Annotated in this window: 53 protein-coding genes and 1 tRNA gene (1 of these 54 only partly in view); 31 read left to right on the forward strand and 23 right to left on the reverse strand. The window is 63.9% G+C overall.

Features of this window, described 5'->3' with window-relative positions:
• The first annotated feature begins 33 nt into the window (after positions 1-33).
• Entirely contained in the window at positions 34-606 is a 573-nt protein-coding gene (locus NG898_RS01875) for a YdcF family protein (protein ID WP_252690848.1), read from the forward strand.
• A gap of 10 nt (positions 607-616) precedes the next feature.
• Here the strand turns inward: NG898_RS01875 and NG898_RS01880 are convergent, their stop codons facing one another.
• The 4 genes from NG898_RS01880 to NG898_RS01895 all read right to left on the reverse strand — a co-directional run bounded on the left by NG898_RS01880 (position 617) and on the right by NG898_RS01895 (position 5,506).
• Positions 617-994 (reverse strand): DUF4180 domain-containing protein, encoded by a 378-nt coding sequence (locus tag NG898_RS01880; RefSeq protein WP_252690849.1) that lies wholly within the window; start codon positions 992-994, stop codon positions 617-619.
• Positions 995-1,001: 7 nt separating this feature from the next.
• The gene (gene lspA, locus NG898_RS01885; protein ID WP_252690850.1) at positions 1,002-1,526 is read right to left on the reverse strand and encodes a signal peptidase II; all 525 of its coding nucleotides are present in this window, start codon (positions 1,524-1,526) and stop codon (positions 1,002-1,004) included.
• On the reverse strand, positions 1,526-4,405 hold the full coding sequence (gene ileS / locus NG898_RS01890; RefSeq protein ID WP_252690851.1) for an isoleucine--tRNA ligase: 2,880 nt from the start codon (positions 4,403-4,405) through the stop codon (positions 1,526-1,528). The genes lspA and ileS overlap by 1 nt, the downstream gene beginning before the upstream one ends.
• A gap of 102 nt (positions 4,406-4,507) precedes the next feature.
• Positions 4,508-5,506 carry a bifunctional riboflavin kinase/FAD synthetase gene (locus NG898_RS01895; protein WP_252690852.1) on the reverse strand — a complete coding sequence of 333 codons (999 nt, stop codon included), beginning with the start codon at positions 5,504-5,506 and terminating at the stop codon, positions 4,508-4,510.
• A 219-nt stretch (positions 5,507-5,725) separates the two neighbouring features.
• Here NG898_RS01895 and NG898_RS01900 point away from each other — a divergent pair, with 219 nt between their 5' ends.
• Positions 5,726-7,558: an ATP-binding response regulator gene (locus NG898_RS01900; RefSeq protein WP_092973020.1), complete on the forward strand. Its 1,833-nt coding sequence runs from the start codon at positions 5,726-5,728 to the stop codon at positions 7,556-7,558.
• A 60-nt stretch (positions 7,559-7,618) separates the two neighbouring features.
• Here NG898_RS01900 and NG898_RS01905 read toward each other — a convergent pair whose 3' ends face one another.
• On the reverse strand, positions 7,619-8,284 hold the full coding sequence (locus NG898_RS01905; RefSeq protein ID WP_027680729.1) for a response regulator transcription factor: 666 nt from the start codon (positions 8,282-8,284) through the stop codon (positions 7,619-7,621).
• Positions 8,285-8,686: 402 nt separating this feature from the next.
• On the opposite strand from NG898_RS01905, the gene purN reads away from it, so the two are divergent.
• The 7 genes from purN to nadC all read left to right on the forward strand — a co-directional run bounded on the left by purN (position 8,687) and on the right by nadC (position 16,491).
• Positions 8,687-9,337: a phosphoribosylglycinamide formyltransferase gene (gene purN, locus NG898_RS01910; RefSeq protein ID WP_232040803.1), complete on the forward strand. Its 651-nt coding sequence runs from the start codon at positions 8,687-8,689 to the stop codon at positions 9,335-9,337.
• Positions 9,334-10,728: an RsmB/NOP family class I SAM-dependent RNA methyltransferase gene (locus NG898_RS01915; RefSeq protein ID WP_252690853.1), complete on the forward strand. Its 1,395-nt coding sequence runs from the start codon at positions 9,334-9,336 to the stop codon at positions 10,726-10,728. The genes purN and NG898_RS01915 overlap by 4 nt, the downstream gene beginning before the upstream one ends.
• A complete protein-coding gene (locus NG898_RS01920) occupies positions 10,725-11,294 on the forward strand; it encodes a phospholipase D family nuclease (protein WP_252690854.1) in 570 nt (189 codons plus the stop codon). The genes NG898_RS01915 and NG898_RS01920 overlap by 4 nt, the downstream gene beginning before the upstream one ends.
• A 25-nt stretch (positions 11,295-11,319) precedes the next feature.
• Entirely contained in the window at positions 11,320-12,696 is a 1,377-nt protein-coding gene (locus NG898_RS01925; protein WP_252690855.1) for a mechanosensitive ion channel family protein, read from the forward strand.
• Between the two features lie 372 nt (positions 12,697-13,068).
• Entirely contained in the window at positions 13,069-14,259 is a 1,191-nt protein-coding gene (locus NG898_RS01930; RefSeq protein WP_252690856.1) for a DesA family fatty acid desaturase, read from the forward strand.
• 187 nt (positions 14,260-14,446) lie between these two features.
• Entirely contained in the window at positions 14,447-15,595 is a 1,149-nt protein-coding gene (gene nadA, locus NG898_RS01935; RefSeq protein WP_252690857.1) for a quinolinate synthase NadA, read from the forward strand.
• Positions 15,592-16,491, forward strand: coding sequence for a carboxylating nicotinate-nucleotide diphosphorylase (gene nadC, locus NG898_RS01940; RefSeq protein WP_252690858.1), 900 nt, complete (start codon positions 15,592-15,594; stop codon positions 16,489-16,491). The genes nadA and nadC overlap by 4 nt, the downstream gene beginning before the upstream one ends.
• A gap of 3 nt (positions 16,492-16,494) precedes the next feature.
• Here nadC and nadB read toward each other — a convergent pair whose 3' ends face one another.
• From nadB to radC, 4 genes are all read right to left on the reverse strand, one after another.
• Positions 16,495-18,096, reverse strand: coding sequence for an L-aspartate oxidase (nadB, locus tag NG898_RS01945; protein WP_252690859.1), 1,602 nt, complete (start codon positions 18,094-18,096; stop codon positions 16,495-16,497).
• A gap of 178 nt (positions 18,097-18,274) precedes the next feature.
• Complete coding sequence (gene rpmG / locus NG898_RS01950; RefSeq protein WP_003262397.1) at positions 18,275-18,445, reverse strand: 50S ribosomal protein L33; 171 nt, start codon at positions 18,443-18,445, stop codon at positions 18,275-18,277.
• 13 nt (positions 18,446-18,458) lie between these two features.
• Positions 18,459-18,692 carry a 50S ribosomal protein L28 gene (gene rpmB, locus NG898_RS01955; protein WP_004631999.1) on the reverse strand — a complete coding sequence of 78 codons (234 nt, stop codon included), beginning with the start codon at positions 18,690-18,692 and terminating at the stop codon, positions 18,459-18,461.
• Between the two features lie 180 nt (positions 18,693-18,872).
• The gene (gene radC, locus NG898_RS01960; protein ID WP_252690860.1) at positions 18,873-19,547 is read right to left on the reverse strand and encodes a RadC family protein; all 675 of its coding nucleotides are present in this window, start codon (positions 19,545-19,547) and stop codon (positions 18,873-18,875) included.
• 119 nt (positions 19,548-19,666) lie between these two features.
• Between radC and NG898_RS01965 the strand changes: the two genes are divergently transcribed.
• The 7 genes from NG898_RS01965 (at position 19,667) to NG898_RS01995 (ending at position 26,610) form a co-directional block, all read left to right on the forward strand.
• Complete coding sequence (locus NG898_RS01965; protein ID WP_024974982.1) at positions 19,667-20,155, forward strand: FKBP-type peptidyl-prolyl cis-trans isomerase; 489 nt, start codon at positions 19,667-19,669, stop codon at positions 20,153-20,155.
• 1 nt (position 20,156) lies between these two features.
• A complete protein-coding gene (gene ispH / locus NG898_RS01970; RefSeq protein WP_252690861.1) occupies positions 20,157-21,140 on the forward strand; it encodes a 4-hydroxy-3-methylbut-2-enyl diphosphate reductase in 984 nt (327 codons plus the stop codon).
• A 454-nt stretch (positions 21,141-21,594) separates the two neighbouring features.
• On the forward strand, positions 21,595-22,800 hold the full coding sequence (locus tag NG898_RS01975) for a branched-chain amino acid ABC transporter substrate-binding protein (protein ID WP_252690862.1): 1,206 nt from the start codon (positions 21,595-21,597) through the stop codon (positions 22,798-22,800).
• Positions 22,801-23,010: 210 nt separating this feature from the next.
• Entirely contained in the window at positions 23,011-23,946 is a 936-nt protein-coding gene (locus tag NG898_RS01980; protein WP_092972803.1) for a branched-chain amino acid ABC transporter permease, read from the forward strand.
• A 13-nt stretch (positions 23,947-23,959) separates the two neighbouring features.
• Complete coding sequence (locus NG898_RS01985; RefSeq protein ID WP_092972805.1) at positions 23,960-25,087, forward strand: ABC transporter permease subunit; 1,128 nt, start codon at positions 23,960-23,962, stop codon at positions 25,085-25,087.
• 13 nt (positions 25,088-25,100) lie between these two features.
• Positions 25,101-25,877, forward strand: coding sequence for an ABC transporter ATP-binding protein (locus NG898_RS01990; protein WP_092972807.1), 777 nt, complete (start codon positions 25,101-25,103; stop codon positions 25,875-25,877).
• Positions 25,878-25,893: 16 nt separating this feature from the next.
• Positions 25,894-26,610, forward strand: a complete 717-nt coding sequence (locus NG898_RS01995; RefSeq protein ID WP_092972809.1) for an ABC transporter ATP-binding protein — start codon at positions 25,894-25,896, stop codon at positions 26,608-26,610.
• Between the two features lie 66 nt (positions 26,611-26,676).
• Here the strand turns inward: NG898_RS01995 and NG898_RS02000 are convergent, their stop codons facing one another.
• The 3 genes from NG898_RS02000 to NG898_RS02010 form a co-directional block, all read right to left on the reverse strand.
• Entirely contained in the window at positions 26,677-27,153 is a 477-nt protein-coding gene (locus NG898_RS02000) for a GNAT family N-acetyltransferase (protein WP_252690863.1), read from the reverse strand.
• Between the two features lie 80 nt (positions 27,154-27,233).
• On the reverse strand, positions 27,234-28,421 hold the full coding sequence (locus NG898_RS02005; protein WP_092972812.1) for an acetylornithine transaminase: 1,188 nt from the start codon (positions 28,419-28,421) through the stop codon (positions 27,234-27,236).
• A 271-nt stretch (positions 28,422-28,692) separates the two neighbouring features.
• Complete coding sequence (locus NG898_RS02010; protein ID WP_252690864.1) at positions 28,693-29,742, reverse strand: CDP-6-deoxy-delta-3,4-glucoseen reductase; 1,050 nt, start codon at positions 29,740-29,742, stop codon at positions 28,693-28,695.
• 80 nt (positions 29,743-29,822) lie between these two features.
• Here NG898_RS02010 and NG898_RS02015 point away from each other — a divergent pair, with 80 nt between their 5' ends.
• The gene (locus NG898_RS02015; protein ID WP_252690865.1) at positions 29,823-30,824 is read left to right on the forward strand and encodes an NAD-dependent epimerase/dehydratase family protein; all 1,002 of its coding nucleotides are present in this window, start codon (positions 29,823-29,825) and stop codon (positions 30,822-30,824) included.
• A 1-nt stretch (position 30,825) separates the two neighbouring features.
• Positions 30,826-32,493 carry a GGDEF domain-containing protein gene (locus NG898_RS02020; RefSeq protein ID WP_252690866.1) on the forward strand — a complete coding sequence of 556 codons (1,668 nt, stop codon included), beginning with the start codon at positions 30,826-30,828 and terminating at the stop codon, positions 32,491-32,493.
• A 2-nt stretch (positions 32,494-32,495) separates the two neighbouring features.
• Here NG898_RS02020 and NG898_RS02025 read toward each other — a convergent pair whose 3' ends face one another.
• Together NG898_RS02025 and NG898_RS02030 are read right to left on the reverse strand one after the other, a co-directional pair.
• On the reverse strand, positions 32,496-34,313 hold the full coding sequence (locus NG898_RS02025; RefSeq protein WP_252690867.1) for a chloride channel protein: 1,818 nt from the start codon (positions 34,311-34,313) through the stop codon (positions 32,496-32,498).
• A gap of 4 nt (positions 34,314-34,317) precedes the next feature.
• Positions 34,318-34,755: a MarR family winged helix-turn-helix transcriptional regulator gene (locus tag NG898_RS02030; RefSeq protein ID WP_252690868.1), complete on the reverse strand. Its 438-nt coding sequence runs from the start codon at positions 34,753-34,755 to the stop codon at positions 34,318-34,320.
• 244 nt (positions 34,756-34,999) lie between these two features.
• On the opposite strand from NG898_RS02030, the gene NG898_RS02035 reads away from it, so the two are divergent.
• From NG898_RS02035 to dkgB, 3 genes are read left to right on the forward strand one after another with little or no spacing between them, the layout of a single operon-like run.
• Entirely contained in the window at positions 35,000-35,944 is a 945-nt protein-coding gene (locus NG898_RS02035; RefSeq protein WP_252690869.1) for a TIGR03571 family LLM class oxidoreductase, read from the forward strand.
• Positions 35,941-37,143 (forward strand): MFS transporter, encoded by a 1,203-nt coding sequence (locus NG898_RS02040; protein WP_252690870.1) that lies wholly within the window; start codon positions 35,941-35,943, stop codon positions 37,141-37,143. Before NG898_RS02035 ends, NG898_RS02040 begins: the two co-directional genes overlap by 4 nt.
• Positions 37,144-37,166: 23 nt before the next feature.
• Complete coding sequence (gene dkgB, locus NG898_RS02045; protein ID WP_252690871.1) at positions 37,167-37,973, forward strand: 2,5-didehydrogluconate reductase DkgB; 807 nt, start codon at positions 37,167-37,169, stop codon at positions 37,971-37,973.
• A gap of 83 nt (positions 37,974-38,056) precedes the next feature.
• On the opposite strand, the gene ilvD is transcribed toward dkgB, so the two are convergent.
• The 5 genes from ilvD to NG898_RS02070 form a co-directional block, all read right to left on the reverse strand.
• Entirely contained in the window at positions 38,057-39,916 is a 1,860-nt protein-coding gene (gene ilvD, locus NG898_RS02050; RefSeq protein ID WP_252690872.1) for a dihydroxy-acid dehydratase, read from the reverse strand.
• Positions 39,917-40,118: 202 nt separating this feature from the next.
• Positions 40,119-40,203: transfer RNA gene (locus tag NG898_RS02055), tRNA-Leu, on the reverse strand.
• Between the two features lie 65 nt (positions 40,204-40,268).
• Positions 40,269-41,153 carry an NAD(P)-dependent oxidoreductase gene (locus NG898_RS02060; RefSeq protein WP_252690873.1) on the reverse strand — a complete coding sequence of 295 codons (885 nt, stop codon included), beginning with the start codon at positions 41,151-41,153 and terminating at the stop codon, positions 40,269-40,271.
• Positions 41,154-41,174: 21 nt separating this feature from the next.
• Complete coding sequence (locus NG898_RS02065) at positions 41,175-42,344, reverse strand: ABC transporter substrate-binding protein (protein WP_252690874.1); 1,170 nt, start codon at positions 42,342-42,344, stop codon at positions 41,175-41,177.
• 41 nt (positions 42,345-42,385) lie between these two features.
• Positions 42,386-43,327: a CysB family HTH-type transcriptional regulator gene (locus tag NG898_RS02070; protein ID WP_147213309.1), complete on the reverse strand. Its 942-nt coding sequence runs from the start codon at positions 43,325-43,327 to the stop codon at positions 42,386-42,388.
• A 155-nt stretch (positions 43,328-43,482) separates the two neighbouring features.
• Between NG898_RS02070 and NG898_RS02075 the strand changes: the two genes are divergently transcribed.
• The 7 genes from NG898_RS02075 (at position 43,483) to cobA (ending at position 50,602) form a co-directional block, all read left to right on the forward strand.
• Positions 43,483-44,256: a sulfite exporter TauE/SafE family protein gene (locus NG898_RS02075; protein WP_252690875.1), complete on the forward strand. Its 774-nt coding sequence runs from the start codon at positions 43,483-43,485 to the stop codon at positions 44,254-44,256.
• A 125-nt stretch (positions 44,257-44,381) separates the two neighbouring features.
• Entirely contained in the window at positions 44,382-46,043 is a 1,662-nt protein-coding gene (locus NG898_RS02080; RefSeq protein ID WP_252690876.1) for a nitrite/sulfite reductase, read from the forward strand.
• A gap of 18 nt (positions 46,044-46,061) precedes the next feature.
• Positions 46,062-46,610 carry a DUF934 domain-containing protein gene (locus NG898_RS02085; protein WP_252690877.1) on the forward strand — a complete coding sequence of 183 codons (549 nt, stop codon included), beginning with the start codon at positions 46,062-46,064 and terminating at the stop codon, positions 46,608-46,610.
• Positions 46,607-47,434, forward strand: a complete 828-nt coding sequence (locus tag NG898_RS02090) for a phosphoadenylyl-sulfate reductase (protein ID WP_252690878.1) — start codon at positions 46,607-46,609, stop codon at positions 47,432-47,434. The genes NG898_RS02085 and NG898_RS02090 overlap by 4 nt, the downstream gene beginning before the upstream one ends.
• Before the next feature lie 20 nt (positions 47,435-47,454).
• On the forward strand, positions 47,455-48,405 hold the full coding sequence (gene cysD / locus NG898_RS02095) for a sulfate adenylyltransferase subunit CysD (protein WP_252690879.1): 951 nt from the start codon (positions 47,455-47,457) through the stop codon (positions 48,403-48,405).
• Positions 48,406-48,407: 2 nt separating this feature from the next.
• On the forward strand, positions 48,408-49,739 hold the full coding sequence (locus NG898_RS02100; protein ID WP_252690880.1) for a sulfate adenylyltransferase subunit 1: 1,332 nt from the start codon (positions 48,408-48,410) through the stop codon (positions 49,737-49,739).
• 56 nt (positions 49,740-49,795) lie between these two features.
• A complete protein-coding gene (gene cobA, locus NG898_RS02105) occupies positions 49,796-50,602 on the forward strand; it encodes a uroporphyrinogen-III C-methyltransferase (RefSeq protein ID WP_252690881.1) in 807 nt (268 codons plus the stop codon).
• 15 nt (positions 50,603-50,617) lie between these two features.
• Here cobA and NG898_RS02110 read toward each other — a convergent pair whose 3' ends face one another.
• Positions 50,618-51,634: a zinc-dependent alcohol dehydrogenase family protein gene (locus NG898_RS02110; RefSeq protein WP_252690882.1), complete on the reverse strand. Its 1,017-nt coding sequence runs from the start codon at positions 51,632-51,634 to the stop codon at positions 50,618-50,620.
• Positions 51,635-51,761: 127 nt separating this feature from the next.
• Between NG898_RS02110 and NG898_RS02115 the strand changes: the two genes are divergently transcribed.
• Complete coding sequence (locus NG898_RS02115) at positions 51,762-52,658, forward strand: LysR family transcriptional regulator (RefSeq protein ID WP_252690883.1); 897 nt, start codon at positions 51,762-51,764, stop codon at positions 52,656-52,658.
• 29 nt (positions 52,659-52,687) lie between these two features.
• Positions 52,688-53,089, forward strand: a complete 402-nt coding sequence (locus NG898_RS02120) for a 5-carboxymethyl-2-hydroxymuconate Delta-isomerase (protein WP_252690884.1) — start codon at positions 52,688-52,690, stop codon at positions 53,087-53,089.
• Between the two features lie 13 nt (positions 53,090-53,102).
• Here the strand turns inward: NG898_RS02120 and NG898_RS02125 are convergent, their stop codons facing one another.
• Genes NG898_RS02125 through lptF form a run of 3 tightly spaced genes read right to left on the reverse strand, consistent with a single transcriptional unit; the run spans position 53,103 to position 55,785 of the window.
• Positions 53,103-53,474, reverse strand: coding sequence for a sirohydrochlorin chelatase (locus NG898_RS02125; RefSeq protein ID WP_252690885.1), 372 nt, complete (start codon positions 53,472-53,474; stop codon positions 53,103-53,105).
• On the reverse strand, positions 53,474-54,670 hold the full coding sequence (gene lptG / locus NG898_RS02130) for an LPS export ABC transporter permease LptG (protein WP_175537144.1): 1,197 nt from the start codon (positions 54,668-54,670) through the stop codon (positions 53,474-53,476). The genes NG898_RS02125 and lptG overlap by 1 nt, the downstream gene beginning before the upstream one ends.
• On the reverse strand, positions 54,667-55,785 hold the full coding sequence (gene lptF / locus NG898_RS02135) for an LPS export ABC transporter permease LptF (protein ID WP_252690886.1): 1,119 nt from the start codon (positions 55,783-55,785) through the stop codon (positions 54,667-54,669). The genes lptG and lptF overlap by 4 nt, the downstream gene beginning before the upstream one ends.
• A gap of 114 nt (positions 55,786-55,899) precedes the next feature.
• Between lptF and NG898_RS02140 the strand changes: the two genes are divergently transcribed.
• On the forward strand, positions 55,900-56,389 hold the 5' portion of the coding sequence (locus tag NG898_RS02140) for a leucyl aminopeptidase (RefSeq protein WP_252690887.1). The gene runs 1,019 nt beyond the window's last position; 490 of the gene's 1,509 nt are visible here — the first part of the coding sequence; the start codon lies at positions 55,900-55,902; its stop codon lies beyond the right edge, outside the window.

A 56,389-nucleotide genomic window follows, 5' to 3' on the forward strand; every position in this document is an offset into this window, starting at 1 on the left:
GCCCGGGTTTTTCCTCAAATGCGCATTCCCGATATGGTTTTCGGTCGTTCAGCAGTTCGCAATGTCCTCGCTTGGATTGGCGGTTGCGCCATCGTTGCGGTGGTGGCCGCTGCCGTGCTCGTCTGCGGGGCGAAGGCATGGCTGCGCGAGGAGCCGAGGCTCGCGCACGCAGACGTGATCGTTGTGCTGGGCGGAGAGTCGGGCCAGCGCGTGATCGGCGCTGCCGAGCTGTATCACGCGGGTGTAGCGCCTCGCGTGTTCGTCAGCGGCCAGGGCGATTGCCTGCTGATCGAGCGCCGCCTTGTGATGGCCGGCGTGCCGGCGGAGCGCATCGGCCACGAATGTGTGTCCGGCAGCACGATGGAAAATGCGCGGATGACGCGCGAGACGCTGGCGGGCCAGCAGGTGCAGAGCGCAATCCTGGTCACGAGCTGGTATCACACCGGCCGGGCGCTGGCGGTGTTCCGCAAGGTGTGGCCGGAAGTCACTTGGGGTGCGCAAGGCGTATTCCCGGGCGACACGCTGGCCAAGTCGATGCCGATCTATGAAGCGGGGTCGATTCTTGCCGAATACGTCAAACGGGCGTGGTACGCCGTGCGCTACTGACGCTGCGCGATCATTCCGCTGGCAAGGGCCGCGCGTTGGCGGCCAGATCGTCGAACGACGGAACGAAGCGGATCGTGTCGCGCTTATTGGATTCCCGCACCCAGTCGCGCAGCGCGCTGCTGGCGTGGAGATGCGCCGAGATGTCACCGACCACGGCGAGCTTCAGTCGGTAGTTCGTGATCTTCTGCGCGATGCCGCCAGCCAAGCCGGTGCGCAGCACAAAGAACGTCGCATCGAGGCGGCTGACCGGCACGGCAACCATCGATGCGCCATGCCCTAGCGCCTCGCCGATCAGGTGGTCCAGCGCGTCCTGTTCGGTGGCGATGGGCGGGCCGGCCTCGTCGAGGCACAGCACCGCTTCACCATTCCACTGCTGGAGTTCTGGCATCGCAGGGTCAGCGACGCACGCGCCGCAGTTCGTCAACGATCAGCAGCACCGCGCCGATGGTGATGCCGCAGTCCGCCACGTTGAAGGCGGGCCAGTGGTAGTTGTGCAGGTAGAAGTCGAGGAAGTCCACCACATGACCGTAGATGACACGGTCAATCACGTTGCCCAGCGCGCCGCCCAGAATGAGCGCCAGCGCAAAGCAGAACAGCTTTTGCCCGCTGTGCCGCTTGAGCAGCCACACGATGAACAGCGCCGCCGCCACGCCCAGGCCCGTGAAGAACCAGCGCTGCCAGCCGCCCGCCGCGGCCAGGAACGAAAATGCCGCCCCCTTGTTATAGGCGAGCACCAGGTTGAAGAAGCCGGTGATCGGCCGCGACTCGCCGTAAGTGAAGGTTTTGAGGACGGCGATCTTGGTCAACTGGTCCAGCAGGATCCAGATGACGGCCAGGCCCAGCCAGGAGCCCACGCCATGACCGCCGCTGCTCTTCTTCAACCCGATCGACTTGCTCTTGCCGTTGTTGCGAGTGGCCATCAGGCAGCGCTCCGTTGTTCGCCGGCACCGAACAGGTTATCGGTGCAGCGCTTGCAGAGGGTCGGGTGGGCATGGTCGTGGCCGACGTCGGCGCGGTAATGCCAGCAGCGCTCGCACTTGGCGTGCGTGGACGGCACCACGGTGATGAGCAGATCGCCGCCTTCCGGCGCACGCTCCAGTTTGGCCGCGGACGTGATCAGCACAAAGCGCAGGTCGTCGCCGAGGCTGGCCAGCGCGTCATACACCGATTCACCTGCCGATACCGTCACTTCCGCCTGGAGCGACGAGCCGATCTTGCCGTCGATGCGCAGCGCTTCCAACTGCTTGGTCACTTCGCCGCGCACGTTGCGGATGGCGGCCCACTTCTCCAGCAGGGCGCTGGCGCCTTGCGGCACCGGAGCGTTGTAATACGTGCTGGTGAAGATGGTGTCGGTGTGCTCCGTGCCGTGTGCAAACACCTGCCAGGCCTCTTCCGCCGTGAACGACAGGAACGGCGCCATCCAGTGCAGCATTGCCTGGGTGATGTGGTACAGCGCGTTCTGTGCGGAGCGGCGCGCTACGGAATCGGGCGCCGTGGTGTACAGGCGGTCCTTCAGCACGTCGAGGTAGAAGCCGCCCAGGTCTTCCGAGCAGAACGTCTGCAGCTTGGCGACCACCGGGTGGAACTCGTACACGTCGTAGTGCGACAGCACTTCCTTCTGCAGCGAATCCGTCAGCGCCACGGCATAGCGGTCGATTTCCAGCCATTGCTCGGTCGGCAGCGCGTGCTTGGCGTGGTCGTAATCCGTCAGGTTGGCGAGCAGGAAGCGCAGCGTGTTGCGGATGCGGCGATAGCCTTCCACCACGCGCTTCAGGATTTCATCCGAGATGGCCAGTTCGCCCGAGTAGTCGGTCGAGGCCACCCACAGGCGGATGATCTCGGCGCCCATCTTGTTGGCGATTTCCTGCGGCGCGATCGTGTTGCCGATCGACTTGGACATCTTGCGGCCTTCGCCGTCGACCGTGAAGCCGTGCGTGAGCAGGCCCTTGTACGGCGGCTTGCCGTACAGCATCGAAGCCGTCAGCAGCGACGAGTGGAACCAGCCGCGGTGCTGGTCGGAGCCTTCCAGGTACAGATCGGCCAGGCGACCGTCCGGCAGGTCGGCTGAAGCGTCGTACAGATCCGCCGCGTGCGAGCCGCGAATGACGTGCCAGTGCGTCGTGCCCGAGTCGAACCACACGTCGAGCGTGTCGCGGTTCTTCTCATACATGTCGGCCTCATCGCCGAGCAGCTCGCGCGGATCGAGCGTCTGCCAGGCTTCGATGCCGCTCTTTTCGATGCGCTGGGCGACTTGCTCAAGCAGCTCCGGCGTGCGCGGGTGCAGCGCGCCGGTTTCCTTGTGGACGAAGAAGGCCATCGGCACGCCCCATTGGCGCTGGCGCGACAGCGTCCAGTCCGGGCGGTTGGCGATCATGTTGTGCAGGCGCTGTTTGCCCCACGACGGGTAGAACGCGGTGGCATCGATGCCTGCCAACGCCGTTTCACGCAGCGTGCTGTTGCCGTCGTTGGGCTGCACGTCCATCCCCGCAAACCACTGCGACGTGGCGCGGTAGATGATCGGCGTCTTGTGGCGCCAGCAATGCATGTAGCTATGCGGGTGCTTGTGCGCATCGAACAGGTTGCCCGATTCGCGCAGCACTTCGACGATCTTCGGATTGGCGTCCCAGATCATCTGGCCGCCAAACAGCGGCAGCGTCGATGCGTACACGCCGTTGCCCATCACCGGGTTGATGATTTCGGAATCCGGCATGCCGTGCGACTTGCACGACTGGAAATCTTCCACGCCGTACGCGGGCGCGGAGTGGACGATGCCGGTGCCGGTATCGATGGTCACGTAGTCGCCCAGGTAGACGGGCGAAGTGCGATCGTAGCCCGCGTCCATCTTGGCGAGCGGATGGTGGAAGCGCGCGCCCGACAGGGCTGCGCCTTCGCACGTGGCCAGCACGGTGCCTTCAAGCTTCCAGCTTTGCAGGCAAGCTTCGACGCGCTCCCTGGCAACGATCAGCAGGCCGCGCGATGTGTCGACCAGCGCGTATTCGATTTCCGGGTGCAGGTTCAGCGCTTGGTTGGAAGGGATCGTCCACGGCGTGGTGGTCCAGATCACGATCCAGCCTTGCTTGGCCTTGAGCACGTCGGCGCCAACGTGGAAGGCGCTGGCCAGTGCGTCGATATCGGCAAACGGGAAGCCGACGTCGATCGACAGGTCGGTGCGGTCCGCGTATTCGACTTCCGCTTCCGCCAGCGCCGAGCCGCAGTCGAAGCACCAGTTGACCGGCTTCAGGCCGCGGAAGACGTAGCCCTTCTCCAGGATCTTGCCCAGCGCACGAACTTCATCCGCTTCGTTGCGGAAGTTCATGGTCAGATACGGATCGGCCCAGTCGCCCAGCACGCCCAGGCGCTCGAAATCCGCCTTCTGGCGCGCGATCTGGCCGGTGGCGTACGCACGCGCTTTCTCTTGCACTTCCTGGACAGGCAGGCCCTTGCCGAACTGCTTCTCGATCTGGATTTCGATCGGCATGCCGTGGCAATCCCAGCCCGGCACATAAACGGCGTCCAGCCCGGTCAGGCCGCGCGCCTTGATCACCATGTCCTTGAGGATCTTGTTGACCGCGTGGCCGATGTGCAGATCACCGTTGGCATACGGGGGGCCATCGTGGAGGATGAACTTCTTCGCGCCCTTGCGCGCAGCGCGGATCTTCTTGTAGAGCTGCTTGTCCTGCCATTGCTTCACCCACTGTGGCTCGCGCTTGGGCAGATCGCCGCGCATGGGGAACGGGGTGTCCAGCAGGTTGACCGGGTACTTGCTCTTCTCCGGCGTGGGCTTCTTGGCGTCAGACATGATGTGATGTGGGGCAGATTCGGGCAAATCGGATCGGTGCAGGCGCGCCAGGGCAGGGGCGCTTGCGGTGTGCGGCGTTCGGGCGGCGAGTGTGTCAGCCGCCTACTGAATTCGGTCAGTGGCGGAAGTGGCGAAATCGCGTCGCAACGCGGGCGATTCACCCGCCGGCGGAATCGGCAGGCCGAAGAAGTTGCGGGCGTCGATGCAGTCCTGTGCAATGGCGTCCTTCAGTGCATCGAGCGAATCGAAGCGGGCCTCGTCGCGGAGCTTCTTCATGAACTCCACGCGCACCAGCTTGCCGTAGACGCTGGCGTGGTAATCAAAGATATGCACTTCCAGCAGCACGCGGCCTGAGTCGTCCACCGTCGGTCGCACGCCAATGCTGGCGACGGCCGGCAGCGGCTTTTCGGCCAGCCCGTGCACCTGCACGACAAAGATGCCGGCGACGGCCGGCTTGCGATGCGAGATGCGCAAATTCAGCGTCGGAAAGCCCAGCGAGCGGCCGAGCTTTTGCCCGTGCACCACGTGTCCGCTGATGGCATAACCGTGACCCAACAGGCGGCGGGCGTGTTCAAGGTCACCGGCGGCCAGCGCCTCGCGCACGGCCGAGCTGGAGATGCGGATGCCGGATTCCGACACCGAGCCCATCTGCTCGACTTCAAAGCCGAACTGGGCGCCGGCGGCCTGCAGATAGTTGAAATCGCCCGCGCGCTTGGCGCCGAAGCGGAAATCATCGCCGACCAGCAGCCAGCGCGTGTGCAGGCCATCGACCAGAACATTGCGCACGAACTCGTCCGGCGTTTGTCCGGCGAAATGCGCGTTGAAATGCTCCACGACCACACGGTCGACGCCCTGGCGGCGCAGGCTTTCCAGCTTGTCGCGCAGCAGCGCAATGCGGGTGGGTGCGCGGTCCGGCATGAAGAATTCGCGCGGATGCGGCTCGAACGTCATCACCGTGAGCGGCAATCCGCGTGCGTCGGCCGCCGCGCGTGCGCGGGCCAGCAGAGACTGGTGCCCGCGGTGCACGCCGTCGAAGTTGCCGATGGTCAACGCGCAGGGCGCGCGACTTTCGGCGTTGGGCAGGCCGCGAAAGACTTTCACGAGAAGCGTCGGTGGTCGAGGAAAGGAGAAGTGCGTTTTCGTGCCGGATTGGCGTGGCAGCCGCCAAAATCCAGCAAAACGCACATTATATAAGGGATTGCCCCATCCCCGGCGCGCACGCGGCTAGGTGTCGGAGTGTTGCACAATCGTCCGAACGGTGCGCCCGCGCGGTTCATGCTTGCGGCACAATCCGGTATCCAGTTCCTACCCGATATCTCCTTGAACGCCTCGCTGCGCCTTTTCTTCGCCAAGTTCGGGCTTGCCAGCCGCGCGCCGCTTGAACTGGACGCCCGAGCCAAGCTGCTCGCCGCCGTGCATCGCGGGGCCCCCATGGGGATTGCTGCCTCGGTCGTGCTGCCCGCCTTGACGGTCGCTGCGTTCTGGGATGCCTCAAACCGCCCCGTGCTGCTGGGCTGGTGCCTGATCATGCTGTGCCTGACGGCGTCAGGTCTGCGCTTCTATTTTGGCTATCGCTACGACCTGACCCGCATGACGCTGGCGGCGCACACCCGCAAGTGGTGGACGGGCATGCACGTCATGTCGGCGGTGGGCGGGGTGGCGTGGGGCTGTTCGGCGGGGCTGTATCTGATGTCACCGTCACTGGAGTTCAGCAGCCTGCTGATGATCGTGATCATCGGTGTGGCGGCGGCGGCGGTGTTGTCGCAGGCGCCGGTGCCGTCCAGCCTGCTGATCCTCGGGACGGGCATCCTGGCGCCGCACTTTGTGCTGGCTGAGCAGGCGTTTCCGGGGCACGGGCTGTATTTGCGCGGTGTGCTGCTGTTCTTTGCGGCGCTGCTGACGCGGCATGCCGTGAACATCCACAACACGCTGGTGCGCGAAATTCAGCTTGAAAACGAGAGCCGCCAGCTTGCGCGCCGCTATCAGGACGAGAAGCAGCGCGCTTTGTCGGCATCGGAAGAAAAATCGCGCTTCCTGGCTGCGGCCAGCCACGACTTGCGCCAGCCGGTGCATGCGATCGTGCTCCTGGTGGAGGCGCTGCGGGCGCGCAACCAGTCGGAATCTTTGGCGCCGCTGGTGGAGCAACTCGCTTCGGGCGCCGCGACCATCGATCTGCTCTTCCGCTCGCTGCTGGATCTGTCCAAGCTGGAGAGCCGCAAGACCTCGCCGACGCTGGAGCCGGTGGATCTGGGCGAGGTCATCACCGAGGTTGTTCAGCAGTTCATGCCGGATGCGCGTGCCAAGGGCCTGACGCTCGCGGCCCGTATCCCGCCGCTGCCCGTGTTCGGGATGGCCGAGCCGGTGCTGCTGCGCCGGGCGCTGTTCAACCTGCTGCAGAACGCGCTGCGCTACACCGAGCGCGGCGGCGTGATGGTGGCGCTGCGCGTGCGCCAGAAGCATTTGCGGATCGAGGTCTGGGATACCGGCATCGGCATCGCGCCTGAGCATCAGAAAGACATCTTCTCGACGTACTACCAGGTTGAAAACCCCGAGCGCGATCCGAGTCAGGGCCTGGGTTTGGGCCTGTCGATCTACAAGGAATGCGTGCGTCTGCTGCGCGGGACGTTTGGCGTGCGCTCGGTGCCGGGGCGCGGCTCGATGTTCTGGATGGCGCTGCGGCCGGTGCCCGCCGAGATCAAGGCGCCGCTGGCCACGCAGCCTCGCGCCGAGCAAAAGCGCGCCGTGCTCGATCAGCCGCGGTTCTCCGGCGTGGTGCTGGTGGTGGATGACGACCCGCAGATCCGCAAGGCCTGGCACGCGCTGCTCGAAGCGTGGGGTGTGGAAGTCCACAGCGCCGCCGATGGTCGCTCCGCCGAGCAACTGCTGGCGCGCGGCATCCGCCCGCAGATCATCTTCTGCGACTTGCGCCTGCCCGGCGAGGAAGACGGCCTGCAACTGCTCGAACGCTGGCAAGTCAGCCACCCGGATGCCCACGCCGTGCTGCTGACTGGCGATCGCAACTCCGCCGCCCTCGCGCGCGCCGAAGAAGCCGGCTACCTGCTACTGGCCAAACCGATGGATCCGAACATGCTGCGCGTGCTGCTCAAGCGCTGGCTGCGCGGTCGCTCGGCCGAGCCGCAGGTCGCTTACTGACGGAAATGTAAAACGGCGCCGTCGATGGCGGCGCCGAATTGATGAGGCCGGACGCTCAGTTCAGGCTGCGCCCGTCAGGCGGAAACGCTCCATGCGCGAAATGATCTGGATGCGCGTGCGTACGCCCAGCCGCTGCAAAATCGCCGAGACGTGTTCTTTGACGGTGTTTTCCGTCAGGCCCAACTGGCGTGCGATGGACTTGTTCGGCAGGCCTTCGAGCAGCAGCGCCAGGACCGAGCCTTGGCGCGGCGTCAGCCCCAGTTCTGCCGGCGTGATGGGGATGCCATGCGAGGCACCGCCCTTGCCGTTGGTGCCCCCCATATCGTCTTCCGACGGGAACGACGCGTCGCCGCCGAAAATACCGGCCACCGCCTTGGAGAAAGCATGGGCATCGGCGTGCTTGCCGATGAAGCCGATGGCGCCCAGCGCTTGGGCCTTGGCGACGATTTCCGGCGTGTTTTCGGCCGACATGAAGGCAAAGCGTGCTTCTGGCAGTTTGCCGCGCAGTTCGCGCATAGCGTCGAAGCCGGTGCAGTCGGACAGCCACACGTCCAGCAGCACGACGTCCGGCCGGACGCCTTCTTCAACCAGCGCAAGCGCCTGGCGCCGGCCAATAGCCGCGTGCACCTGAACTTCAGGCAAGGCGTGTGCAAGAAACGTGGTCGTGCCAGATAAGGCGAGAGGGTGGTCGTCGACCACCAGCAGGCTACGCAGCGAGCTCGTCATTCTTATTCCCCGGTGAGGGCAATGCCCTCTTGTTGTTGTACGCGTGTCGACCCGGCGCGGGCGATGGTCGACGGGCCGGGTGTCTCACCCTGTGCCGATCGACCGTCACGGTATCGCCCGCACGATGTTGCAGCGCAGGATGAATGGACGTTTGATACGCGTCGGATCACCGCTGGCAGCCCACCCGACCCCTCGGGAGCGCGGACAATTATGGCGCTGAGATTATCAGAGCGCGCCAAAGCGCGCCAACGGTTGCCCCTTCCTTTTGCCGGCATGACAGCGTTTTTGCCGGCATGCGTCGGCAAAATGCCACGGTGGCCGCAAAAGCGCCCGCGGCATGGCTGCGCAGGCATCACACCCGATTTTCTCGGGGAACTCCGGCGCACTTGATAAAATGCCGCGATGAAAAACATCGTCATTCTCATTTCCGGACGCGGTTCCAATATGGAAGCCATTGTCCGCGCCTGTCAGGCTGAAGGTTGGTCGGGACGCATTGCCGCCGTCATTTCTAATCGGCCCGATGCGGCAGGACTTAAATTTGCCGCTTCGCACGGCATTGCCACCGCGGTGGTCGACCATAAGGCGTTCCCCGATCGCGACAGCTTCGACGCCGCCCTGGCGCAGGTGATCGACGGCTTTTCGCCTGATCTGGTGGTGCTGGCCGGCTTTATGCGCATCCTTACGCCGGGCTTTGTAAAGCGCTACGCCGGGCGCATGCTGAACATTCATCCGTCGCTGTTGCCGTGCTTCCCGGGTTTGCACACGCACGAGGCCGCGTTGGCCATGGGCGTGAAGGTGCATGGCGCGACGGTGCATTTCGTCACGGCTGACCTGGACCACGGCCCGATCGTGCTGCAGGCCATCATCGACGTGCGCCAGGACGACACGCCGGATTCGCTGGCCGGGCGGCTGCTGGCGCAGGAACACACAATTTATCCGCGTGCCGTGCGCTGGTTCGTGGAAGGGCGGTTGTCGATCGAAGACGGTGTTGTGCGCGTCTCTCCGGATGAATCGCAGCTTGTCATTGGCGTCAACGCCCGGGAGGCAGCATGAGTCAGGATCGTCAGCGTTCGCGCGGCAATGGAAACGGCGGGTCGGCCAACAAGCGCGCGGGTTCCGGCGGTGGTGGCTGGTATCGGGCACCGCAGGGCAAGCCGGCACCGCGCAGCGCTCCGCGCCCGCGTACGGGCGTGCATGGCAGCCATCTGGAACACCTCGACAAGGTGCTTGCGCGCCTGCTCCACTTCGCGGCGCCCGCTGACATGGTGGTCAGCCAGTACTTCCGCGAGCACCACGAACTTGGCCACCGCGAGCGCGGCATCATCGCCGAAGCGGCCTTTGCTGTGCTTCGCCGCAAGGTGGAATTCGGCCAGTTTGCCGAGAGCGGCACTGGCCCGGCGCGTCGTCGCCTGGTGCTGCTCGGTTTGCTGCAGACGGCCGGGCGTGAGGCCATTGCGCCGTTCCTGAACCCGGCGGAGGCCGAATGGCTGGATCGCTGGGAAAACCGCGACCGCGCCGCGCTGGCCGCCCGCGTGCGCGCCAACCTGCCCGACTGGCTGTTCGACGCGCTGGTTGCCCAGCACGGTGCGGATTTCACCGAGGCACTGGCGCAAGCGTGGCTCACGCCCGCGCCGCTGGACTTGCGTGTGAATACGCTCAAGGGCGAGCGCGAAGCCGTGCTTGCCACACTGGCCGAGGCGGGTATCGAAGGTGCTGCGGCGCCGTTGTCGCCAGTGGGCATTCGCCTGGCGGGCAAGCCGGCGTTGAACAAGCTAGACATCTTCACCAACGGCACGGTCGAGGTGCAGGACGAGGGAAGCCAACTGCTGTGCCAATTGCTGGCACCCAAGCGCGGCGAGATGGTGGTCGATTTCTGTGCCGGCGCCGGTGGCAAGACCCTGGCGATCGGCGCGGCGATGCGCTCGACGGGGCGCCTGTATGCCTTCGACGTATCGGAAAAGCGTTTGTCGAACCTGGGGCCACGCCTGGCGCGCAGCGGCCTGTCGAACGTGCATCCGGGCCGCATCGACAGCGAGCACGATGCCAAGGTCAAGCGCCTGGCGGGCAAGATCGATCGCGTGCTGGTCGACGCCCCGTGCAGCGGCTTGGGCACGCTGCGCCGCAATCCGGACCTGAAGTGGCGCCAATCTGCGCAGGCCGTGGAAGAAATGTCGGCCAAGCAGCTGTCGATCCTGACATCGGCGGCGCGGCTGCTGAAGCCGGGTGGCCGCCTCGTCTACGCGACCTGCAGCGTGTTGGCGCGCGAGAACCAGCAGGTGGTCGAGCAATTCCTGGCTGCGCATGAAGACTTCGTGCTCGTGCCCGCCGGTGAGGTGCTCGCCGCGCAGAAGATCGCCCTGGAAATGGGGCCCTACCTGGAGCTGTATCCGCACACGCATCAGACCGACGGCTTCTTCGCGGCCGTGCTGGAGCGCCGCGCATGATGCTGCGCCGTTTGGGTTGGCTGCTGGCCGCATGGCTGGCGTTTGCTGCGGGTGGCGTGGCGCTGGCCCGCAGCACGCCGCCGGTGCAGCCGGCCAAGGGCACGGTGCAGGCTGCGTTCACCCCCGACGATGACATCGAAGGGTTGTTGGCAGACGCCATCGACCAGGCGCGTGAGCAGGTGCTGGTGCAGGCGTATCTGCTGTCGAACAAGGCGATTACGCGTGCGCTGCTGGCGGCGCATCAGCGCGGGGTGGATGTGCGGGTGCTGGCCGATCGCGAGCAGATGACGCGCTCCGGCGGCAGTCGCGTGCCCGAAGTGGCGAATGCAGGCATCCCCGTCTGGCTGGAGGTGCGCTACAAGAACGCGCACAACAAGGTCATCGTGATTGACCCGCGCGGCGCGCACCCAGTGCTGGTCACCGGCAGCTTCAACTTTACGCAGACCGCGCAGCGCGGCAATGCTGAGAACGTGCTGATCGTGCGCGGCGACGCTGATCTTGCCCAGCGCTATGCCGCCAACTGGCAGAAGCATGCGGGTGATGCGTTGCCCTATCGGACCCAATAAGGGTTCGCAATAACCGGTCACGCCAATGAACGGATTGCCGCTGAATCTGAACCATATCGCGCTGGGCCACATGATCGACGACATCGTCTCCGATCTGGGTGGCCCGCGCTTCATCTGGCAACTGGGCGTGCTGGTGCTGGTGCTCGTTGCCGCGTGGCTGATCGCGCGGCCGATTTCGCGGCGCCTGCATACGGCCCATGTGAACGACACGTTCGCCCTGCGTTTTGCCTGGTCGAGCCTGGAGCGGGCGGTGTTTCCGCTGATCGGCTGGCTGCTGGTGGTGGGCGCGCGCTATGCCCTGATCGGCACCATGCCGATCAGCGTGTTCCGCCTGGCTGCCGTGCCGCTGTTCGGCCTGGCGATTCTCTATCTCGGCTTCTACGTGCTGCGCCGTGTGTTGTCGGGCAATGGAGAATTGCACGGCATGCTCGTCGTCGCCGAGCGGGTGCTGACCACGCTGATGTGGATGGGCATGGTGCTCTATGTACTGGGCGTGCTGGGCGACGTGGTGGATTACCTCGACGGCATCCGCTTTGCGCTGGGCGGCAAGCAGAAGGTGAGCCTCGCCGCCATGCTGATGGGCGTGGTGTGGATTCTCGTCACAGTGCTCGTGGCGATGTGGTTCGGCTCGTGGCTGGACAGCCGCATTACGCGCGCTTCGGCCATTGATGCCAACCTGAAGGTGGTGCTGTCGCGTGTAACCAAGGCGGTGCTGCTGCTGGTGTCGCTGCTGCTGAGCCTGTCGCTCGTGGGCATCGATTTGACGGTGCTGTCGGTGTTTGGCGGCGCGCTGGGTGTGGGCTTGGGCTTTGGCTTGCAGAAGATCGCCAGCAATTACGTCTCGGGCTTCATTATCCTGCTCGAGCGCTCGCTCAAGCTCGGCGATCAGATTACGGTCAGCACATACACCGGCATCGTCACGCAGATCCGCACGCGCTACACCGTGGTGCGCAACGGCGATGGCGATACGCTGGTTCCGAACGAATTGATGGTCGCGCAGGCGGTGCAGAACCACAACGAGCGTGGCACCGTGCGCGTGGCAGTGCGCGTGCAGGCATCGTATGCCGCCGATCCGGAAACGGTGCTGGCGCTGCTGCTGCAATGCGCCGAGGGCATCCCGCGCATTCTGCCCGAGCCGGCGCCTGCCGCTTTCATGGCCTTGTTTGCCGACAGCGGCATCGAATACGAACTTGGTGTGTGGATCGGCGATCCGCACAACGGCAAGCTTGGCGTGCAGTCTGACCTGAACCGCGCCATCTATCGCCGCTTCAAAGAGGCCGGCATTGACATTCCGTATCCGCAAAGGGAAGTGCGTGTGCTCGGGCCGTTGGCGCTGCAGCAGGGCGCTTCAAGCACTTCGGGTGATGCGGTAGCCTCATCCGGCGCGTCCCTGAAGGCCTAACACACCTGCGGGCGGAACGGTGCACCCTTGTCCGAGGTCAAAACGGCGGTTTTCCCCCATGGAATAGAGGGGGTATTCGGTTAAAATGCCGATTGCTCCCACAAAGGATCAGACGGGCCGTCGCAAAGGCCTAGCATTTGCGACAAAGCACCGCAAATACCTTGTATTGCGCTGGGGCGGAGATCACATGACCGGCAGCGAGAAGCTCGCCGATGTGACGCGCAAGCCGGGTGCCAGCACCCGAATCACCGCCAACACGACCCCATTGTCGTAACGCTACGACAGCGGATGGCCTTAAGAGGCAGCACCGTCCCGATCAATTGAGGGACCAAAGGCTGCTTTGATCACCCCGAGTTGACCACGGAGAACACTTTGATCGACTCCTTTCTGACTTTCCTTGCCAACGGCACCTTGGATTGGGCCTGGTGGCAGATTCTGATTTTCACGCTGGTGATGACGCACATCACCATCGCCAGCGTCACGATTTTTCTGCACCGTTGCCAAGCGCACCGTGCGCTGGACGTGCATCCCATCGCCGGACACTTCTTCCGTTTCTGGCTGTGGATGACCACCGGCATGGTTACCAAGGAATGGACCGCCATTCACCGCAAGCACCACGCTAAGTGTGAAACCGAAGAGGATCCGCACAGCCCGCAAACCCGTGGCATCCGCAAGGTGCTGATGGAAGGTGCTGAGCTGTATCGCGCCGAGGCCAAGAACAAGGAAACGATCCAGAAGTTTGGCCACGGTACGCCGGACGATTGGGTCGAGAAGAACGTGTATTCGAAGTTCACATGGCAGGGCGTCGGTTTGATGCTGATTCTGGACGTGCTGATGTTCGGCGCGCTGGGCCTGACGGTGTGGGCGGTGCAGATGCTGTGGATCCCGATCCACGCCGCCGGCATCATCAACGGCCTGGGCCACTTCTGGGGCTACCGCAACTTCGACTGCGAAGACGCTTCGACCAATGTGTCGCCGTGGGGCATCATCATCGGCGGCGAAGAGCTGCACAACAACCACCACACGTACGCCACGTCGGCCAAGTTCTCGGTCAAGTGGTATGAGTTCGATATCGGCTGGGGCTACATCAGAGCGCTGGAGATCGTTGGTCTGGCGAAGGTCAAGAAAGTGGCGCCCAAGGCCCGTTTTGGCGACGTGAAGCCGGTTGACCAGAACACACTGGAAGCCATCATCGCCAACCGCTACGACGTGATGGCCCGCTACGCTAAGACTGTGAAGGCGGCTTACCGCCAAGAGTTGGCCAAGCTGAAGGACTCGCGGGCTGTGGAATACCGTGCACTGAAGCCCGCCCGCAAGTGGTTCCACCGTGACGAAACCAAGCTGGGCGCGCCGCAGCGCGAGCAGCTCTCGCAAATCGTGTCGGACCATTCGGCGTTGCACACCTTCGTTGAGATGCGCCGCGAGCTTGGCGCGCTGTGGGGTCGTTCGAACGCCACGCGTGAGCAACTCCTGCATCAACTGCAAGAGTGGTGCAAGCGGGCTGAGGAAAGCGGCATCCACGCGTTGCAGGAATTTGCCGTTCGCCTGCGCCGTTACGCCTGAGTTTCTTGTTTCATAGGTGAAGCCCCGCTCCGCAGCGGGGCTTTTCTTTTGGGTAAACTGCCCCAACTCACATTTTTTATAGGCCGCGACTATGTATCGCGGTGCCAGTCCTCCTCACACGCCGTCCGTTTCATTGCCGCGCCAGCTTCTCGGCGCCTTAACAGCGCGAATGGACGCGGAGACCACCATGGAAACCCACATCAAGACGGTTGAATTTGAGCGCCCGGATATGCTTTCCGAGGCGCAATCCGGCGCCAGTTGCGTGGCCCACGCCTGGGCCAAGGTGCCGCCGGTGCTGTCGCGCGAGGAACGCGACGAACTGAAGGCTCGCATCAAGCGCCTGCTCAAGGAACGCGAGGCCGTCCTGGTCGCGCACTACTACGTTGACGCTGACCTGCAGGACCTGGCCGAGGAGACCGGTGGCTGCGTGTCCGATTCGCTGGAGATGGCGCGCTTCGGCCGCGACCATTCGGCCAAGACACTGATCGTGGCGGGCGTGCGCTTCATGGGCGAGACCGCCAAGATTCTGAGCCCCGAAAAGACCGTGCTGATGCCGGATCTTGACGCGACCTGCTCGCTGGATCTGGGTTGCCCGCCGGATGAGTTCGCCGCCTTCTGCGACGCGCATCCGGATCGCACCGTGGTCGTCTATGCCAATACCAGTGCCGCCGTGAAGGCGCGTGCCGACTGGATGGTGACCTCATCGATTGGCCTGAAGATCGTTCAGCACCTGCATGCGCAGGGAAAGAAGATCCTGTGGGCGCCCGATCGCCACCTGGGCAGCTACATTCAGAAGCAGACCGGCGCCGACATGCTGATGTGGCAGGGCTCCTGTTTGGTGCACGACGAGTTCAAGGGCGTGGAGCTCGACCTGCTGCGCGCCGAGCACCCGAACGCGAAGATTCTCGTCCACCCTGAATCGCCTGAATCGGTGGTGGCGCAGGCCGATGTGGTGGGTTCGACTTCGCAGCTGATTGCGGCAGCGCAGTCGTTGTCCGCGCAGGAATTCATCGTGGCGACCGACAACGGCATCCTGCACAAGATGCGCATGGCGGCCCCGGGCAAGCGCTTCATCGAGGCGCCGACCGCCGGCAACGCCGCCACCTGCAAGAGCTGCGCGCATTGCCCTTGGATGGCGATGAATGCGCTGACCAATCTGGCCGAGGTGCTGGAGACCGGTCGCAACGAGATCCACGTGGATCCCGCCGTCGGCAAGCAGGCCGTGGTCTGCATCGATCGCATGCTGGATTTTGCCGCGCGGGAAAAGGCCATGGTCCGCCCGCAAGGTGAACTGGCAGCCAACGCGCAACTCTTTCAAGGAATCGGCCCGGCATGACGGCAACCCAGATGAATACGACGAGCTTTGCCGCACCGGCTCAGGCAATTTTCGATAGCTTTGGCCCGGCACTGCGCGAGGCGCTGTCCGCCAACGTGTCTGCTGCTATTGCCGAGGACGTCGGCACGGGTGACCGCACCGGTTTGCTGATCCCCGCCGATCGCCATGCGCGCGCGCGGGTGATCGTGCGCGAGACCGCCGTGCTGTGCGGCACGCCTTGGTTCGATGCGTGCATGCGCGCCATTGATCCGGCGCTGCGCGTTACATGGCGCCAGCACGAAGGCGACCGCATGGCGCCCGATTCGGTGGTGTGCGAGATTGAAGGCCCGGCGCGATCCCTGCTGACAGCCGAACGCCCGTCGCTGAACTTCCTGCAATTGCTTTCCGGTGTGGCGACAACGACGTCGCGTTACGCTGCGGCCATCGACGGCACGCGCGCCCGCGTGCTCGATACGCGCAAGACGCTGCCGGGCCTGCGCCTAGCGCAAAAGTACGCCGTGCGTATCGGTGGTGGCGAGAATCAACGCCTGGCGTTGTATGACGGCATCCTGATCAAGGAAAACCACATTGCTGCGGCGGGCGGCGTGACGGCAGCCCTGCGTGCGGCGCAGGCACTGAACACCGGCGTGGCAATCCAGATCGAGGTAGAAACGCTGACTCAGCTTGAGGAGGCGCTGGCGGCGGGCGCTACGTCCGTGCTGCTCGACAATTTCGAGCCGCCCGCGATGCGTGAGGCTGTGCGCGTAACGGCGGGCAAGGCGCTGCTGGAGGTGTCCGGCGGCGTGAACATCGAGACGATCCGCGCATTTGCCGAAACGGGTGTGGACCGTGTCTCTGTCGGCGCGCTGACGAAGGACGTGCGCGCGACCGACTTCTCTTTGCGGATCGTCGAGTAAGCCTTAGCGTTTCCGGGCGATCTGCCGATGGGTCGGCTGCATGACCGTCGGCAGCGCCTTGGGCAATGTCTCGGGGTAGTCGCGCGAGAAATGCAGGCCGCGGCTCTCATGCCGTGATAGCGCACTGTCGACGATCAGCGAGGCGGCCTCGACGAGGTTGCGCAGCTCCAGCAGATCGTGGCTCACGCGGAAGTTGGCGTAATACTCCGTAATTTCTTCGCGCAACAGGGCGATGCGGTGCTGCGCGCGCTCCAGCCGCTTGTTCGTGCGCACGATGCCGACGTAGTTCCACATCATGCGGCGCAGTTCGTCCCAGTTGTGCGAGACGACGACTTCCTCATCGGGGTCGGTCACGCGGCTCTCATCCCACGCGGGAATCTGCGCCGATGTGGGGTCCGAGGGTGGTTGCGCGAGAATGTCTTCCGCCGCGCCACGCCCGATCACCATGCATTCCAGCAGCGAATTGCTCGCCAGCCGATTGGCGCCGTGCAGGCCGGTGTAGGCCGTCTCGCCCACGGCGTACAGGCCGGCGATATCCGTGCGCCCGAGGTGGTCCGTCACCACGCCGCCGCACGTGTAGTGCGCTGCCGGCACCACCGGAATCGGTTGGCGCGTGATGTCGATACCGAGCTCCAGGCAGCGCGCCATGATGGTCGGGAAATGTTCCTTGAGGAACTCCGGGCTCTGGTGGCTGATGTCCAGATAGACGCAGTCCAGGCCACGCTTCTTCATCTCGAAGTCTATGGCGCGGGCGACGATATCGCGCGGAGCCAGCTCAGCGCGCTCATCGTGCGCCGGCATGAAGCGCGTGCCGTCGGGCAGGATCAGCTTGCCGCCTTCACCGCGCACGGCTTCGGTAATCAGGAATGATTTCGCGAACGGGTGGTACAGACACGTGGGGTGGAACTGGATGAACTCCATGTTCGCCACGCGGCAGCCCGCACGCCAAGCCATAGCGATGCCGTCGCCGCTGGCCGTGTCCGGATTCGTCGTATAGAGATAGACCTTGCCTGCGCCGCCCGTGGCCATCACGGTTTGGCTCGCGGTAATCGTCTTGACGTGGCCCGATGCAATGTCGAGCGCATACAGGCCATGGCAGCGCATGCCCGGCTGGCCCAGCTTCGCATCGGTAATCAGGTCGATCGCAAAGTGGTCTTCCAGCAGCGTGATGTTCGGGTGGCTGCGTACCTTCTCAACCAGCGTCGTGACCACGGCATGGCCGGTGGCATCGGCGGCGTGGATGATACGGCGATGGCGATGGCCGCCCTCGCGCGTCAGGTGGAAGCCGAGTTCGGCCTGCTCGTCGCGCGTGAAAGGCACGCCATGGTCGATCAGCCATTCAATGGCCGAGCGCCCGTTTTCGACGATGTAGCGGGTGGCGGCTTCATCGCACAGTCCTGCCCCGGCGATGAGCGTGTCGTCGACGTGCTCGTCATGGCTGTCGCCTGAATCGAGCACTGCGGCAATGCCGCCCTGCGCCCAGTCGCTAGCGCCTTCCGGCAGGCTGCGTTTGCTGATGACGACCACGCGGCGGTGATCGGCTAGGTGCAGGGCGACGGTCAGACCCGCCAAGCCGCTGCCAACAACGGCAACATCGAAATTCATGAAAGACGCGGGACGCGGTGCAGGCGCGGCTGGTGAATAACACAGTCGCGTGTCAATCGGAAAGAAGAGCAGTGTACACCGCTGCATGCGCCAAACAGCGGGCAACAAAAAACCCGCCTGAGAGCGGGTTTTTGCTGTCGGTCATGCCGACGGAAACAAGATGCGCAATCCGCGAGGATTACTTGATCTTGGTTTCCTTGTAAGCGACGTGCTTGCGGGCGACGGGATCGAACTTCATGATCTCCATCTTTTCCGGCTTGGTGCGCTTGTTTTTGGTGGTCGTGTAGAAATGACCCGTACCTGCGGTCGATTCCAGCTTGATCTTGTCGCGTCCGCCTTTGCTGGCCATGTTTAACTCCTAATTAGACTTCGCCGCGTGCGCGCAGGTCCACGAGCACTTCGTCGATGCCTTTTTTATCGATCAGGCGCAGACCAGCGTTCGAGACGCGCAGGCTCACCCAGCGGTTTTCGGATTCGACCCAGAAGCGACGATTCTGCAGGTTCGGCAGAAAACGGCGCTTGGTCTTGTTGTTTGCGTGGGAAACGTTATTGCCGACCATCGGCGCTTTCCCGGTCACTTGACAGACGCGTGCCATGGAGCACTCCTAACTAAATTCGTTGGCTACAGTTTGCGACCGGGCGCTGGGACCAAAACCAAGCGCAGCGCCACTGTAGGGGTGGGACTTCAGCGAAACGCGGATTATACACACAAAACCGCTGACAAATCAACGAGATCGATGGATTGCCGTTGGACACTGTGCAATGCGGCATCGGCGCTACATTTTGCCGTGTTCCCGGAAGCCGTAGACGTGAGTGCGACCGACGATCATGTGATCCAGGACCATCACGTCGAGCATGGCCAACGCGCGGCACAACTCGCGGGTCAGCGTGATGTCGGATTCGCTGGGCTCTGTATTGCCGGTCGGGTGGTTGTGGGCCAGGATCACGGCGGCTGCATTGTGATGTAGCGCGCGCTTGGCAATCTCGCGCGGATAGACGCGGGCTTCCGTCAGCGTGCCCCGGAAGAGTTCCTCCCAGGCAATCAGTCGGTGTCGCACATCTAGAAAGAAGCAGGCAAAAACCTCGTGCGGGCGGTGGCCGAGTGTCAGGCGCAAGAAATCTTTCACGCTTTGTGGAGAGTCAAAGGTCTGGCCCTGGGTGAAGTCTTCTTTTAGTGCGCGCCGCCCAACTTCGAGCAGCGCATGCAGTTGCGCGTATTTGGCGGGGCCCATGCCGTTGATCGACGAGAACTCCTGTTGTGACGCATGGCACAGCCGTGCGAGCGATCCAAAGTGCGTGAGCAGTTCGCGGGCGAGGTCGACAGCGCTTTTGCCTGGCATGCCCACGCGCAGGAAGATGGCTAGCAATTCCGCGTCGGAGAGCGCGGCGGGGCCGTGGGCGAGCAGTTTTTCACGGGGCCGCTCGTGGGCGGGCCAGTCGACGATTGCCATAGGGTTGGGATTAGCGGAGGAAAGGCCCTGTCAGCGAGAGTGCGGTGGGCTTCGCGCCTGCGGCCGCGGGGAGGGCTGACGTACAATAACGGGTTACTTTTTGGTCAAGCAGGTTAAGCGTGCAAAATTTGGTGAACGAGGCGTCCGCGGCGGCGCCGAGCGACGCAGGCAAGGTGGTTGGCCCGGATTCCTTTCTGACGCTGCACTACCGCATCGCGCTGGAAAACGACACGGACATCGTCACCACGTTCGACGACAAGCCGGCCACGCTGTTGCTGGGGCAAGGCCAGATGGCGCCGACGCTGGAACAGGCGCTGCTCGGTATGCGCGAGGGCGAGCGCACGACGTTCCGCCTGGCTCCCGAGCACGCGTTCGGCCCACGTAATCCGGAACTGTTGCAGCGCGTGTCGCTGGCCACGCTGCGCGAAAACTCTTCGTTTGAAGAGGATTACCAGCCGGGCGACCTGGTTGAGTTCAATGCGCCGAGCGGCGGTAAATATGCTGGTGTGCTCAAGGAAGTCGGTGAGACCTCTGCACTGTTTGACTTCAACCACCCGCTGGCTGGCCAGACGATCGTGTTTGAAGTCCAGTTGATCGGCATCCTCTGATATGAGCAACGCTGTGAACACCCCGCTCGACTCCATTGATCCTGTCACCCAGGCCGACGCCGAGGTCTTGCTGGCGCAGCCGCGCGGCTTCTGTGCCGGCGTGGATCGCGCCATCGAGATCGTCGAGCGCGCGCTGGAGCTGTTTGGCGCGCCCATTTACGTGCGTCACGAGATCGTGCACAACGCGTATGTCGTGGGCGATCTGCGCAACAAGGGCGCGGTGTTCGTGCAGGAGCTCGACGATGTGCCCGTGGGCGGCACGGTCATCTTCAGCGCGCATGGTGTGTCGCGTGCGGTGCGCGAGGCGGCGGAGGCGCGCGGCCTACGCGTGTTCGATGCGACTTGCCCGCTGGTGACCAAGGTGCACGTGGAAGTCTCGAAGATGCGCGCGCAGGGTTTCGAGATCATCATGATCGGGCACAAGGGGCACCCCGAGGTGGAGGGCACCATGGGCCAAGCCAACGACGGCATGCTGCTGGTCGAATCCGTCGACGACGTAGCGCATCTTGAGGTGAAAGACCCGACGCGTCTGGCCTACGTGACGCAGACCACGTTGTCGGTGGACGAGACCCAGGAGATTGTGGCGGCCATCAAGGCGCGTTTTCCGGCGGTGCACGAGCCGAAGAAGCAGGACATCTGCTACGCGACGCAGAATCGCCAAGACGCGGTGAAATTCATGGCGCCGCAAGTGGAAGTGGTGATCGTGGTCGGCAGTCCGAACAGCTCGAACTCGAACCGCCTGCGTGAGCTGGCCGAAAAGCTGGGTGTGCCTGCCTATATGGTGGACACGCCTGAACAGGTGAGGCCCGAATGGGTGGCGGGCAAGCGCCGCGTCGGGCTGACGGCGGGGGCTTCGGCGCCCGAAGAACTGGCGCAATCGATCGTTGACCGCCTCAAGGCGCTGGGCGCGCGCACCGTGCGTCCGCTTGATGGCATCCAGGAAAACATGTCCTTCCCCCTTCCGAGGGGTCTTCAAATCAATTGAATGCCTTTATGTAAATGCCCACTTAAAAGCGCACAAAAACTGTGCGCCCTAATGCGGTGCATAAAGCGCTTTTGAGGAATCGACGGCCACTTCTTTCAGGAGTGGCCGTTTTGTTTTGTGCATTGCAGAAACCTCTTCAATACCGGCGAAGCCTTGATTTATCGTGGGAATCGCCCGCCAAGCCGCACAAATAGGGGGTTTCCCCTAGTCTGGCACGGTTCTTGATAAGCCTATGCGCCGTTCGCGAATGCCTGCGCGAAATGACGCCTGTTTGGGCATTGGGGAAAGCCCGTAAAGCGGCGTAGTTACTGCAAAAATCGTTGTTGCGACGCGTATTGCATCCGCAATAAAAGGGGATACAATTCGCGCGTTTCAAATTGAAACAATCGGCGCGGGGGGAGCGGCCGGGAGGCAGGACGCTCTTCTTGCTCTTGCGAGATCTAGGAGATCACTCATGCAAATTAAGTTTGCCAAAGTTCTGCCGCTTGCGGCTGCCGTGGCACTCGTAGCAGCTTGCGGTAAGAACGAGGAAAAGCCCGCAGACCAAGCTGCTGCACCTGCAGCAACGTCGGCTCCGGCTGCTGCTGCCGGCGGCGAGACCGTCGTCAAGATCGGTCACGCGGCTCCGCTCACGGGCGGTATTGCTCACCTTGGCAAAGACAACGAAAACGGTGCACGCCTGGCCGTTGAAGAAGCCAACAAGGACGGCCTGACCATCGACGGCAAGAAGATCAAGCTGGAACTGGTCGGTGAAGACGATGCGGGCGATCCGAAGACCGGCACCGCCGTCGCCCAGAAGCTGGTTGACGAGCACGTTGTTGCTGTCGTGGGCCACCTGAACTCGGGCGTTTCGATCCCGGCTTCGAAGATCTACAGCGATGCAGGCATCGTGCAGATCTCGCCGTCGTCGACGAACCCCGACTACACCAAGCAAGGCTTCAAGACCACCTACCGCGTGGTTGCGACCGACGCGCAGCAAGGCCCGGCACTGGCGAACTACGCCGCCAAGACCCTGGGCGCCAAGACCGTGGCCATCGTTGACGATGCCACCGCCTACGGTAAGGGCCTGGCCGACGAGTTCGAGAAGACCGCGAAGGCTGACGGCGTGAACGTCGTGGCGCGTGAGGCCACCAACGACAAGGCGACCGACTTCAAGGCCATTCTGACCAAGATCAAGGGCAAGAAGCCGGACGTGATCATGTACGGCGGCATGGATGCCACCGGCGGTCCGTTCGCCAAGCAAGCCAAGGAACTGGGCATCACGGCCAAGATCGTTGGCGGCGACGGCGTGTGTACCGACAAGGTGGCCGAACTGGCTGGCGACGCAATCGACAACATCGTCTGCTCGGAAGCAGGCCTGGCGCTGTCGAAGATGGAGAAGGGCGCGGACTTCGAGAAGAAGTACCAAGCGCGCTTCAACACGCCGGTGCAGATCTACGCACCGTTCACGTATGACGCCGTCAACGTGATCATCGACGCGATGAAGCGTGCCAACTCGACCGATCCGGCCAAGATCCTGGCTGCCATGCCGGCAACCAACTACAACGGCGTGATCGGCAACATCGCGTTCGACGACAAGGGTGACCTGAAGCAAGGCTCCATCACCCTGTACAACTACAAGGACAAGAAGAAGAGCGTTCTTGACGTTGTGAAGATGTAATCGAAGGGTTATCCGCCCTAAAAACGGCACCGCGACTACCCCTGCGGTGCCGTTTTTTATAGCCTCGCCAATGAAACAAGGCCCTCACCATGGGCGTGTCGGCAGGCCGCTTACCAGCAACCTCACCTTACCCATCCGATTGATCGCATACCTTGCGGGCACGTCATCCCGTCGCCTACAACAAAGCAAGGCATAGCAGGAGCTGTTCTCATGGATATCTTTATCCAGCAGATCGTGAACGGTCTGGTGCTCGGCAGCATTTACGCGCTGATCGCACTTGGCTACACCATGGTCTACGGTATTCTCGGCATCATCAACTTCGCCCACGGCGATGTTCTGATGGTTGGGGCAATGTCTGCCCTGACTGCCATCAACTTCCTCCAAAAGTATTTCCCCAATCTGCCTGACTGGCTCACGCTGGTGTTTGCGTTGCTGTTTGCAATGCCGGTCTGCGCCATCGTGGCCTACACCATCGAACGTGTCGCTTACCGGCCGCTGCGCAATGCGCCGCGCCTGGCGCCGCTGATCACCGCCATCGGCGTGTCGATCGTGCTGCAGACGCTTGCGATGATGATCTGGTCGCGCAACCCGCTCACCTTCCCGCAACTGCTGCCTTCGAGCCCGATTGATATCGGCTCCACCGGCGCAACGATTACGGGCAAGGAAATCGTCATCATCGTGGTCTCGATCCTGGTGATGGTTGGGCTGATCCTGCTGGTCAACCGCACCAAGCTTGGCCGCGCGATGCGCGCTACCGCCGAGAACCAGCGTGTGGCAGGCCTGATGGGCGTCAACCCGAACTTCGTGATCTCCGCCACCTTCATGATCGGCGCAGCCATGGCTGCGGTCGCAGGCGTGATGATGGCGACCAACTACGGCAACGCTCACTTCTACATGGGCTTCATCCCAGGCCTGAAGGCGTTTACCGCCGCAGTGCTGGGCGGCATCGGCAACCTGGCAGGCGCCATGGTTGGCGGCATGCTGCTGGGCCTGATCGAAGCACTGGGTGCCGGTTATATCGGCGATCTGACTGGCGGTGTGTTCGGTTCGAACTACCAGGATGTGTTCGCATTCATCGTGCTGATTGGCGTGCTGCTGTTCCGCCCGTCCGGCATCATGGGCGAACGCGTTGCGGACCGCGCATAAGAAGGGGAGCGCCATGACAGAAAATTTCAAAGCGCCGATGAAGACGCGCGCCGCGCTGTACGGCTTCCTGATCCTCGCGATCTTCGCGCCGTTCATCGTGGGTGCCGCAGGTGGCAACTACTGGGTGCGCGTGCTGGACTTCGCGCTGCTGTACATCATGCTGGCCCTGGGCCTGAACATCGTGGTGGGCTTTGCCGGCCTGCTCGACCTGGGCTACATCGCGTTCTACGCGGTGGGTGCCTACATGATGGCGTTGCTGGGTTCGCCGCACCTGTCCAATCAGTTTGAGTGGATCCACAATCTGTTCCCCAATGGGCTGCACCTGATTGTCTGGTGGGTGATTCCGCTGGGTGCCGGGTTGGCGGCGCTGTTCGGCATTCTGCTGGGCACGCCGGTGCTGAAGCTGCGCGGTGACTACCTCGCCATCGTGACGCTGGGCTTTGGTGAAATCATCCGGATCTTCATGAACAACCTCGACCGCCCGGTGAACATCACCAACGGTCCGAAGGGCATCAACCTGATCGAGCCGGTCAAGATCTTCGGGTTCGACTTCTCGAAGCGCCATGACTTCTTCGGCATCCGCTTCGACTCGGTCTACATGTACTACTACCTGTTCGTGTTCCTGGCCGCGATCATCATCATCGTGTGCCTGCGGTTGCAGAACTCGCGTATCGGTCGTGCATGGGTGGCGCTGCGCGAAGATGAAATCGCCGCCAAGGCGATGGGCATCAACACGCGCAACATCAAGCTGCTGGCCTTTGCGATGGGTGCGTCGTTCGGTGGGGTGTCGGGTGCGATGTTCGCGTCGTTCCAGGGCTTCGTGTCGCCGGAATCGTTCGTGCTGTGGGAGTCGATCTACATCCTGGCAATCGTGGTGCTCGGCGGCATGGGCCATATCCCGGGCGTGATCCTGGGCGGCATTCTGCTGGTGGGCTTCCAGGAACTGCTGCGCGCGCTGGCCGAGCCGGTGCAGAACAAGCTGTTCGGCCATGTGATCGTGGAAGCGGAAGTGCTGCGTCAGCTGCTGTTCGGCCTGGCGATGGTGGTGGTGATGCTGTATCGCCCCGCGGGCCTGTGGCCCTCGCCGCGCAAGGAAGACCGTCCGCAGAAGCAGCGGGCTGGTGGACTGTCCCGTATCTGATGGAGGCACGCACATGAGCAACAACAACGTCCTCCTCTCGATCCGAGGAGTCCAGAAGCGTTTCGGCGGCCTGCAAGCGCTGTCCGACGTGAGCCTGGAAATTCGCGAAGGCGAAATCTACGGCCTGATCGGCCCGAACGGCGCCGGCAAGACCACGTTCTTCAACGTCATCACGGGTTTGTACACGCCGGACGCCGGTGAGTTCGTGCTGGGCGGTACGCCCTACCAGCCGACTGCCGTGCACGAAGTGGCCAAGGCTGGTATTGCGCGCACGTTCCAGAACATCCGTCTGTTCGGCGACATGACTGCGGCGGAGAACGTCATGGTCGGCCGCCACGTGCGCACCAAGGCCGGTCTGATCGGCGCGGTGTTCCGCACCAAGGCGGCACGCGAGGAAGAAGCCTCCATCGAAGACTGGGCGCACGATCTGCTGGACTACGTCGGCATCGGCAAGTACGCCAACTACACGGCGCGCAACCTGTCGTACGGTCACCAGCGTCGTCTGGAAATCGCACGTGCCCTGGCCACGCAGCCCAAGCTGCTGGCCCTGGACGAACCGGCTGCCGGCATGAACGCCACCGAAAAGGTGGAGCTCCGTGGCCTGCTCGACAAGATCCGTTCCGACGGCAAGACCATCCTGCTCATCGAGCACGATGTGAAGCTGGTGATGGGCCTGTGCAACCGCCTGACCGTGTTGGATTACGGCAAGGTGATCGCACAAGGCCTGCCGCAGGAAGTGCAGACCAACCCGGCGGTGATCGAGGCCTACCTCGGCGCGTCAGCGCACTGACGCAGAGGAACGGAATATGAAACCAGTAATGTTGAAGATCGACAGCCTGAAGGTCGCTTACGGCGGCATCCAGGCGGTCAAGGGCGTGGATCTGGAGATTCGCGAAGGTGAGCTGGTCACGCTGATCGGTGCCAACGGCGCCGGCAAGACGACCACCATGAAGGCCATCACCGGCCTGCAAGGCTGGGCCGGCGGTGACGTGCAGTATCTGGGCAAGTCCATCAAGGGCGTGCCGAGCTACAACCTGCTCAAGCAGGGCTTGGCGATGGTGCCGGAAGGCCGCGGCGTGTTCGCGCGCATGACCATCGTCGAGAACCTGCAGATGGGCGCCTTCACGCGCAACGACGAGGCCCAGATCAAGGCCGATATCGACCGCATGTTCGGCATCTTCCCGCGCCTGAAGGAACGTGCAAACCAGCTGGCCGGCACGATGTCGGGCGGCGAGCAGCAGATGCTGGCCATGGCGCGTGCGCTGATGAGCCAACCGAAGCTGCTGCTGCTGGACGAGCCGTCGATGGGTCTCTCCCCGATCATGGTGGAGAAGATCTTCGAGGTCGTGCGCGACATCTCGGCGCAAGGCGTGACCGTGCTGCTCGTTGAGCAGAACGCGCGCCTGGCGCTGCAGGCAGCGCACCGCGGCTACGTGATGGACTCCGGTCTCATCACCATGAGCGGCGATGCCAAACAGATGCTCGACGATCCGAAGGTGCGTGCCGCCTACCTGGGCGAATAAGCACCCTCAAGCATCATGAAGAAGCCCCGCAATTGCGGGGCTTTTTCTTTGCGCGTGCCCGACGATTCAGGCAGATGCTGCTGTGTAGATGTTCGGCCGATGCAATTGCATGAACCCGACGCCTTCCGGCACATCGGCAAAGCCATGTTTGCGATAAAGCCAGTCGGCGCCCGTTGTCACCAACACTGTGCGGCGCAGCGTCTGCAGGTCCGGATGCTCGCGCAGGAAATCCATCAGCGCGTGCGAGACGCCTTTCCCGCGCCAATCCGGTAGCACGAACACATCGCATAAGTACCCGAACGTTGCACGATCGGTAATGACCCGCGCAAAACCCACGAGCTCGCCATGTGAGTCATCGTCGTTCTGTCGATAGGCGGCGAAGCAGAGCGAATTTGCGACCGATCGGTCAAACACATCGCGGGGCAGGCCGCGGGCCCAGAACGTTTCCTGCGAGAGGAAGTTGTAGATGTCGTCCAGCGGAAGCCACGCGGAATCATCGGACAACACGATCCCCGTGGCCGGAACTTCTCGCGTCACGGCCATGGCAAACCTCAGAGTGGGAGCAGCGATGGAGCGATGAAGGGCGACGCATTGCGCGCCGCCCCCGGGTCGAACGATGCGTGTTAGGCGTGCGCCTTCAGCAGCGTGCGCAGCATGCCGATCATCGTGTCGATCTCTTCGGTCGTCACGTTGAGCGCGGGCATGAATCGGAGGATGTTCGGACGCGGGGCGTTCAGCAGCAGGCCCGTCGGGTTCATCTCGCGCGCGGCTTCGACCAGTTGGCCGCCGATGTCCTTGCCGAGCAGCAGTGCGCGCAGCAGGCCGTCACCGCGTTCGCCGGCCAAGCCGAACTCTTCGCTCAGCTTGAGCAGTTGCGTACGCAGATAGGCGCCGCGTTCTTGCACGCCGGCCAGGAAGCCCGGGGCCAGGAGTTGCTCGATCACCGAGCAGCCGACGGCCGTCATCAGCGGGTTGCCGTTGTAAGTGCCGCCTTGGTCGCCGGCCTCGAAGCTGGCAACTTCATCCGTGCACAGCAGGGCCGAGAGCGGCACGCCGCCGCCGATGCCCTTGCCCAGCGTCATGATGTCCGGCTCGATGTTCGAAAGCTGATAGGCGAAGAGCGTGCCGCAGCGGCCGCAACCGGCCTGCACTTCATCAACGATCAACAGGATCTTGTGCTTCTTGGTCAGCGCGCGCAGTTGCTGCATGAATTCCGGCGTGGCCGGCAGCACGCCGCCTTCGCCTTGCACCGGCTCCAGCATCACGCCGACCGTCTCGTCCGTGATGAGCGCTTCCACCGACGCGATGTCGTTCAGAATGGCCTTCGGGAAGCCTGGCACCTGCGGCGCGAAGATGGTGTCCCAGCCGGCCTTGCCCGACGCGCTCATGGTGGCGAGCGTGCGGCCGTGGAAGCTGTGGTCAAACGTGATGATCTGGAACGCGCCGTTCTTATGCTTCTTGCCCCACTTGCGAGCGAGCTTGATGGCACCTTCGTTGGCTTCAGCGCCGCTGTTGGCGAAGAACACCTTGTCGAAACAGCTGTGCGCGGTCAGTAGGCCGGCCAGCTTGGCCATTGGCTCGTTGTAGAACGCCGGGCTCGGGTTGATCAACTTGCGGGCCTGCGCGTTCAGCGCTTCGATCATGCCGTCGTTGGAGTGACCGAGGCAGTTGACGGCCCAGCCTTGCACGAAGTCCAGGTATCGCTTGCCGTTGTGGTCCGTCAGCCACGAGCCCTTGCCTTCGGTGAAGACGATCTCGGGCCGGTTGGTGATGTACATCAGGGACTGGACGGGGTAGTCAGCAAACGCCATGGCAAAGCTCCAGAAAAAGGCGGCAGGAAGATGAAAAACCGAAAAAACGCGAGTTGGAAAAAGACAAAGGCCACGGGGGTTGCCCCGTGGCCTTGTGATCGTCGAATCCTGTGAACCCGATATGCAATCAGCAGACAGCCGCGCGGCTTCCCGGAGGGAGCAACGTACGGCGGCGTCGGAGGTGCAGGGCTTGGTTCATAAGGCGCAAGAATAAGACGGATGCCAAGTCAAGTCAAAACGAAATTTTGACCTTCTTGGGATTTGTGCAACGTCAGCCGGCCGGGTGGAGATCTGCCTCCGAGGTGAAGGAATCGGCGAAAAACGCGTCCGGGTGCATTCCGCACTGGGCGGCGAAGTCTGCGCGAGCCGAGTTGATCACCACCGGCGCGCCGCAGGCGTAGACCTCGTGGCCCGACAGATCGGGGTGATCGGCCATCACCGCTTGGTGAACGAAGCCGGTGCGGCCCGTCCACGCGTCTTCCGGCAAGGCGTTGGAGACGACCGGCAGGTAAGTGAAGTTCGGCAGCGTGCGCGCCCATTCTTCGGCCTTGGCGTGCATGTACAGGTCTTGCGGGCGACGGCCGCCCCAGTACAGCGTCATCGGGCGCGTGCTGCCGATGAACTGGGCGTGCTCGATGATCGCCTTGATGGGCGCGAAACCGGTGCCCGAGGCCAGCAGAATGATCGGCTTGTCGGATTCTTCACGCAGGAAGAAGCTGCCCAGCGGACCCTCGAAGCGCAGGATGTCGCGCTCCTTCATGGCCGGGGCGCCTTCCTTGGCACCAAACACGTAGTCCGTAAATGCACCGCCCGGCATGTGGCGGATGTGCAGCTCGATCGGGCCTTCCTCGTGAGGCGGGTTGGCGATCGAGTAGCTGCGGCGCTTGCCGTCGCGCAGGAGGAATTCCACGTACTGCCCGGCCAGAAATTGCATACGCTCGGTGGCAGGCAGTTGCAGCTTGACGATGGTGACGTCCGGCGCGGCCTTTTCCAGCGATGCGACGCGGCACGGTATCTTCTTGATGGGTACGTCGCCAGCGCCTTGCACCTCACGCACTTCAATCGTGATGTCAGTGGCGGGCGTAGCGCAGCAGAACAGCGCGCGGCCTTCGGTGGCTTCCTGGGCGGACAGCGCGTTGGGCGAGTGGTTGCCCTGGACGATGGAGCCCTCGCGCACGTGGCCCTTGCACGAACCGCACGCGCCGTTTTTGCAGCCGTATGGCAGGCCGATGCCCTGGCGCAGCGCCGCTGCAAGGATGGTCTCGCCGTCTTCGGCCTGGAACTGGCGGCCGCTTGGCAGCACGTTGATCTGGTAAGCCATACTACAATCCGAATATGTTGAAAAGTGTGTCTGGTCGCCCGTCTGGGCATGCAACGATGGTCAATCCGGCAGCACGTCCGATGGTGAATCAGTCAGCCGCTCGGCCATCCAAAACCGCACTGCGCTTGGGCCTTCCCCGCGTGCTGATCGTCGGCTGCGGCGATGTCGGGCAACGCTGCCTGGCGATGCTCCGCACGCGTTTTCGCGTCTTCGCCGTCACCTCGCGCGTTGAAGGTCGCGCTTCGTTGCGCGAAGCCGGCGCCGTGCCGATTGTCGCCAATCTGGACGATCCCGCGTCGCTGCGCCGCCTGCGAGGTTTAAGCCCCCGCGTGCTGCATCTGGCGCCGCCGCCCGCTATCGGCAACGATGATCCGCGTACCGCCGCGTTACTGCACGCGCTGACGCAGCCGGCCCCGGTTTCCCTGGCCACAAAACGTCGCATTTTACCCGAGCGGGCACGCAGGTCGGGTGGCCTCACTGGCCGCTTGAAAACTCGCCTCCAAGCGCGTGCGTTCGTGTATGCCAGCACCAGTGGCGTTTACGGCGATGCGGGCGGTGCCTGGGTCGACGAATCCCGCACGGTAAAGCCAACCACGGCCCGTGCCCAACGCCGTGTCGCCGCTGAGCGCCGCGTGCGCTGGTTTGGCGCGGGCGGCGGCTGGCGCACGTCGATTTTGCGCATTCCCGGCATCTATGCGGCGAATCGGCTACCCGTCGCGCGGCTCGAACGCGGTACGCCCGCCTTGCGTACGGAAGACGATGTCTACACCAACCACATTCACGCCGACGACCTTGCGCGCGCCGTCATTGCCGCGCTGTTCCGCGGGAAACCGCAGCGCATTGTGCATGCCAGCGATGCATCGGAGCTGCGCATGGGCGATTACTTTGATGCCGTGGCCGACGCGCGAGGCTTGCAGCGGCCGCCGCGCATTTCGCGGGCCGAGGCCGTCCAGCAGATCGAACCGGCGCTGCTGTCGTTCATGAGCGAATCGCGCCGGCTGCGCAATACACGGCTTACGCGCGAGTTGCGCGTGGCGCTGCGCTACCCGACGGTGGCGGATTTCCTGAGCAGCGAGGCCTGATATGAAAGCGCCCGCGCCCGCACCTGCAACCTCGTCGCACGGCGCCCGGCTGCGCCTTGCGCGGTTGGCGCTTTGGCTGTCGGCGGCGGTAGTGGGCGTAGGCGTCTCCTGGTTTGCCGCCTGCGTCGTGGCGGATTCGATGAGCGCGCGCGACATGCAGCAGATGGTCGATGCTCGCCGCCAGCTGGCTGCGCAGGTGGCGGAGGGGATGTCGAACCAGATCACGGCCGACGTGGCCTTGCTGCGCGCGCTGCCGCAGACGCTCGCGCAGATCGACGCTATCCCACGTGCCGTGGCGCGCGTCGACACCCGGCGCTGGAACCTGATGGATCAGGGCTCGCGTGCTGAAGAGGCGATGTCGCACCCGGAAGTGGTCGACATCGATGCGTTCCTGAACGCGACCGCCGGCAATCTCGGGCTGGACTACGTGTGGGTCGTCAACGAGCACAACTACGTGGTGCTCGCCAATAACGCCGGTCATCCCGATTCGTTTGTCGGCGTGCAGTCGAGCATGCAGCCGTACATGAAGGAGGCGATGCTGGGTGGCCTGGGCGAGCAGTTCACGGTGGGCCGGGTGACGGGCGTGCCGGGCCTGTTCTTCGCTGCGCCGGTGTATGACGCCGGTGGATACCTGGTCGCGGCGATGGGCACCAAGGTGAGCCTTGCGAGGCTGCAGCACTGGGTGTCGCACCCGACATCGCTGGTGACAGATCCAAACGGGTTGATCATTCTGTCGACAGATGCGTCGCTGGTGGGGAAGATCCTGCCGGATGCGCGCCTGCAGCGCATGGGTGCCAGCGACCGGTACAACGCCTACCAGCGCGTCGATTTCGAGCCCTGGCCCTATCAGCCTACCGCCAGCGCGCATCACGATGTGCCCGGCTGGGTGCCGGCCGAGGTGCGCGACACGCTGGCCTGGCGTGAGGGCAGTGCGATGCCTTCGCTCACCGTGTCGCGCAATGCCAGTGCGGACCTCACCATCGTCGTGGCCGAGCCGCTGCCTGCGTGGGGCCAGCAGCTCGCCAACCACGCGCGCAACCGCGCGATCGGCTTCGTGTTGTTCGTGAGCGTGCTGGTGACGTTCGTGCTGGTGGCGTGGTCTCTGGTGCGCGAGCGCCAGCATCACCGTGTAACGCGCCATCTCAACCAGCGGCTGCAGCGCACCAACAGCGCGCTCGCCAATGAGGCGCATTTCGACCATCTCACGGGTGTGCTGACGCGCCGCCGTTTCCTGGCGCTGTTCGACACGGTGCTCGCGCGTTCCCACAACCGCGCCGAACCGCTCGTGCTTGTGCTGGCCGATCTGGATCACTTCAAGCGCATCAACGACACATGGGGCCACGCTGTGGGAGACATGGCGTTGCAGCGCTTTGCGTCGCTTGCCACGGGCGTGCTGCGCAGCAGTGATCTGGTCGGGCGTCTGGGCGGCGAGGAATTCGCCATGGTGATGGGCCGCACCACGCTGGACACGGCCACCGAGGTGGCGGAGCGCCTGCGTACGGCGGTGGCCGAGACGGACGAAAGTTTCCCGACCGGGCTGTCGATGACCGTCAGCATGGGCATGACGGTCTGCCGGCCGGGCGATACCGCGTCGGAGATGCTCAAGCGCGCTGATCTGGCGCTGTATCGCGCCAAGGAAAGCGGGCGCAACCGGCACGTGGCCGGCTGAGACTAGCGCGCGACGCGGCCCGCGCGGCGACGGCGAAGTTCAAGCTGCGTGCGCGTGCCCGCCAGCGGCACACGGCGGAAGCGCTCGCGGCGCTGCTCCTCATCAAAGAACGCCAGCGAGGGTTTGACCAGATCGCTGCGCGAAACAATGCCCACCAGCGAGCGCGATTGCGAATCGGCCACCACCGGCAGCCGCTCCAACCCATGCACTGCCAGGCGCGTGGCGACGATGCGGCAGGTCTCGCCGGGCAACGCCATCACGGGAGCATTCGCCCCAAACAACTCGGCAACGGTGATGGCGCCGCGCTTCTGGCCTGCCAGCAGCGCATCGCGGTCGAGCATGCCGATCAGCCTGCCATTCGGCCCGCCGTGCACCACCGGAAACGCCCGGTGCGCCTGGCTGGCGCCAAAGCGGTTGGCAAGTGTATCGGCCAGCGTGGCCTGCGCGTCGATGGTCTGCACCGAACGCGTCATCACCTCATCCACGGCGTGACGCTCGAGCGGATCGACGGCGTATTCGCGATAGATGTGGAAGCCGCGGCGCGCGATCTTCTCGGTCATGATCGAGCGCGGCATGGTCAGCACGACAAAGCCGTAGGACACTGCCACTGCCAGCAGAATCGGCAGCAGCGCATTCACATCGTGTGTGAGCCCGAAGGCGAAGACGATGGCCGTGAGCGGGGCGCCCAGCACACCGGCCAACATGGCAGCCATGCACACGAGCGGCCACAGGCCCGGGTCTCCACCCGGCAGCACGGGGCCGATCAGCACCCCCAGGCCGGCACCCATCATCAGCAGCGGAGCGAGCACACCGCCCGACGTGCCGGAACCCAGCGCGATCACCCAGATGATGGCCTTGACCACCAGCAGCGCCAGCGCCACGCTGATGGCGAGATGGTTGTGCAGCAAATCGCCGATGACGTCGTAGCCGACACCCAGCGCACGCGGCTCGAAATAGCCTCCAATGCCAACCACCAGACCGCCGATGGCCGGCCACCACATCCAGTGGATGGGCAGGCGGCCGAACAGGTCTTCGGTCTTGTACAGCGCCATCGACAGCGAGCGTGCAAGCGCGCCGCACAGCAACCCGGCGATCACGCACGAGCCTAGCGCTGAGAGCGTCGCCGGTGCGGTTTCCAGTGGGAAGAGGGGGCCGGGTTCCAGCACCAGCACACGCAGAAAGCCCGCCACGGCGCACGCCACCGCCACGGGCAGCATGCTGCGCGGGCGCCATTCGAACAGCAGCAGTTCCACCGCGAGCAGCAGCGCGGCCACCGGCGTGCCGAACACGGCCGTCATGCCCGCCGTGGCACCGGCCACCAGCAGCGTCTTGCGCTCGGCGGCCGTCAGCTTGAAGAACTGCGCGAACAGCGAGCCGATCGCGCCGCCCGTCATGATGATCGGGCCTTCCGCGCCAAACGGGCCGCCGCTGCCGATCACGATGCCCGAGGATAGCGGCTTGAGCACCGCCACCTTCGGCGACATCTTGCTCTTGCCGAAAAGGATCGCCTCAATGGCCTCGGGAATGCCGTGGCCGCGGATCTTCTCCGAGCCAAAGCGCGCCATCAGCCCGACGATCAACCCGCCGATGAGCGGTACCGCAATCACCCAGGCGCCGAGCGTGTTGGTGGCCGGCGAGCGGTCCGCCAGCGACAGCGTCTGGAAAAAGAACAGGTTGGTGAAGAAGCGGATCAGATTGAGCAGCACCACCGCTGCGAGCGTCGCAAACGCTGCAATGACAACCGCCAGCGCAGTGGTGCGGAACAGCGTGGTGTCGGTCGCAAAGTCGCGCCGGTGCTGGTGGTGTTCAAGGGTTTGCATGAGATTACTGCTCGGCGGAGGGTTCGACGGGCTGATCGAGGTGGGGAATCTTGAAAGCGCGGCTGAAGGCCGACAGCTCGCTCTGATGCAGCCCGGCCAGTAGCGCGACGAGGTGGTCACCTTTCCTGGAGAGATGCACTTCCACTTGGCGTGCATCGGTGTCGCTCTGGCGGCGTTCGACCAGGCCCGCTTCTTCGCAACGCGTAATGAGCGCCGCCGTGCCATGCGGCGCGGCCTGCAGGCGCTCGGCCAGTTCGCCGACGGTGGCCCATTCGCGCCCGGCATAGCCTTTCACGTGCAGCAGCAACTGATACTGCAGCGGCGTGATGCCCTTGGCGTGGATGAGGTCTTCAGAGGCGCGCAGGAAGCGGCGCAGGTGGTAGCGGAAATCGGAGAGGCTCTCGAAGTCCTGTTTGGACAAAGGTCGGGCGGGGGTAGACATGGCGGAATCAAACGGTTCAGACCCGAATATATCATGACGTGATATATGTGGGAAAACCTGCCTCCTGGTGCATTGCCAACCCGGAGTGCGTTCTGAATTGCATGGATTGTTGATTGCCAATCAAGACTGTTTCGTCGACGGGCGGGTTTTTCTGCAAAGGTGGAGCACGCACACTGCGGTCCATGCTCATTGCGCTGATAGCGAACGCATCGCCCGCAGCGCGCCTTTTGACCCGATCACGACCATGCCCCCAGCACTCGACAAACTGACTCACGGCGGCTTCACCATCGGCATTGAGTTGCCGCTCGACAACGATTGGTCTCCCGCTGGCGATGCCAAGCGGCTGCGCGATGGGCGCCGCCACGGTGTGCCGGATCTTGAACACCACGCCGCCCTCGCGCAGCTCGCAGATTCGCTGGGCTTTCGTGCCCTGTGGGTGCGTGATGTGCCGGTGTACGACCCCGCATTCGGCGATGCTGCGCAGGTGTTCGAAGCGTTTTCGTACCTGGGCTACCTGGCCGGCATCACGCGCAACATTCTGCTTGGCACGGCCGCCGTTGTTCTGCCGTTGCGCGAGCCGCTGCTGACGCTTAAATCGGCCGCAACGATCCAGGAGCTGAGCGGCGGTCGTCTGATGCTCGGTGTGGCCAGCGGTGACCGGCCCGTGGAATATCCGTTGTTCGGCCGCGACTTCGAGTCGCGGGGGGCAAGCTTCCGTGACCAGATCGCGCTATTGCGTGACGGCGCACGCGGCAGCTTGCCCGCCGGCGTAGAGATTCTGCCGGCCATGCGCACACCGCTTCCGCTGCTGGTGGCCGGCCTCGCACAACAGACGCCGGCCTGGATCGGCACACACATGGACGGTTGCCTCGCCTATTCGGGCACCCCGGCTGATCACGCGCAACGCGCCGCCGCATGGCATGCCGTTGCAGGCGACAAGCCCTACGTGAGCTTCATCCACCTCGATCTGGCGGATGACCCGCACGAACCGCTGCAACGTCATCGCTTTGGCGCACGCGCCGGGCGCATTGCACTGACCGAAGAGTTGGCAGCGATGCGCGAGGCCGGTGTGCAGCATGTCGGGCTGCATTTCCGCCGAAATCGTCGCCCGCTTGCTGAAACGTTTGCGGAAATCGCGGCAGAGGTCCTGCCCGCTTTCCATTCCTCTGCTTTGGAGTACACCGCATGAACCCCACCCCCACTTCCGCCGAGCCTATGCGTAGCAGCGCGACGCTGCCGCTGCTCGCGCTTGCCGCCGGTGCCTTTGGTATCGGCACCACCGAGTTTTCGCCGATGGGCTTGCTGCCCGTGATTGCCGACGGCGTGCATGTATCGATTCCGCAGGCCGGCATGCTGATCAGCGCGTACGCGATCGGCGTGATGGTCGGTGCGCCGATCATGACGCTGCTGCTCGCACGCTGGCCGCGACGCAAGGCGCTGATCGCGCTGATGAGCATCTTCACCATCGGCAACCTGTTGTCAGCCGTAGCGCCGGATTACACGACGCTGCTGCTCGCGCGGCTCGTCACCAGCCTCAACCACGGCGCGTTCTTCGGGCTGGGCTCGGTGGTTGCTGCCAGCCTCGTGCCGCGCGAGAAGCAGGCCAGCGCCGTAGCAACGATGTTCATGGGACTGACGATCGCCAACGTCGGCGGCGTGCCGGCCGCGACGTGGCTCGGTCAGATGATCGGCTGGCGCATGTCGTTTGCCGCCACGGCAAGCCTCGGTCTGATCGCCATCGCGGGTTTGTTCGCCGCGTTGCCGAAGGGCGATGCCGGCAAGATGCCCAACCTGCGTGCGGAACTCGCCGTGCTGACGCGTCCCGTCGTGCTGGGCGCGCTTGCCACCACGGTGCTCGGTGCGGGCGCGATGTTCACGCTCTACACGTACGTCGCGCCGACGCTCGCCCAACTGACCGGCGCCTCGCCGGCGTTCGTGACGGCGATGCTGGTGCTGATCGGCATCGGTTTTTCGATTGGCAACATCGCCGGCGGCCGCCTGGCCGATCGCTCGCTCGACGGCAGCCTGATCGGCTTTCTGTTGCTGCTGATCGTGACGATGCTGGCCTTCCCCGTGCTCGCCAAGACGCACGTGGGTGCGGCCGCCGCGCTGCTGGTGTGGGGCATTGCCACCTTTGCAGTCGTGCCGCCGCTGCAGATGCGCGTGATGCGTGCCGCAGCTGAGGCGCCGGGGCTTGCATCGTCCGTCAACGTGGGCGCGTTCAACCTCGGCAACGCCCTGGGCGCGGCAGCGGGCGGTGCGGCCATCTCCGCAGGCCTGGGTTATGCGGCTGTACCGATCGTCGGTGCAGTGATTGCGGCAGCAGGCCTCGCGCTGGTTGGGCTGCACGTTGTGCGGCGCCGGACGCGCCTCGCCATGAACCCCTGATTCGATTTTCCCTGGAGCACAAGATGAACAAGATTCCCGCTTTCGGCCTCGGTACGTTTCGCCTGAAGGGCCAGGTTGTCATCGACTCGGTCTGCAATGGCCTCGAACTCGGCTACCGCGCAATCGACACTGCGCAAATCTATGGCAATGAAGCTGAGGTGGGCGAGGCAATTGCCGGCTCCGGCGTGCGCCGCGAAGACCTGTTTTTGACTACCAAGATCTGGGTCGACAACTACGCCAAAGGCAAGCTCGCGGCGAGTCTCGAAGACAGCCTCGCCAAGCTGCGCACCGATTACGTCGACCTCACGCTGATCCACTGGCCTGCGCCCGACAACGGCGTGTCGATCGAAGAATTCATGACCGCGTTGGCCGAAGCCAAGGCCCGGGGTTTGACGCGCGAGATCGGCGTCTCGAACTTCAACATCGCGCTGACGCAACAGGCGATGGCGGTGGTTGGCAAAGACGCCATCGCCACCAACCAGATCGAGCTGAGCCCGTATCTGCAGAACCGCAAGCTCGTCGATTTCCTGCAGCGCGAGGGCATTCACGTCACGTCGTACATGACGCTCGCATACGGCAAGGTGCTGGGCGATCCGGTGATCGGCGCGATTGCACAGCGGCATGAGGCAACGCCGGCGCAGGTGGCGCTGGCCTGGGCGATGCAGCTGGGCTATTCGGTGATCCCGTCGTCGACCAAGCGCGAGAATCTTGCGAGCAACCTGCGCGCACAAACGCTGCAACTGACGGCCGACGATATGGCGCAGATTGCCGCGCTCGAGCGCAACGGTCGCGAGGTTTCGCCTGACGGGCTCGCGCCGCAGTGGGATTGAGCATCGCGCCACCGACGCAATAGAAAAAGCCGCTCCGAAGAGCGGCTTTTTTCACTTGGATCGAGCGCTTGGCCCGTGTTGGATCAGTCGTCCAGTTGCGACAGGTCGCGCACCGCGCCCTTGTCTGCCGACATGACCAACTTGGCGTACGCCTTGAGCGCGGCCGACACCTTGCGCGGACGCGGCTGCGCGGGCTTCCAGCCCTTGGCGTTCTGCTCTTCGCGGCGACGCGCGAGTTCCTCATCCGACACCAGCACGTTGATCGTGCGGTTGGGAATGTCGATACGGATCTTGTCGCCGTTGCGCACCAGACCAATCGCGCCGCCTGCAGCGGCTTCCGGCGAGCAGTGACCGATCGACAGACCCGAGGTGCCGCCCGAGAAGCGGCCGTCCGTCAGCAGGGCACAGGCTTTGCCCAGGCCTTTGGACTTGATGTAGCTCGTCGGGTACAGCATTTCCTGCATGCCGGGGCCGCCCTTCGGGCCTTCATAGCGCACGACGACCACGTCGCCAGCCTTGACCTTGTCGGCGAGGATGTTCTCGACCGCTTCGTCCTGCGATTCCGTCACGTGTGCCGTGCCTTCGAACACGAGGATGCTTTCGTCCACGCCGGCGGTCTTCACCACGCAGCCGTCCAGCGCGATGTTGCCCCTCAGGACGGCCAGGCCGCCTTCCTTCGAGAACGCATGCTCGTTCGAGCGGATGCAGCCCTCGGCGCGATCCAGATCGAGGCTGGGCCAGCGCGTGTTCTGGCTGAACGCGACCTGCGTCGGGATGCCTGCCGGGCCGGCACGGTAGAACGTCTGCACGGCTTCATCCGACGTGCGGACGATGTCCCACTGGTCCAGCGCATCCTTCATCGTGGGCGCGTGCACGGTGGGTGCGTCGGTGTGCAGCTTGCCGGCGCGGTCCAGTTCACCCAGGATCGCCATGATGCCGCCAGCGCGGTGCACGTCTTCGATGTGGTACTTGTTCGTGTTCGGCGCAACCTTGCACAGTTGCGGCACGACGCGCGAAAGGCGGTCGATGTCTGCCATCGTGAAGTCGATCTCGGCTTCCTGTGCGATGGCCAGCAGGTGCAGGATCGTGTTGGTCGAGCCGCCCATCGCGATGTCGAGCGTCATCGCGTTCTCAAAGGCCTTGAAACCGACCGAACGCGGCAGCACGCGCTCGTCTTCCTGCTCGTAGTACTGGCGTGCCAGCTCAACGATGCGGTGGCCGGCGCGCTTGAAGAGCTGTTCGCGGTCTGCGTGCGTGGCAACCACGGTGCCGTTGCCTGGCAGCGACAGGCCGAGCGCTTCGGTCAGGCAGTTCATCGAGTTGGCCGTGAACATGCCAGAGCACGAACCGCAGGTCGGGCACGCAGAGCGTTCGACTTCGGCCACTTCCTCGTCGGAATACTTGCTGTCGGCTGCGATCACCATCGCGTCGATCAGGTCGAGCTTCTTGATCTCGATGGCCTTGGTGACGGGGTTGGCAAGGCGCGTCTTGCCCGCTTCCATCGGGCCGCCCGAGACGAAAATCACCGGAATGTTCAGGCGCATGGCGGCCATCAGCATGCCCGGGGTGATCTTGTCGCAGTTCGAGATGCACACCATGGCGTCGGCGCAGTGCGCGTTGACCATGTATTCGACCGAGTCGGCAATGATGTCGCGGCTGGGCAGCGAATACAGCATGCCGTCGTGGCCCATGGCGATGCCGTCATCCACGGCAATCGTGTTGAATTCCTTGGCAACCCCGCCCGCAGCTTCAATCTCGCGCGCGACGAGCTGGCCCAGGTCTTTCAGGTGCACGTGGCCGGGCACGAACTGGGTGAACGAGTTGACCACCGCGATGATCGGCTTCTGGAAATCTTCATCTTTCATGCCGGTGGCGCGCCAGAGCGAGCGCGCCCCCGCCATGTTGCGGCCGGCGGTGGAGGTTTTGGAGCGGTATGCGGGCATTGTGGGTACTGAAGAAGGTTCGAAATGGGGAGCGGGCCACGCGGATACAGGCCCTCATGCCCGTGCGATCAACCTCTTGAGCCGCGCCCGGGGCAAAACCCGCATTATCCCACGCCCGGCGGGGCGTGTTGCCGGCTGTCGTCGGGTTGGCGAATGGCCAATGAAAAAGCCGCTTCTGCATGAACAGAAGCGGCTTGAATTCTGGTGCCCGAGGCCGGAATCGAACCGGCACGCCTTGCGGCGGGGGATTTTGAGTCCCCTGCGTCTACCAATTTCACCACTCGGGCAGGTGCTGATGAGCCGGCAATTATGCCAGAAATCCGGCCATCCGAACAAGGCGGCCGGGCAATGCTCAATCCGCCTGCTGATTGTTCTGCTGCTCCAGCACGCGCAGCAGCGACGCCGTGTCGTCATATCCCCAGCCATTGGCGACCAGCGTATTGAGCTGCGAAGCCACCAGCTCCATCGCCGGCATCTGCAGGCCGAGTTCCTGGGCGATCTCGCGCACGAGGCCGAAATCCTTGTCGTGCAGGCGCGCTTCGATGCCGGCGGCAAAGTTGCGCTCGGCCATCTTTGGCCCTTCCAGGTCGAGCATGCGGCTGCCGGCAAAGCCCGGGCCGATGGCCGCCAGCACGCGCGACGGGTCGGTGCCTTGAGCACGTGCAAACAGCATGGCTTCGGCAATGCCCTGGATATTGATGACCTGCACGATCTGGTTGCACGCCTTGGCGACCTGCCCGGCACCGTGATGGCCGACGTGCGTGATGGTGGTGCCCAGCAGTTGCAGCAGCGGGCGCACGCGTTCCAGCACCTCGGCCTTGCCGCCCACCATGATCGACAGCGTGGCCTTTTGGGCGCCTGCGGTACCGCCGGAGACCGGCGCATCCAGAAACTCCAGGCCCGCCGCTTCCAGCTCGGCGGCCATGCGGCGCGTGGCCACGGCGGAGATCGTGCTGTGGTCGATGCACACCGCGCCGCGTGGTGCGCCATGGACGACGCCATCCGGGCCCAGCAGCACGCCTTCCACATCGGCCGTGGAGGTTACGTTGGTGAAAATGACTTCGGCGTCGCGTGCAGCCTCGGCGGGGGTGCTGCAAGGCTCGGCGCCGATGGCGCGGGCGTTGTCGGCAGCCTCCGGACGGCGCACATAGGCGCGCACGGTGTGTCCGGCGGCAATCAGGTGCTGGACCATCGGCGTGCCCATGTTGCCGAGGCCGATGAAGGCGATACGTGTCATGACAAATCTCTGCGTGTCTGATTAGCGCGGGCCGGCGTAAGCAAAGCGGCCGTTCTTGATGATGCCCATCACGCGCGAGCGTTGGTCAAAGCCCTGGTGATCCTGGGCATTCAGGTTCAGCACGCCGTTGGGCACAGTCAGATCGCGCGTGGTTTCCAGCGCGTCGCGCAGGGCGGCGCGGAAAGCGGGGGTGCCAGGCTTGGCGCCGGTCTTGAGTGCGCGGGCCGTGGCGTTGTCGAGCAGCTGCCACGCGCCCCAGGCGTCGCCCGCAAATTGCGTGACGGTGTTAGGACCGTACTTGGCTTCATAGCGCTCGGCAAACTCAACCGCCACCTTGCGTACCGGATGGCTGGCCGGCAGTTCGCGCGCCACCACCACGGGGCCGGTCGGGAAGAGGGTGCCTTCCACGTCCTTGCCGCCCACCTTCAGGAATTCAGTGCTGGCGATGCCGTGCGTCTGATAGATGCGGCCCTTGTAGCCGCGCTCGACCAGCGTGCGTTGCGGCAGCGCGGCCGGGGTGCCGGCTCCGGCAATCAGGATGGCGTCGGGCTTGGCGGCCATCAACTTGAGAATCTGGCCGGTCACGCTGGTATCTGTGCGGGCAAAGCGCTCGTTGGCGACCACCTTCAGCTTGCGCACCTCGGCCAGCTTCGAGAATTCACGCCACCAGCTTTCGCCATACGCATCGGTAAAGCCGATAAAGCCGACGGTGTGCACGCCGTTGTCCGCCATGTGCTGCGTGACGAGCGTGGCCATCTGCGAATCGTTCTGCGGCATCTTGAAGGCCCAGCGGCGCTTGGCGTCCTGCGGCTCGACGATGGAAGCGGAGGCGGCCAGCGTGATCATGGGCGTTTGACCTTCGGCCACGGCATCGAGCGAGGCCAGCGCCGTCGGCACGATCGTCGGCCCGACGATCACGTCGACCTTGTCTTCGGCGATCAGCTTGCGCACGTTGCGCACCGCCATCGACGGGTCGGAGGCGTCGTCCAGCACGATGATCTGCGCGCGCTGGCCGCCGATGGTCGCCGGCCACATCTGCACGGTGTTCTTGCTGGGAATGCCGATGGCCGCGGCGGGGCCGGTGGTCGACAGCACCACGCCCACGCGGATGTCGGCTCGGGCGGGCAGGGCGATGGCGGCAGCGCTGGCAAAGAGTGCCATGCCGCACAGCAGGCGACGTCGGGTCGTCATGAAATCTCCGGAAAGTTCGGCAATTGCAGATTGCGGGCGGATCACAGCTCGTACGCTTCGTGATCGCCGGACATGAGTTGTTCGACCAGCTTGCGCGTGAGCGTCGGCGCAAACAGTTCGATGAAGGTGTAGACGAAGCCGCGCAAGTACGCGCCTTGTTTGACGCCCAGATGCGTGACGTTGGTACCGAACAGATGGCCGGCCGGAATGGCGCGTAGGTTGCGATCGCGCTCGGCGTCAAATGCGACGCCGGCCACGATGCCCACGCCCAGCCCAACTTCTACGTAGGTCTTGATGACGTCTGCGTCGATGGCTTCGAGCACGATGTCGGGCTTGATCTGACGCAGCTCGAAGGCGTGGTCGATCTTGGGCCGGCCGGCAAAGTGCTGGTCGTACGTGATGAGCGGGTAACCCTTCAGGTCTTCCAGCGTCAGGTGCTGGCGTGACAGAAGCGGGTGATCAGGCGGCGTCACCACCACATGCTGCCACTGGTAGCCCGGGATCGAGATCAGATCCTTCACGTGCGACATGCCTTCGGTGGCGATGGCAAGGTCGGCCTGGTCGTGCAACACCATCTCGGCAATCTGCGCGGGCGTGCCCTGCTGAATGGAAAGGCGCACCTTGGGGTATTTGCGCGTGAACTCGGCAATCGCCTTGGGCAGCGCATAGCGCGCCTGCGTGTGCGTGGTGGCGATGGTGAAGTTGCCCTGGTCTTGCGCGGCGTAGTCTTTGCCGACCCGCTTGAGGGTTTCCACTTCTTCCAGCACGCGCTCGACCGAGGCCAGGATGCGCCGGCCCGGTTCCGTGAGACCCCGGATGCGCTTGCCGTGCCGGGTGAAGATATCGACGCCCAGTTCCTCTTCCAGCTCGATGATGGCCTTGGAGACACCGGGTTGTGATGTATAGAGCGCTTTCGCGGCCTCTGTCAGGTTGAATTTCTGCCGCACGGCTTCGCGCACGAAGCGGAATTGGTGAAGGTTCATGGCTGCGCGGTCGATAAAGAAGAACGAGTGCGAACTGAACGCTACTTATAACCGACGCCATATAAACAAACAATTTTTTATTGGTTTGGGATATGAGGCCAGTTCATTACGATGCTCGAACTTCGTGATAACACGCCCTCACTGTCTCCCGCGCCATGACGCTTGCCTATACGGTTTCCGGTTTGCTGGTCGGCCTGTTGGTCGGCCTGACGGGCGTTGGCGGCGGCTCGCTGATGACTCCGCTGCTGACGCTGATGTTCGGTTTTTCGCCAGCGACCGCTGTGGGTACGGACTTGGCATTTGCGTCGCTCACCAAGGGCGTTGGGACGATCGCGCATCGCAGCCACGGTCATATTCGCTGGGACATCGTCAAGCGCCTCTGCCTGGGCAGCCTGCCTGCGGCACTGGTGACCGTGATCGTGCTGAAGAACGCCGGCAACCTCGATGCTGAATGGATGCACCTGATTCGCCTGACGATTGGCGTGTCCGTGATCCTGACCGTGATTTCGCTGTTGTTCCGCCAGCGCGTGCTGGGCTGGTTGGCTCGCAACCCGCGCTACCGCCTGCAGGGTACCGGGCTGGCTGTGGCCACCATTCTGGTTGGCGCGGTGCTGGGCGTGCTGGTGACGGTGTCGTCCATCGGCGCGGGTGCCGTGGGCGCGACGCTCATCCTGATCCTGTATCCCGAATTGAAGAGCGCCGAAGTGGCCGGCACCGACATCGCTTATGCCGTGCCGCTGACCGCGGTGGCGGGCCTGGGCCATATGTATCTGGGTACGATCGACTGGAACCTGCTCGTGTCGCTGCTGGTGGGCTCCATCCCAGGTATCTGGCTGGGCGCGCGCCTGTCCAAGAATCTGCCGGAACGTCTGGTGCGCGGCGCACTTGCTGCCACGCTGACGATCACGGCCATCAAGCTGGTGTCGTGATGCGTCATCTCATGCCGGCCCTGCTTGATTGTGGCTGCTGTCGCTGAGCCGGCAGCAGCACCATAACGAAACGCTTTCCCCCAATTGAATCGCACGCCGGCCCAGCCGGATTGGACTGAACAGTCATGTACCAATACGACGCTTACGATCACCGCCTCGTCGCCGACCGCGTCGCGCAATTCCGCGACCAGGTACGCCGCCGCATTTCGGGCGAACTGACGGAAGAAGAGTTTCTGCCGCTGCGTCTGCAGAATGGTCTGTACTACCAGCGTCACGCTTACATGCTGCGTGTGGCGATTCCGTATGGACACCTGCGCGCCAAGCAACTGCGCATGCTCAGCCACATCGCTGCCGAGCACGACCGCGGCTACGGCCACTTCAGCACGCGCCAGAACATCCAGTACAACTGGATCGAGCTGGAGCAGGTGCCGGACATCCTGGCCAAGCTGGCTTCGGTGGAAATGCACGCCATCCAGACCTCGGGCAACTGCATTCGCAACATCACGACCGACCAGTTTGCCGGCGTGGCACCCGACGAGGTGATCGATGCGCGCCCCCTGGCGGAAATCCTGCGCCAATGGTCGACGTTCATCCCCGAATTCGCGTTCCTGCCGCGCAAGTTCAAGATTGCCGTGTCGGCGTCGCGTGAAGACCGCGCCGTAACGCAACTGCACGACATCGGCGTCTACGCCTATGAGAAGGACGGCCAGACGCTGCTGCGCATCCTGGCTGGCGGCGGCATGGGGCGTACCCCGATCCTGGGCGCGATCATCAAGGAAGACCTGCCGTGGCAGCACATGCTGTCGTACATCGAGGCCGCCGTGCGCGTGTACAACCGCTACGGCCGCCGCGACAACAAGTACAAGGCGCGCATCAAGATTCTCGTGAAGGCCATCGGCGCGGAAGAATTCGCCCGCCAGGTGGAAGAAGAGTGGCTGCACATCAAGGACGGCCCGTCGACCATCACGCAGGCCGAGTTCGACCGCGTGGCGCAATTCTTCGCGCCGCCCGCATATGAAAAGCTGGCGGACACCGATGCCACCTATGAAAAGGCGCTGCTGGAGAACAAGGCGTTCGCCCGCTGGGTGAGCCGCAACGTGCATCCGCACCGCGTGGCGGGCTATGCCGCAGTCACGCTGTCGCTCAAGCCGGGCGCGGCGCTGCCCCCGGGTGACGCGACGGCCGAGCAGATGTCGCTGGTGGCGGATTGGTCCGAGCGTTTTGGTTTTGGCGAGCTGCGTGTCGCGCACGAGCAGAACCTGATCCTGCCGGACGTGAAGAAGCATGATCTGTTCGAGCTGTGGCAACTGGCCAAAGAGCACGGCATGGCCACCGCCAACATCGGCCTGCTGACCGACATCATTGCGTGCCCGGGCGGCGATTTCTGCTCGCTGGCGAATGCCAAGTCGATTCCCATCGCGCAGGCAATTCAAGCGCGTTTCGACAACCTCGATTACGTGTACGACCTGGGCGAGCTGTCGCTCAACATCTCGGGTTGCATCAACTCGTGCGGGCATCACCACGTCGGCAACATCGGCATCCTGGGTGTGGATAAGCACGAAGAAGAGTGGTACCAGGTGTCGTTGGGCGGTGCGCAGGGCAACGACTCGGCGATCGGCAAGATCATCGGGCCGTCGTTCAAGGCAGAAGAAATGCCCGACGTGATCGAACGCATCATCGACACCTTCGTCGCCAACCGCACGGAAGACGAGTTGTTCATCGACACCTATCACCGCATCGGCATGGCTCCGTTCAAGGAACGCGTCTACGCCCGTGAAGAAGCCTGACCGCCGAGGGAAATGAACATGAGCAAGATCATCAAGCTGCAAAACGGTGCCCCGCAAATCGTGGCTGACGAATGGACCGTGCTGCGCGCCCCGGAAGGCGGCGAACTGACGCAAGCCAATGTGGATGCCGCTGCGCACGCCATCGTGCCGGCAGCCTATTGGCAAACCAACCGCGACGCGCTGCTCAGCCGCGCCCGCGCTGGCACGCTGGCCGTCTGGTTGGCCCCGGACGACGAGCCGTTTGCGCTGGAGGCTGACCTGCCGAACCTGCCGCTGGTGGCGGTGGATTTCCCGGTATTCCGCGATGGCCGTGGCTATAGCACTGCGTTCCTGCTGCGCCAACGCTTGGGCTTTACGCGTGAGTTGCGCGCCATCGGCGACGTGCTGCGCGATCAGCTCGACTTCATGCGCCGCTGCGGTTTCGATGCCTACGCCGTGCGTGCGGACAAGAACATCGACGACGCGTTGAATGGCTTTGGCGAGATCAGCGTGCGCTACCAGGGCGCCATCGACGAGCCGCGTCCGCTGTTCCGCCGCGAGCGCACAACCGAGGCGAATGCAGCATGAGCGACACCCAAGACATCGCCGTGTCCGAAGTGCCGGTGTCGGCAATCGGGCGCCCGGTGCTGTGGACGCGCCCCGTCTACACCGGCACGGCTGAAGCCCTGGCTGCGAAGGAAGCCGCGCTGTTCGAGCGCCTGGCCGAGATTGCCGCCAAGCACGGCGTGGCAAAGTTCGCCACCAGCTTGGCCGCCGAAGACATGGTCGTGACCGATGCGATCCTGCGCAGCCCCGAGGCCGTGCGGGCGCACCTGCCGATCTTCACGCTGCAGACCGGCCGCCTGCACGCCGAAACGCTGGCGATGCTCGATCGCATTCGCGCGCACTACGGTTATGCGATCGAGCAGTACGCACCGGACGCCCGCGCAGTGGAAGCCTACGTGCGTGACCACGGCCTCAACGCGTTTTACGACAGCATCGAACTGCGCAAGGCCTGCTGCAACATCCGCAAGGTGGTGCCGCTGAATCGCGCGTTGAAAGACGCCGACGCGTGGCTCACGGGCCAGCGCCGCGAGCAGGCCGTCACCCGTGCCGACCTGCCGTTTGCCGAAGATGACGACGCCCGCGGCATCGCCAAGTACAACCCGCTGTTCGACTGGTCCGAGGCCGAAGTCTGGGCGTACCTCGAGCAGCACAACGTGCCCACCAACGCGCTGCACGACAAGGGCTATCCGAGTATCGGCTGTGAGCCTTGCACGCGCGCGGTGCGTGCTGGCGAGGATGTGCGCGCCGGCCGGTGGTGGTGGGAATCCCGCGACAGCAAGGAATGCGGTCTGCATGCGGCAAATGCGGTGACAAATTCGGCGACGAATCTGTCGCAAAAGAATTGAGCGAGAGCTAAGGAAGAATCATGGGAGTGATGAGCGAGATCCCCGGCACGGCCCTGACGCCTGTGCAGAACGAACACCTCGACTGGCTGGAAGCCGAGTCGATCTACATCATCCGCGAGGTGGTGGCCGAGTGCCGCAACCCGGCGCTGCTGTTCTCGGGCGGCAAGGATTCGATCGTCATGCTGCATCTGGCGCTCAAGGCATTCCGCCTGGGTGACCGCAAGATCGATCTGCCGTTCCCGCTGGTGCACATCGACACGGGTCACAACTACCCGGAGGTGATCACCTTCCGCGACGAGCAGGTTGCCAAGCTGGGTGCGCGTCTGGTGGTCGGGCATGTGGAAGATTCCATCAAGCGCGGCACGGTGCGCCTGCGCAAGGAAACCGACTCGCGCAACGCCGCCCAGGCCGTCACGCTGCTGGAAACGATCGAATCGCACGGCTTCGACGCCCTGATGGGCGGCGCCCGGCGCGATGAAGAAAAGGCCCGCGCGAAGGAACGCATCTTCTCGTTCCGCGATGAATTCGGCCAGTGGGATCCGAAGGCCCAGCGCCCGGAACTCTGGAGCCTGTACAACGCCCGCATGGCGCAAGGCGAGCAGATGCGCGTGTTCCCGATCTCCAACTGGACGGAACTCGACGTGTGGCAGTACATCGCCCGCGAGAACCTGGCCCTGCCTCCGATCTACTACGCGCATCAACGTGAAGTCGTGCGCAAGAACGGCCTGCTGGTGCCCGTCACGCCGATCACGCCCAAGGCCGACGGCGACGTGAGCGAAGTCCTGTCGGTGCGCTTCCGCACCGTGGGCGACATCAGCTGCACATGCCCGGTGGCGAGCACCGCCGCCACGCCGACCGAGATCATCGCCGAGACGGCCATTACCGAAATTACCGAACGCGGCGCCACGCGCATGGACGACCAGACGAGCGAAGCCTCGATGGAAAAGCGCAAGAAGGAAGGGTATTTCTGATCATGACGACGAATTCGACGCACCCAGCGACGCATCCTGCATCGCACCAAGGCCTGCTGCGCTTCATCACCGCCGGTTCCGTTGACGACGGCAAGAGCACGCTGATCGGCCGCCTGCTGTACGACAGCAAGGCTGTGCTGACCGATCAGTTGCAAGCGCTGGCCAACGCCAAGAACAAACGCACTGCCGGCGAGCAGATCGACTTCTCGCTGCTGACCGACGGCCTGGAAGCCGAGCGCGAGCAGGGCATCACGATTGACGTGGCGTACCGCTATTTCTCGACCGCGCGCCGCAAGTTCATCATTGCGGATACGCCGGGCCACGAGCAGTACACGCGCAACATGGTGACCGGCGCCTCGACTGCGCACGCCGCCATCATCCTGATCGATGCCACGCGTGTGACGACCGTCGACGGCAAGACGGAGCTGCTGGCCCAGACCAAGCGCCATTCGGCCATCGTGAAGCTGCTGGAACTGCAGCACGTGATCGTGGCCATCAACAAGATGGACCTGGTCGACTACAGCGAAGCGCGCTTCAACGAAATCCGTACCGCCTACGATGCACTGGCCGCACAACTCGGCTTGCGCGACGTGCGCTACGTGCCGGTGTCTGCACTGCGCGGCGACAACATCGTTCACGCGTCCGAAGCCATGCCGTGGTACCAAGGCGAGCCGCTGCTGGCGTTGCTGGAAGACCTGAAGGTGGAAGAGACCGCCCCTGCGGGCGACGATGCGCTGCGCTTCCCCGTGCAGCTCGTGGCGCGCCAGGATGGCTCGCAGGCCGATGATTTCCGCGGCTACATGGGCCGCGTGGAAGCCGGCACGGTGCGCGTCGGCCAAGCCGTGCGCGTGTTGCCAGCTAACCGCGAAACCACGGTGGCCGAAGTGCTGACGCCCAATGGCGCCGCTGATTCTGCCGGCCCCGGCGAGACCGTCACCGTGCGCCTGGCCGACGACGTGGACATTTCGCGCGGCGACACGATCGTCGCAGCCCCGACGACTGCCGCCAACGCCGCCAAGAAGCTGCATGCCGACCTGTGCTGGTTCGACGAACACGAACTGAACCCGGCCCGGAAATACGTGCTCAAGCACACCACGGCTACCGTGTTCGCACGCGTATCGGATGTGGAGCGCGTACTGGACGTGCATACGCTGTCGCACGAAACCGGCCGCAAGCAGATCGCGCTCAACGATATCGGTACGGTCAATATCAGCCTGCAGAAGCCCATCGTCTGCGATGCGTATGGCGATAACCCGGCCACCGGCGCGTTCATCCTGGTGGACGAAGCCACGCACCATACGGTGGCGGCTGGCATGATCCGTGCGTTTTCCTAACGTGAATAGGGCGCGGTAAGTTGCGCCCACAAGGAAAAAGCAAAGGAATTTAGGCAATGGAAGCGAAGACCCCAAAAACACTTGGCCACGTGAGCCTGATTGGTGCGGGCCCGGGCGCCGCCGACCTCATCACGGTGCGCGGTGCACGATTGTTGGGCGAAGCCGAGGTCGTGCTGCATGACGCATTGGTCTCGCCGGAGGTCTTCCAGTACTGCCCGCAGGCTGTGCTGATTGCAGTCGGCAAGCGCTGCGGCAAGCGCTCGACCGCGCAGCGCTTCATCAATCGCCAGCTCGTCGATCTGGCCACCAAGTATCAGCGCGTGGTACGCCTGAAAGGCGGCGATCCGATGCTGTTCGGCCGTGCCGACGAGGAACTGCAGGCGCTCGAGCAAGCTGGCATCGACTACGAAATCGTTCCGGGCATTACGGCGGCGCTGGCAGCCGCTTCCGCGATCCGTCAGCCGTTGACCAAGCGCGGTGTCGCCCGCAGCGTCGCGTTTGTTACGCAAGCCAAGGCTGCCGATCCGGACACACCGCAACCCGAAGGCGTCGTGCCGGAACCTGTTGCGCAGGCGGATTCGCTCGTCTACTACATGGGCCGCGATCAAGCAGCCTCCATCGCAGCGGACTTGATCGCCCGTGGTCGTGCACCGTCGACGCCCGCCTGGGTGGTCGAGGCTGCGACCACGCCCGAGCAGCGCTCGGCGTGCTTCACCCTGCAGCAGATGGCCGACGGCGCCGCTGCAGCGTGGATCAACCCCGAGCATCCGAGCTTGCTGATGATCGGGGATGCATTTGCCGTGCGTGCGTCGGCTGCGGCCTCGGAAATTCTCGCTGGCGAGCCGCATATCCTGGCCGCCTGAGGATTTCAGCCTGCGTCAGAACGCAAGCGCAATCTTCCCGAACACCTTCCCGGCTTGCAGGGCCCTGAACGCCTGGGGCGCGTCCTGCCATGGCAGCACCTGATCGACGATCGGATGCAGGCCGTGCAACGCCAGCGCCTGGTTCATCGCTTCAAATGACGCGCGTGGCCCCACCGATGCTGGCCGGATCACCGCCTTGCGCGCGAAGATCTCCAGCGGCGAGACGCCGCCCTCGCGTCCAGCGAGGTAGCCGACAAGGTGAATCTGTCCTCCAATCCGCAACGCCTTCAGCGAGCGTTGCAGCGTGCCGCCACCGCCCACCTCGATGACGTGATCGACGCCCCGGCCTTCCGTGAGCGCCAAGACCGCTTCATGCCATTCGGGCGTCGTTCGATAGTTGATCGTGTCGGACTCAGGCACGCCCAGACCTCGGACGCGGTCCAGCTTGGCGTCGCTGCTGGATAGGACGATGGGCCGTGCGCCGGCCATCAGCGCGAATTGCACGGCGAACATCGACACGCCGCCCGTGCCCTGCACAAGCACGGTCTCGCCGGGCTGCAGGCTGCCTGCCTCGATCAGGCAATGCCAGGCGGTGACACCCGCGCAGGGTAGCGCGGCCGCTTCCGCGTCGCTCAGGTGCGCAGGAACGACCACTGCGCCACCTGCATCCAGCCGCATGGTGTCGGCCAGCCAGCCGTCGATGGGGCCGCCGAGCATGCGGCGTGTGTCGGCGTTGCGGAAGTCGCCGGCATCCCAGCGCTGCCAGAACGTGCCCGCCACGCGGTCCCCCGGGCGTACGCGCGTGACCTGTTCACCCACGGCAAGGACCTCTCCAACCCCATCCGAAAGCGGAATCAGCGGTAACGGAAACCGCGTGAAGAAGGTGCCGCAGACGATTTCGAGATCGCGGTAGTTGAGCGACGCGGCGCGCGTACGAACGATGATCTCGTGGGGGCCAGGCATCGGATCGTCCCGCTCGATGGGGCGCAGGGTATCGATGCCGTAACCGTCGGTCAGAGCCAGTGCTTTCATGGGTTCCTCTTGGCAGGAGTGTTGGGGGGGGCGCGCATCAGGCGCGTCTGGCACGACTTTGGCGCATGTCATAAGATGAATCCAATTCAATTTGGTCAGAAAAAACATAACAAATGGGAATGTCGGCATGCTCGAAGAAATGCGTACCTTTGTGCTGTTGGCGCAGACGGGCTCGATCGCGCGCGTAGCGGAGCGTCTGCCGCTCACGCAACCGGCCGTCACCAAGCAGATTCAGCGGCTCGAACGCGCGCTTGATACCGTGCTTTTCGACCGTCGCGTCAAACCATTCCGCCTGACGGCCGAGGGCGAGGCAGTGCTTGCCCGGTGCCGCACCATCGTCGGCGAGTTCGAAGCGCTGCGCGGTAGCGTGCGTACATCGGGTGAACCGGAAGGCGTGCTGCGTGTGGGGGTAAGCCACGCCGTGGGCGATGTGCGATTCGCGCGCGTGCTGTCGGGTCTGCGGGAACGTTTCCCGGCGGTGTCGTTTCGCTTGAGCTGTGAGTGGGGCGGCGTCCTGCGTGAGCGTCTGCAGCGCGCTGAGCTGGACGCTGCGCTGTGGTTGGCCCCTTCGGGGGCCGCCGGTCATCGCTCGGATGGCGGTATCCGCGTGATCGGCACCGAGCCGGTCGTCCTGATTGCTGCGCCGTCGCGCAAGCTCCCGGCCGCGTTGTCGATGGCGCAGGTCCGGGGCGAAGCCTGGGTGCTGAATCCGGCCGGTTGCGAAATGCGTGCGTGGTTGCTCGGCCGTTACGAGGCAGACCGGCTGACGCCGAACGTGGCTGCCGAGGTGCAATCGGTGCCGTTGCAGCATGCGCTGGTGGCGGAGGGCTTCGGGCTAGGCTTCGCGCCGTCGCGGCTCATTGGCCCGCAGATTGACGAAGGGTCGCTCTCGGCCCACAAGCTGGCAGCAGCGCCCGCTCTTTGGGATGTGTGTGTGCACCGGGCGCCGTCGCTGGGCCGGCTGGGGCGCGTGGTGGATTCGCTCGAATCGGCGTTGTGCACTGAAGCCGTAGTGGCGCGTTAATCACCTAATGTTCTTTTCAGGCGCCTGCGATGCCGCACGTCATCATCGAATACACAGCCAACGTCGAAGCCGACGCGCGCATCCCGGAGCTGATGCGCGCGCTCAATGACGTGCTGATCTGCCACGCCGCCGTGTTTCCCATCGGTGGTATCCGCACGCGCGCGCTGCGGCTAGACCAATACCGCATGGCGGACGGCAGTGCGGACGACGCCTTCATCCACGTGACGTTCAGGATCAAGGCAGGGCGGCCTAAAAACGTGACGGGGCCCGTCTGTGCGGCTATGTTCGCCGCCATGCGCGCGCATCTTGCTGACGTGCTTGCGCGTCGTTATCTTGGATTGACGCTGGAATTGGTGGAGTTTGCTACGCATGGCTTTCACGTCGAGAACAACGTGCATGCGCGCTTCACGCGCGCGGCAGAGCCGCAGTGAGGCGATGTCCGGCTTAGCCGAGTTGGCGGACGCAGTAACCCGCGATGGCGTCGAGCACGGCGTCGTCTTCGCCAACAGCATCGGCGCAGCGGATGGAGAGGGAGGGATGAGCTTGCGCGCATTGCGCGACCAATGCAGGCAGATCGCGCCGCAAGTGGCCGCCTTGTCCAAAGAACACCGGCACGATGGTGACACTCTGCGTGCCGTTTGCGGCCAGGTCAGCGATGGTGCCCGGCAGATCGGGCGCCATCAGTTCGAGAAAGGCTAGGCGCGTGTCAACGTCAGGCTGCTGGGTAGCCAAACGCGCGCGCAGGCGGTCGAATGGTTCACGCCAGCGGGCATCGCGTGCGCCGTGTGCAAACAGAACGAGCGCCCGGTCGGCCATCAGTGGCGCTCCACCCAACGCAGGCTGACCAACGCCAGTGCCAGATACAACGCGCCCGGCACGATGGCCGTGAAAATGGCCGGCCACGTGTTCAGCAGGCCGACGTGCGAGAAGAGGTTGTTCACCAGCTGGAACGACAACCCCAGCATGATGCCGCCGAATACTTTCAGGCCAACCGCCCCCGCCCGTGCGTGCAGATACGCAAAGGGAAGGGCCAGCGCCATCATCACCAGCACAGTGAACGGATAGACCACTTTCTTCCACAGCGCGATCTCGTAGCGCTGCGTGTCCTGCTTGTTGTCGCGCAGATGGCGGATGTACTGAAAGAGGTCCAGCGTGGCCATGCGGTCAGGAGTGACCATCAGCACCGACAGAATCTGCGGCGTGAGCTCAGAGCGCATCTCCTGCTGCGGCAGTTTGATCTGCTCGCCGCGGAAGTCGGGCGCCAGCGCATCGGGTGCGCCGGGCACGGCCTGCACGGTGTCTTGCGGGGCGACGGTGCCTGGCTTGCGCGGAAATTCAATGAAGCGCGTTTCCGTCACGCCGTTCAGTTGCCAGTTCTGGTGGCCTTGGTAGCGCGCCTGCTCCGCCACGCGGATCGAACTCAGGCGGTAGTCCGAATCGAATTCATAGATGCGCAGGCCCTTGATGGACTGGTCCGGCTGCAGCGCGCCCACGTTGACAAAGCGGGTGACTTCGCCGCCCGTGCCGTCGGGTTTGGCGGGGCCGCGATCCTTGACCCATACGCCCGAGCGGAAGCCGGCCGAGACCGTCGCGCCCAGTGCTTCCAGTCGCACTTTCTGTGCGTACTCTTCCGCCTTTGGCCCGATGAATTCACCGAAGATGTACGTGACCAGCGCCAGCGGCAACGCAATCTTGAACAACGACATCAGCGCACGCCGCGTATCAAGCCCGGCCACGCGAAAGATCGTGAACTCCGACTGGCTCGCCATCTGCGAGAACACGTAGATGGCGCTGATGAGCGCCGCCACCGGAATCACTTCGTACACACGCGTCGGCGCCTGCAGCATCACGTGGAAGAACGCGACGAGCGTGGTGTAGCGTCCGACTACCGAACCCAGTTCGCCCAGCATGTCGAAGAAGATAAACAGCGCCAGCACCGCAAACAGGATGAAGACGAACACGCCGTAGATCTGGCGCGCGAAGTATTTCTCGTAGACCGGCATCTTCATCATGCACCCGCCTTCTTGGGCGCGAAGCCGAGGAGGGCGGAAATCCCCTTCAGGCCGGCCGCGCTGTAATGGCGGAAGCGGAACAGCAACACCGCGCAGATGAAGGCAGCGAGGTGGATCGGCCACCACGCCATGAACACGTTCATCTTGCCCTGCGAGACCCACGCCTGCGACAGGTTCAGCAGGTTCGAATACGTCAGGTAGATCAGCACCGCGAAGATCATCGGTGTGTAGCGGCCCAGGCGCGGGTTGACGTAGGCCAGCGGAATGGCGATCAGCACGAAGTTCAGCGCCAGCAGCGGCAGGCCGATCCGCCAGACCAATTCGCCAAGGTTCTCGGGCGTCGGGTTGGCGAGCAGATCCTTCGTGGAGCGGCTCTTGGTTGGCAGGCTGGCATCTGCCCGCGGCGGCTTGTTGGCGACCTTCACGCCGTATTTGTCGAATTCGACGATGCGGTAGTCGAGCTTGCCGGGCGTGCCTTCATAGCGGCGGCCCTTGTCGAGCACGACAAAGCGGTCGCCGTTTGGCATGGTCTTGAATTCGCCGGTCTTGGCCATCGCCACGCCGATCTTGTCCTGCTCGGCATTGGCGACGAACAGGTTGCGGGCGTGCTTCATGCCGTTATCGACGCCCTCGATAAAGAGGACGTAGCTGCCGTGCGCCGGCTCGATGAAGCGGCCGGCGGAGATCATCGACAGCACATCGCGCTGCTCGAAGCGGTCTCGGAACAGCGCGCTCTGCTGGTTGGCCCACGGCCAGCCGAACAGCGCCAGCAGCGCCACCAGCACGATGAACGGCAGCGAGAAGCGCAGCACGGGGCGGATGAAATCCGTCAGGCTGATGCCGGAGGTGAACCACACCACCATCTCGGAATCCTTGTACCAGCGCGTCAGCACCAGCAAGACCGAGATGAAGAGCGTGGCGCACAGCAGAATCGCCAGGTAGCCCAGCGTTGCCAGGCCGATGAGGAGCAGGACGTCGTTCGGGTTCGCTTCGCCGTTGGCGGCCATGCCGAGAATGCGGATCACCAGGGTGGTCAGCATGAACGTCAGCAGCACGAGAAAGACGGCGCCGGCGGTGAATGACAGCTCGCGTCGCAGGGCTTGTTCAAAAATCATGCGGATGCGGGATGGGAGGGCGAGGTCATGGCCGGCGTGCGTTCCACCGGAGCCCCTGCGCAAAATGGCGGATAATGTGGGCTTTCGTTGACTCGCCTCATAGAGAGAAGCGCGATGGAATTTAGCACAAAAGCCCTGGACTGGGCCAAAGCAGGCGCCCTAGCCGCCAAGAGCGATTGCCTCGTGATCGGTCTGTTCGAGTCGCAGACCCTGGCCGGCGCCGCAAAGGCGTTGGACGTGGCCACCAAGGGCCTGGTCGCTCGCCTCGTCAAGCTGGGCGACTTTGAAGGCAAGCGCGGCACGTCGCTGCTGCTGCACGAAGTGGCCGGCGTGGGCGCTGCCCGCGTGCTGCTGGTTGGTCTGGGCAAGGAAGCCGATTTCACCGACCGCGTCTACGCCGAGGCCGTGCGCACCGCACTGCGCGCGCTGGCCAGCACCAAGGCCACGAGCGTGACGTGGACGCTCACCGAGCACGCCGCGCGCGACAAAGATACCGCCTGGGCCGTCCTGACCGCTGTCACGCTCATCCGCGAAGCCAGCTACCGCTTCATCGAGCGTCACCCGGAACTCAAGAGCAAGCGCGACAAAAACGGTACGAGCCTGC

The sequence above is a fragment of the Ralstonia mojiangensis genome (assembly GCF_023955645.1).
In the GTDB taxonomy this organism is placed as follows: Bacteria; Pseudomonadota; Gammaproteobacteria; order Burkholderiales; family Burkholderiaceae; genus Ralstonia; species Ralstonia mojiangensis.

Excerpts from the sequence above, each read along its gene's own strand:
- NG898_RS01875 (WP_252690848.1), top strand. The coding sequence starts at position 34 with ATGGTTTTCGGTCGTTCAGCAGTTCGCAATGTCCTCGCTTGGATTGGC.
- NG898_RS01880 (WP_252690849.1), bottom strand. The coding sequence starts at position 994 with ATGCCAGAACTCCAGCAGTGGAATGGTGAAGCGGTGCTGTGCCTCGAC.
- lspA (WP_252690850.1), bottom strand. The coding sequence starts at position 1,526 with ATGGCCACTCGCAACAACGGCAAGAGCAAGTCGATCGGGTTGAAGAAG.
- ileS (WP_252690851.1), bottom strand. The coding sequence starts at position 4,405 with ATGTCTGACGCCAAGAAGCCCACGCCGGAGAAGAGCAAGTACCCGGTC.
- NG898_RS01905 (WP_027680729.1), bottom strand. The coding sequence starts at position 8,284 with ATGACGAGCTCGCTGCGTAGCCTGCTGGTGGTCGACGACCACCCTCTC.
- purN (WP_232040803.1), top strand. The coding sequence starts at position 8,687 with ATGAAAAACATCGTCATTCTCATTTCCGGACGCGGTTCCAATATGGAA.
- NG898_RS01915 (WP_252690853.1), top strand. The coding sequence starts at position 9,334 with ATGAGTCAGGATCGTCAGCGTTCGCGCGGCAATGGAAACGGCGGGTCG.
- NG898_RS01920 (WP_252690854.1), top strand. The coding sequence starts at position 10,725 with ATGATGCTGCGCCGTTTGGGTTGGCTGCTGGCCGCATGGCTGGCGTTT.
- NG898_RS01925 (WP_252690855.1), top strand. The coding sequence starts at position 11,320 with ATGAACGGATTGCCGCTGAATCTGAACCATATCGCGCTGGGCCACATG.
- nadA (WP_252690857.1), top strand. The coding sequence starts at position 14,447 with ATGGAAACCCACATCAAGACGGTTGAATTTGAGCGCCCGGATATGCTT.
- nadC (WP_252690858.1), top strand. The coding sequence starts at position 15,592 with ATGACGGCAACCCAGATGAATACGACGAGCTTTGCCGCACCGGCTCAG.
- nadB (WP_252690859.1), bottom strand. The coding sequence starts at position 18,096 with ATGAATTTCGATGTTGCCGTTGTTGGCAGCGGCTTGGCGGGTCTGACC.
- rpmG (WP_003262397.1), bottom strand. The coding sequence starts at position 18,445 with ATGGCCAGCAAAGGCGGACGCGACAAGATCAAGCTGGAATCGACCGCA.
- rpmB (WP_004631999.1), bottom strand. The coding sequence starts at position 18,692 with ATGGCACGCGTCTGTCAAGTGACCGGGAAAGCGCCGATGGTCGGCAAT.
- radC (WP_252690860.1), bottom strand. The coding sequence starts at position 19,547 with ATGGCAATCGTCGACTGGCCCGCCCACGAGCGGCCCCGTGAAAAACTG.
- ispH (WP_252690861.1), top strand. The coding sequence starts at position 20,157 with ATGAGCAACGCTGTGAACACCCCGCTCGACTCCATTGATCCTGTCACC.
- NG898_RS01975 (WP_252690862.1), top strand. The coding sequence starts at position 21,595 with ATGCAAATTAAGTTTGCCAAAGTTCTGCCGCTTGCGGCTGCCGTGGCA.
- NG898_RS01980 (WP_092972803.1), top strand. The coding sequence starts at position 23,011 with ATGGATATCTTTATCCAGCAGATCGTGAACGGTCTGGTGCTCGGCAGC.
- NG898_RS01985 (WP_092972805.1), top strand. The coding sequence starts at position 23,960 with ATGACAGAAAATTTCAAAGCGCCGATGAAGACGCGCGCCGCGCTGTAC.
- NG898_RS01990 (WP_092972807.1), top strand. The coding sequence starts at position 25,101 with ATGAGCAACAACAACGTCCTCCTCTCGATCCGAGGAGTCCAGAAGCGT.
- NG898_RS01995 (WP_092972809.1), top strand. The coding sequence starts at position 25,894 with ATGAAACCAGTAATGTTGAAGATCGACAGCCTGAAGGTCGCTTACGGC.
- NG898_RS02000 (WP_252690863.1), bottom strand. The coding sequence starts at position 27,153 with ATGGCCGTGACGCGAGAAGTTCCGGCCACGGGGATCGTGTTGTCCGAT.
- NG898_RS02005 (WP_092972812.1), bottom strand. The coding sequence starts at position 28,421 with ATGGCGTTTGCTGACTACCCCGTCCAGTCCCTGATGTACATCACCAAC.
- NG898_RS02010 (WP_252690864.1), bottom strand. The coding sequence starts at position 29,742 with ATGGCTTACCAGATCAACGTGCTGCCAAGCGGCCGCCAGTTCCAGGCC.
- NG898_RS02015 (WP_252690865.1), top strand. The coding sequence starts at position 29,823 with ATGGTGAATCAGTCAGCCGCTCGGCCATCCAAAACCGCACTGCGCTTG.
- NG898_RS02020 (WP_252690866.1), top strand. The coding sequence starts at position 30,826 with ATGAAAGCGCCCGCGCCCGCACCTGCAACCTCGTCGCACGGCGCCCGG.
- NG898_RS02025 (WP_252690867.1), bottom strand. The coding sequence starts at position 34,313 with ATGCAAACCCTTGAACACCACCAGCACCGGCGCGACTTTGCGACCGAC.
- NG898_RS02030 (WP_252690868.1), bottom strand. The coding sequence starts at position 34,755 with ATGTCTACCCCCGCCCGACCTTTGTCCAAACAGGACTTCGAGAGCCTC.
- NG898_RS02035 (WP_252690869.1), top strand. The coding sequence starts at position 35,000 with ATGCCCCCAGCACTCGACAAACTGACTCACGGCGGCTTCACCATCGGC.
- NG898_RS02040 (WP_252690870.1), top strand. The coding sequence starts at position 35,941 with ATGAACCCCACCCCCACTTCCGCCGAGCCTATGCGTAGCAGCGCGACG.
- dkgB (WP_252690871.1), top strand. The coding sequence starts at position 37,167 with ATGAACAAGATTCCCGCTTTCGGCCTCGGTACGTTTCGCCTGAAGGGC.
- ilvD (WP_252690872.1), bottom strand. The coding sequence starts at position 39,916 with ATGCCCGCATACCGCTCCAAAACCTCCACCGCCGGCCGCAACATGGCG.
- NG898_RS02060 (WP_252690873.1), bottom strand. The coding sequence starts at position 41,153 with ATGACACGTATCGCCTTCATCGGCCTCGGCAACATGGGCACGCCGATG.
- NG898_RS02065 (WP_252690874.1), bottom strand. The coding sequence starts at position 42,344 with ATGACGACCCGACGTCGCCTGCTGTGCGGCATGGCACTCTTTGCCAGC.
- NG898_RS02070 (WP_147213309.1), bottom strand. The coding sequence starts at position 43,327 with ATGAACCTTCACCAATTCCGCTTCGTGCGCGAAGCCGTGCGGCAGAAA.
- NG898_RS02075 (WP_252690875.1), top strand. The coding sequence starts at position 43,483 with ATGACGCTTGCCTATACGGTTTCCGGTTTGCTGGTCGGCCTGTTGGTC.
- NG898_RS02080 (WP_252690876.1), top strand. The coding sequence starts at position 44,382 with ATGTACCAATACGACGCTTACGATCACCGCCTCGTCGCCGACCGCGTC.
- NG898_RS02085 (WP_252690877.1), top strand. The coding sequence starts at position 46,062 with ATGAGCAAGATCATCAAGCTGCAAAACGGTGCCCCGCAAATCGTGGCT.
- NG898_RS02090 (WP_252690878.1), top strand. The coding sequence starts at position 46,607 with ATGAGCGACACCCAAGACATCGCCGTGTCCGAAGTGCCGGTGTCGGCA.
- cysD (WP_252690879.1), top strand. The coding sequence starts at position 47,455 with ATGGGAGTGATGAGCGAGATCCCCGGCACGGCCCTGACGCCTGTGCAG.
- NG898_RS02100 (WP_252690880.1), top strand. The coding sequence starts at position 48,408 with ATGACGACGAATTCGACGCACCCAGCGACGCATCCTGCATCGCACCAA.
- cobA (WP_252690881.1), top strand. The coding sequence starts at position 49,796 with ATGGAAGCGAAGACCCCAAAAACACTTGGCCACGTGAGCCTGATTGGT.
- NG898_RS02110 (WP_252690882.1), bottom strand. The coding sequence starts at position 51,634 with ATGAAAGCACTGGCTCTGACCGACGGTTACGGCATCGATACCCTGCGC.
- NG898_RS02115 (WP_252690883.1), top strand. The coding sequence starts at position 51,762 with ATGCTCGAAGAAATGCGTACCTTTGTGCTGTTGGCGCAGACGGGCTCG.
- NG898_RS02120 (WP_252690884.1), top strand. The coding sequence starts at position 52,688 with ATGCCGCACGTCATCATCGAATACACAGCCAACGTCGAAGCCGACGCG.
- NG898_RS02125 (WP_252690885.1), bottom strand. The coding sequence starts at position 53,474 with ATGGCCGACCGGGCGCTCGTTCTGTTTGCACACGGCGCACGCGATGCC.
- lptG (WP_175537144.1), bottom strand. The coding sequence starts at position 54,670 with ATGATGAAGATGCCGGTCTACGAGAAATACTTCGCGCGCCAGATCTAC.
- lptF (WP_252690886.1), bottom strand. The coding sequence starts at position 55,785 with ATGATTTTTGAACAAGCCCTGCGACGCGAGCTGTCATTCACCGCCGGC.